Annotated in this window: 50 protein-coding genes, 1 tRNA gene and 1 pseudogene (1 of these 52 running past the window's edge); 24 read left to right on the top strand and 28 right to left on the bottom strand. The window is 49.6% G+C overall.

Annotated elements, in window-relative coordinates; all coding sequences use genetic code 11:
• Positions 1–853: the 5' portion of a UDP-N-acetylmuramate--L-alanine ligase gene (gene murC / locus AACT35_RS10315; protein WP_099239869.1), read on the bottom strand. Its footprint begins 614 nt before the window's first position; the window shows 853 of its 1,467 coding nt (coding positions 1–853); the start codon lies at positions 851–853; its stop codon lies off the left edge, out of view.
• Positions 854–1,154: 301 nt separating this feature from the next.
• Between murC and AACT35_RS10310 the strand changes: the two genes are divergently transcribed.
• A complete protein-coding gene (locus AACT35_RS10310; protein WP_012305745.1) occupies positions 1,155–2,171 on the top strand; it encodes a type I glyceraldehyde-3-phosphate dehydrogenase in 1,017 nt (338 codons plus the stop codon).
• Positions 2,172–2,303: 132 nt separating this feature from the next.
• Here the strand turns inward: AACT35_RS10310 and AACT35_RS10305 are convergent, their stop codons facing one another.
• Both AACT35_RS10305 and AACT35_RS10300 read right to left on the bottom strand, forming a co-directional pair.
• Positions 2,304–2,648: a hypothetical protein gene (locus AACT35_RS10305; protein ID WP_030006743.1), complete on the bottom strand. Its 345-nt coding sequence runs from the start codon at positions 2,646–2,648 to the stop codon at positions 2,304–2,306.
• A gap of 250 nt (positions 2,649–2,898) precedes the next feature.
• Positions 2,899–3,771: an S-methyl-5'-thioadenosine phosphorylase gene (locus AACT35_RS10300; protein ID WP_099239867.1), complete on the bottom strand. Its 873-nt coding sequence runs from the start codon at positions 3,769–3,771 to the stop codon at positions 2,899–2,901.
• 121 nt (positions 3,772–3,892) lie between these two features.
• Here AACT35_RS10300 and AACT35_RS10295 point away from each other — a divergent pair, with 121 nt between their 5' ends.
• Together AACT35_RS10295 and AACT35_RS10290 are read left to right on the top strand one after the other, a co-directional pair.
• Positions 3,893–4,420: a peroxiredoxin gene (locus AACT35_RS10295; RefSeq protein ID WP_315862016.1), complete on the top strand. Its 528-nt coding sequence runs from the start codon at positions 3,893–3,895 to the stop codon at positions 4,418–4,420.
• Positions 4,421–4,476: 56 nt separating this feature from the next.
• The gene (locus AACT35_RS10290; RefSeq protein WP_099239865.1) at positions 4,477–5,787 is read left to right on the top strand and encodes a dihydrolipoamide acetyltransferase family protein; all 1,311 of its coding nucleotides are present in this window, start codon (positions 4,477–4,479) and stop codon (positions 5,785–5,787) included.
• Between the two features lie 208 nt (positions 5,788–5,995).
• Here AACT35_RS10290 and psbV read toward each other — a convergent pair whose 3' ends face one another.
• Together psbV and AACT35_RS10280 are read right to left on the bottom strand one after the other, a co-directional pair.
• Positions 5,996–6,508, bottom strand: coding sequence for a photosystem II cytochrome c-550 (gene psbV / locus AACT35_RS10285; protein ID WP_012305751.1), 513 nt, complete (start codon positions 6,506–6,508; stop codon positions 5,996–5,998).
• Positions 6,509–6,755: 247 nt separating this feature from the next.
• Complete coding sequence (locus AACT35_RS10280) at positions 6,756–7,460, bottom strand: sirohydrochlorin chelatase (RefSeq protein WP_099239863.1); 705 nt, start codon at positions 7,458–7,460, stop codon at positions 6,756–6,758.
• A 134-nt stretch (positions 7,461–7,594) separates the two neighbouring features.
• On the opposite strand from AACT35_RS10280, the gene AACT35_RS10275 reads away from it, so the two are divergent.
• Complete coding sequence (locus tag AACT35_RS10275; RefSeq protein WP_012305753.1) at positions 7,595–8,176, top strand: zf-TFIIB domain-containing protein; 582 nt, start codon at positions 7,595–7,597, stop codon at positions 8,174–8,176.
• Positions 8,177–8,322: 146 nt separating this feature from the next.
• Positions 8,323–10,551: a glycoside hydrolase gene (locus AACT35_RS10270; protein ID WP_099239861.1), complete on the top strand. Its 2,229-nt coding sequence runs from the start codon at positions 8,323–8,325 to the stop codon at positions 10,549–10,551.
• Between the two features lie 21 nt (positions 10,552–10,572).
• On the opposite strand, the gene AACT35_RS10265 is transcribed toward AACT35_RS10270, so the two are convergent.
• A complete protein-coding gene (locus AACT35_RS10265) occupies positions 10,573–11,751 on the bottom strand; it encodes an aldo/keto reductase (protein ID WP_099239858.1) in 1,179 nt (392 codons plus the stop codon).
• 356 nt (positions 11,752–12,107) lie between these two features.
• Here AACT35_RS10265 and AACT35_RS10260 point away from each other — a divergent pair.
• Positions 12,108–12,596, top strand: a pseudogene (locus AACT35_RS10260) (glutathione peroxidase); the annotation flags it as partial.
• Between the two features lie 327 nt (positions 12,597–12,923).
• Here AACT35_RS10260 and AACT35_RS10255 read toward each other — a convergent pair.
• Entirely contained in the window at positions 12,924–13,724 is an 801-nt protein-coding gene (locus AACT35_RS10255) for a glutathione S-transferase (RefSeq protein WP_030006735.1), read from the bottom strand.
• A gap of 117 nt (positions 13,725–13,841) precedes the next feature.
• Between AACT35_RS10255 and AACT35_RS10250 the strand changes: the two genes are divergently transcribed.
• The gene (locus tag AACT35_RS10250) at positions 13,842–14,201 is read left to right on the top strand and encodes a single-stranded DNA-binding protein (protein ID WP_065712871.1); all 360 of its coding nucleotides are present in this window, start codon (positions 13,842–13,844) and stop codon (positions 14,199–14,201) included.
• 133 nt (positions 14,202–14,334) lie between these two features.
• Here the strand turns inward: AACT35_RS10250 and AACT35_RS10245 are convergent, their stop codons facing one another.
• From AACT35_RS10245 to AACT35_RS10235, 3 genes are all read right to left on the bottom strand, one after another.
• Complete coding sequence (locus tag AACT35_RS10245) at positions 14,335–16,089, bottom strand: ABC transporter ATP-binding protein (protein ID WP_099239854.1); 1,755 nt, start codon at positions 16,087–16,089, stop codon at positions 14,335–14,337.
• 65 nt (positions 16,090–16,154) lie between these two features.
• Positions 16,155–17,654 carry a UDP-N-acetylmuramoyl-L-alanyl-D-glutamate--2,6-diaminopimelate ligase gene (locus AACT35_RS10240; RefSeq protein ID WP_254048037.1) on the bottom strand — a complete coding sequence of 500 codons (1,500 nt, stop codon included), beginning with the start codon at positions 17,652–17,654 and terminating at the stop codon, positions 16,155–16,157.
• 104 nt (positions 17,655–17,758) lie between these two features.
• A complete protein-coding gene (locus tag AACT35_RS10235) occupies positions 17,759–18,310 on the bottom strand; it encodes an NUDIX hydrolase (protein ID WP_099239850.1) in 552 nt (183 codons plus the stop codon).
• A gap of 205 nt (positions 18,311–18,515) precedes the next feature.
• Here AACT35_RS10235 and der point away from each other — a divergent pair, with 205 nt between their 5' ends.
• Together der and AACT35_RS10225 are read left to right on the top strand one after the other, a co-directional pair.
• A complete protein-coding gene (gene der / locus AACT35_RS10230; RefSeq protein WP_012305762.1) occupies positions 18,516–19,877 on the top strand; it encodes a ribosome biogenesis GTPase Der in 1,362 nt (453 codons plus the stop codon).
• A gap of 47 nt (positions 19,878–19,924) precedes the next feature.
• A complete protein-coding gene (locus AACT35_RS10225) occupies positions 19,925–21,154 on the top strand; it encodes a saccharopine dehydrogenase family protein (protein WP_099239848.1) in 1,230 nt (409 codons plus the stop codon).
• A 113-nt stretch (positions 21,155–21,267) separates the two neighbouring features.
• On the opposite strand, the gene AACT35_RS10220 is transcribed toward AACT35_RS10225, so the two are convergent.
• The 4 genes from AACT35_RS10220 to AACT35_RS10205 form a co-directional block, all read right to left on the bottom strand.
• Positions 21,268–22,110, bottom strand: coding sequence for a formate/nitrite transporter family protein (locus AACT35_RS10220; RefSeq protein WP_012305764.1), 843 nt, complete (start codon positions 22,108–22,110; stop codon positions 21,268–21,270).
• Between the two features lie 616 nt (positions 22,111–22,726).
• The gene (gene trmH / locus AACT35_RS10215; protein WP_099239846.1) at positions 22,727–23,386 is read right to left on the bottom strand and encodes a tRNA (guanosine(18)-2'-O)-methyltransferase TrmH; all 660 of its coding nucleotides are present in this window, start codon (positions 23,384–23,386) and stop codon (positions 22,727–22,729) included.
• Between the two features lie 38 nt (positions 23,387–23,424).
• Positions 23,425–23,811, bottom strand: a complete 387-nt coding sequence (locus AACT35_RS10210) for a GFA family protein (RefSeq protein WP_065709872.1) — start codon at positions 23,809–23,811, stop codon at positions 23,425–23,427.
• Between the two features lie 10 nt (positions 23,812–23,821).
• Positions 23,822–24,265 (bottom strand): Rrf2 family transcriptional regulator, encoded by a 444-nt coding sequence (locus tag AACT35_RS10205; protein WP_012305767.1) that lies wholly within the window; start codon positions 24,263–24,265, stop codon positions 23,822–23,824.
• A gap of 216 nt (positions 24,266–24,481) precedes the next feature.
• Between AACT35_RS10205 and AACT35_RS10200 the strand changes: the two genes are divergently transcribed.
• Positions 24,482–24,868 (top strand): AbrB family transcriptional regulator, encoded by a 387-nt coding sequence (locus AACT35_RS10200; protein ID WP_012305768.1) that lies wholly within the window; start codon positions 24,482–24,484, stop codon positions 24,866–24,868.
• Between the two features lie 71 nt (positions 24,869–24,939).
• Here AACT35_RS10200 and AACT35_RS10195 read toward each other — a convergent pair whose 3' ends face one another.
• Genes AACT35_RS10195 through AACT35_RS10185 form a run of 3 tightly spaced genes read right to left on the bottom strand, consistent with a single transcriptional unit; the run spans position 24,940 to position 26,275 of the window.
• Positions 24,940–25,578 carry a bifunctional 4-hydroxy-2-oxoglutarate aldolase/2-dehydro-3-deoxy-phosphogluconate aldolase gene (locus tag AACT35_RS10195; RefSeq protein ID WP_099239844.1) on the bottom strand — a complete coding sequence of 213 codons (639 nt, stop codon included), beginning with the start codon at positions 25,576–25,578 and terminating at the stop codon, positions 24,940–24,942.
• On the bottom strand, positions 25,575–25,991 hold the full coding sequence (locus tag AACT35_RS10190) for a heavy metal-responsive transcriptional regulator (RefSeq protein WP_099239842.1): 417 nt from the start codon (positions 25,989–25,991) through the stop codon (positions 25,575–25,577). The genes AACT35_RS10195 and AACT35_RS10190 overlap by 4 nt, the downstream gene beginning before the upstream one ends.
• Positions 25,991–26,275, bottom strand: a complete 285-nt coding sequence (locus AACT35_RS10185; RefSeq protein ID WP_099239840.1) for a hypothetical protein — start codon at positions 26,273–26,275, stop codon at positions 25,991–25,993. The genes AACT35_RS10190 and AACT35_RS10185 overlap by 1 nt, the downstream gene beginning before the upstream one ends.
• Positions 26,276–26,453: 178 nt before the next feature.
• On the opposite strand from AACT35_RS10185, the gene AACT35_RS10180 reads away from it, so the two are divergent.
• On the top strand, positions 26,454–27,332 hold the full coding sequence (locus AACT35_RS10180; RefSeq protein WP_099239838.1) for a carbohydrate ABC transporter permease: 879 nt from the start codon (positions 26,454–26,456) through the stop codon (positions 27,330–27,332).
• A 25-nt stretch (positions 27,333–27,357) separates the two neighbouring features.
• Here AACT35_RS10180 and murJ read toward each other — a convergent pair whose 3' ends face one another.
• Positions 27,358–28,959, bottom strand: a complete 1,602-nt coding sequence (gene murJ / locus AACT35_RS10175; protein WP_099239836.1) for a murein biosynthesis integral membrane protein MurJ — start codon at positions 28,957–28,959, stop codon at positions 27,358–27,360.
• 221 nt (positions 28,960–29,180) lie between these two features.
• Here murJ and psbZ point away from each other — a divergent pair, with 221 nt between their 5' ends.
• The 4 genes from psbZ to AACT35_RS10155 all read left to right on the top strand — a co-directional run bounded on the left by psbZ (position 29,181) and on the right by AACT35_RS10155 (position 32,743).
• Positions 29,181–29,369: a photosystem II reaction center protein PsbZ gene (psbZ, locus tag AACT35_RS10170; protein ID WP_012305774.1), complete on the top strand. Its 189-nt coding sequence runs from the start codon at positions 29,181–29,183 to the stop codon at positions 29,367–29,369.
• A gap of 142 nt (positions 29,370–29,511) precedes the next feature.
• Positions 29,512–29,988: a 6,7-dimethyl-8-ribityllumazine synthase gene (ribH, locus tag AACT35_RS10165; RefSeq protein WP_012305775.1), complete on the top strand. Its 477-nt coding sequence runs from the start codon at positions 29,512–29,514 to the stop codon at positions 29,986–29,988.
• 99 nt (positions 29,989–30,087) lie between these two features.
• Positions 30,088–30,159 (top strand) — tRNA-Gly (locus AACT35_RS10160).
• 196 nt (positions 30,160–30,355) lie between these two features.
• Complete coding sequence (locus AACT35_RS10155; protein ID WP_254048036.1) at positions 30,356–32,743, top strand: transglycosylase domain-containing protein; 2,388 nt, start codon at positions 30,356–30,358, stop codon at positions 32,741–32,743.
• On the opposite strand, the gene rppA is transcribed toward AACT35_RS10155, so the two are convergent.
• From rppA to AACT35_RS10130, 5 genes are all read right to left on the bottom strand, one after another.
• Positions 32,740–33,423, bottom strand: coding sequence for a two-component system response regulator RppA (rppA, locus tag AACT35_RS10150; protein ID WP_030006723.1), 684 nt, complete (start codon positions 33,421–33,423; stop codon positions 32,740–32,742). The two genes, AACT35_RS10155 and rppA, sit on opposite strands and share 4 nt — an antisense overlap.
• Positions 33,424–33,628: 205 nt before the next feature.
• A complete protein-coding gene (locus AACT35_RS10145; RefSeq protein ID WP_012305778.1) occupies positions 33,629–34,042 on the bottom strand; it encodes a DUF4278 domain-containing protein in 414 nt (137 codons plus the stop codon).
• A gap of 205 nt (positions 34,043–34,247) precedes the next feature.
• A complete protein-coding gene (locus AACT35_RS10140) occupies positions 34,248–36,713 on the bottom strand; it encodes an ATP-dependent Clp protease ATP-binding subunit (RefSeq protein WP_062431746.1) in 2,466 nt (821 codons plus the stop codon).
• Between the two features lie 129 nt (positions 36,714–36,842).
• Positions 36,843–37,214, bottom strand: a complete 372-nt coding sequence (locus AACT35_RS10135; RefSeq protein WP_099239832.1) for a DUF565 domain-containing protein — start codon at positions 37,212–37,214, stop codon at positions 36,843–36,845.
• A gap of 26 nt (positions 37,215–37,240) precedes the next feature.
• On the bottom strand, positions 37,241–37,843 hold the full coding sequence (locus AACT35_RS10130; protein ID WP_012305781.1) for a DUF3611 family protein: 603 nt from the start codon (positions 37,841–37,843) through the stop codon (positions 37,241–37,243).
• Between the two features lie 278 nt (positions 37,844–38,121).
• Here AACT35_RS10130 and AACT35_RS10125 point away from each other — a divergent pair, with 278 nt between their 5' ends.
• The 4 genes from AACT35_RS10125 to groL all read left to right on the top strand — a co-directional run bounded on the left by AACT35_RS10125 (position 38,122) and on the right by groL (position 44,025).
• Positions 38,122–39,723: a YcjF family protein gene (locus AACT35_RS10125; protein ID WP_030006721.1), complete on the top strand. Its 1,602-nt coding sequence runs from the start codon at positions 38,122–38,124 to the stop codon at positions 39,721–39,723.
• Positions 39,724–39,745: 22 nt separating this feature from the next.
• Entirely contained in the window at positions 39,746–40,327 is a 582-nt protein-coding gene (locus AACT35_RS10120) for a hypothetical protein (RefSeq protein WP_099239830.1), read from the top strand.
• 51 nt (positions 40,328–40,378) lie between these two features.
• Positions 40,379–42,145: an Rqc2 family fibronectin-binding protein gene (locus AACT35_RS10115; protein ID WP_173867247.1), complete on the top strand. Its 1,767-nt coding sequence runs from the start codon at positions 40,379–40,381 to the stop codon at positions 42,143–42,145.
• A gap of 212 nt (positions 42,146–42,357) precedes the next feature.
• Complete coding sequence (gene groL, locus AACT35_RS10110) at positions 42,358–44,025, top strand: chaperonin GroEL (RefSeq protein WP_012305785.1); 1,668 nt, start codon at positions 42,358–42,360, stop codon at positions 44,023–44,025.
• 92 nt (positions 44,026–44,117) lie between these two features.
• Here the strand turns inward: groL and AACT35_RS10105 are convergent, their stop codons facing one another.
• The 5 genes from AACT35_RS10105 to AACT35_RS10085 form a co-directional block, all read right to left on the bottom strand.
• Complete coding sequence (locus AACT35_RS10105; protein WP_143596803.1) at positions 44,118–47,348, bottom strand: PAS domain-containing protein; 3,231 nt, start codon at positions 47,346–47,348, stop codon at positions 44,118–44,120.
• Positions 47,349–47,701: 353 nt separating this feature from the next.
• Positions 47,702–49,102 carry a glycosyltransferase family 4 protein gene (locus AACT35_RS10100; protein WP_099239826.1) on the bottom strand — a complete coding sequence of 467 codons (1,401 nt, stop codon included), beginning with the start codon at positions 49,100–49,102 and terminating at the stop codon, positions 47,702–47,704.
• A 234-nt stretch (positions 49,103–49,336) separates the two neighbouring features.
• Positions 49,337–50,596, bottom strand: coding sequence for a hypothetical protein (locus AACT35_RS10095; protein ID WP_099239824.1), 1,260 nt, complete (start codon positions 50,594–50,596; stop codon positions 49,337–49,339).
• A 134-nt stretch (positions 50,597–50,730) separates the two neighbouring features.
• Entirely contained in the window at positions 50,731–52,482 is a 1,752-nt protein-coding gene (locus tag AACT35_RS10090; protein ID WP_254048035.1) for a bifunctional metallophosphatase/5'-nucleotidase, read from the bottom strand.
• Between the two features lie 275 nt (positions 52,483–52,757).
• Positions 52,758–54,377, bottom strand: a complete 1,620-nt coding sequence (locus AACT35_RS10085; RefSeq protein ID WP_173867246.1) for a mechanosensitive ion channel — start codon at positions 54,375–54,377, stop codon at positions 52,758–52,760.
• A 191-nt stretch (positions 54,378–54,568) separates the two neighbouring features.
• Here AACT35_RS10085 and AACT35_RS10080 point away from each other — a divergent pair, with 191 nt between their 5' ends.
• From AACT35_RS10080 to AACT35_RS10060, 5 genes are all read left to right on the top strand, one after another.
• Complete coding sequence (locus tag AACT35_RS10080; RefSeq protein WP_012305790.1) at positions 54,569–55,012, top strand: SRPBCC family protein; 444 nt, start codon at positions 54,569–54,571, stop codon at positions 55,010–55,012.
• A gap of 52 nt (positions 55,013–55,064) precedes the next feature.
• Entirely contained in the window at positions 55,065–55,337 is a 273-nt protein-coding gene (locus AACT35_RS10075; protein ID WP_099239822.1) for a hypothetical protein, read from the top strand.
• A gap of 105 nt (positions 55,338–55,442) precedes the next feature.
• Entirely contained in the window at positions 55,443–56,111 is a 669-nt protein-coding gene (locus tag AACT35_RS10070) for an energy-coupling factor ABC transporter ATP-binding protein (RefSeq protein WP_012305792.1), read from the top strand.
• Between the two features lie 6 nt (positions 56,112–56,117).
• Entirely contained in the window at positions 56,118–56,546 is a 429-nt protein-coding gene (gene dut / locus AACT35_RS10065) for a dUTP diphosphatase (protein WP_030006710.1), read from the top strand.
• A 61-nt stretch (positions 56,547–56,607) separates the two neighbouring features.
• Positions 56,608–57,456 carry a hypothetical protein gene (locus tag AACT35_RS10060; protein ID WP_099239820.1) on the top strand — a complete coding sequence of 283 codons (849 nt, stop codon included), beginning with the start codon at positions 56,608–56,610 and terminating at the stop codon, positions 57,454–57,456.
• The last annotated feature ends 215 nt before the right edge of the window (positions 57,457–57,671 follow it).

The raw sequence follows: 57,671 nt of genomic DNA, 5'->3' as shown, positions 1-57,671 counted from the left end.
GGGCTAGATTAATTTCTCCGAGGCGATCGCCCCGTTCCCAAATGGTTGCCCGGGTCGAGGTGGCACCGTAGTGAATATCCGTCGCCCAATAATCAGCTTGTTCAAGATTCTGTAACCCATAGCCCACCTGATAGGGCACGGCCCCCGTGGCGATGGTGGGACAGTCCACGCAGGCAATCAGGCGATCGCACTGCTGGGCAAAGGTTTGAAAAATTTCTACCACCTGATCCAGCGATTGATAATGATCCGGGTGATCCAATTCAATATTTGTGACAACCCCTAACTGGGGACGGAGCTTTACCAAGGTGCCGTCCGATTCGTCGGCCTCAGCTACCAAATAATTACCTTGGCCGAGGCGAGCATTGCCATCCCAAGCATCCACTTCACCCCCGACAATGATAGTCGGGTCAACGCCGGCCACCAGAAAGATATAGCCAATTAAACTACTGGTCGTCGTTTTGCCGTGGGTTCCCCCTACTGCCACACTGTCATATTCGGCGACGAGGGCAGACAAAACATCAGACCGATGAAAAATGTGACAGCCTAGGGATTGGGCCGCTTGAAATTCTGGATTTTCTTGGCCAATAGCCGTTGAGCAAATGACCTGGGGTAAACCGTTGTGATGTTCAATGGCATCGGACTCCCCCCCAAAGGCCTGTAAATTTTCTTTGACTTGCTGACTGAAAATATGGGCACCCACTGCCGCCAAGCGTTCTGTAATGTGACTGGTGCGTTGGTCAGAGCCAGAGACGGGTAACTTTTTCTGGGCCAAGACATAGGCAAGGGCAGACATCCCAATCCCGCCAATGCCAATGAAATGGAATGGCTTTCCGTTTAGATCTACTGCTTTCAAAGATCCCTCCCCTCACACGTTCTATCGCTGGTATGGGTAACGATAGATAACAGAACACATTTAAGTATGCAATATTACCGGACATTTACAAGTAAATCATTCCGCAGAAACATCCCTAGGGGCGATCGCCTTTTGGGGTCTAGCCAATCGATCTAGAGGCGTAGCACCGAAGTCTTAATTCCCAAATCAATTCGGCAGTTTCCCGAAATTCGGGGATCGAATTGTGCAGTCTTTGATATGATTGGGGTCATCAAATGAAAACTTTTATTGCAATTTAATCTTTAATAGAGGGCAAGACGCGGTGATTAGAGTAGCGATTAATGGATTTGGACGTATTGGACGCAACTTCTTGAGATGTTGGGCTGGTCGCGAAAACAGCCAACTCCAAGTCGTTGGGATCAATGCGACCACCGATACCAAAAGTAATGCCCACATGCTTCGTTATGACACGATGCTGGGTAAATTTGATGGCGAAATCGATTATGACGCCAACTCTCTGACTGTCAACGGCAACGTAATCAAATGCTGTTCCGACAGAAACCCCCTCAACCTCCCTTGGAAAGAGTGGGGCGTCGATTTGGTGATCGAATCTACCGGTGTATTCAACACCGAAGAAGGATCTTCTAAGCACATTACAGCTGGTGCACAAAAAGTATTGATCACAGCCCCTGGTAAAGGCGGCCATATCGGCACCTATGTAGTTGGTGTAAACGCCGATCAGTATGGCCACGACAAACAAAATGTCATCAGTAATGCCAGCTGTACCACCAACTGCCTCGCCCCCATTGTTAAAGTACTCAATGATCGTTTTGGGATCGTCAAAGGGACGATGACCACCGTCCACAGTTACACTGGCGACCAACGTATTCTCGACAATAGCCACCGGGATCTCCGTCGGGCGCGGGCAGCCGCAGAAAATATTGTGCCGACTTCTACTGGCGCAGCTAAAGCCGTTGCCTTAGTTATTCCCGAAATGAAGGGTAAGCTCAACGGCATCGCCATGCGGGTACCGACTCCCAATGTCTCCGTAGTTGACCTGGTTGCCCAAGTAGCGAAGCCCACCATTGCTGAGGAAGTTAACCAAGTTTTGAAAGAAGCTTCTGAAACCTACATGAAAGGGATTTTGGCTTACACCGAAGAACCCCTCGTCTCCTGTGACTTCCGGGGAACTGATGTTTCTTCCACCATTGACGGTAGCCTCACCCTCGCCATGGATGGTGACTTGATTAAAGTTGTGGCTTGGTACGACAACGAGTGGGGTTATTCTCAACGGGTTGTTGACCTTGCAGAAATCGTTGCCCAAAATTGGCAAGGGTAATTTTCCAAAACGATATGCGCCATGTCTGATCTGACATTGATGTTGAACTGGGATTTGATATTTAGTCAGGTAGGGCAAGTTACAAGTCAATAGTAAAAAAAGGTGGTACGCAGCCACCTCTTTTTTTGCTAACTAAACTTCGAATAAGTTTTCAAATTCATGGCGTAGGGCCTGAAGATTGGCAATGCGGGCCACCACCAGATAGGGTTCTTGGGGAGTATCGGGTAATTCCTGTTCACAACGGCGTACCACCGCTTCTTGTTTGAGCCAAAAGTGAACCATGGTTTCGACGACCTCGTCCCAATTCCAATGGGGCTTTTTGGGAATGGTGTCTAGGGCCTGGATAAAGCTATCTAAAGTACAACGATGGGCAGCGAGATAGGCTTTGGGACGCTGGGGGTCTAGTTCGTATTGCTGTTGGTAGTTAAAAAAAGTAAGCAGGGGGGTCACCCCAAGCAGATCGAAAGCGTAAGTCATTTTTTTGCACACTCCAAACGCGTAACCAGGGGAAAAGTCAGTCCACAGCATCCTCAGGCTGGGACTGTCCCGTACATTAGAGGCGATCGCCACAGAACAGGAGAGTGGGAGGGAAAGCGCTCGTCCCTATGGTTGAGGTATAGGGACTGTTACTGATCTAGTTTAAGGAAAATCCCCCCTCAAAGGGTTATCTGCAAACTTTTTGCAATATTTAGCAGTTTCTAGAGGAGAGTGCTAATTTTGGACTGATTTACAAGTATTTGTTGAGCAATAAGGCAAGTTTCTCCTTGGTGCTAGCTGGGACTTGGTCGAGGGGAGTGAGAATCGCATATTTAAGGGCATCATGGGCAGCGGACTGGGGAGGATTTGCCGCTAGTTTTTCGACGACAGCCCGGATCACTTTTTGGGCATTGGTGGCATTTTTGTGGAGATTGCCAATGACCATTTCAACGGTGACACTGTCATGGTCGGGGTGCCAACAGTCGTAATCGGTCACGAGGGCGAGGGTTGCATAGGCGATTTCTGCTTCCCGGGCCAGTTTTGCTTCCTGAAGGTTGGTCATGCCAATGATGCTGGCGTCCCAACCGCGGTAAAGATTGGATTCGGCTTTGGTAGAAAAGGCCGGGCCTTCCATGCAAACATAGGTGCCGCCCTGATGGAGATCAACGCCTTCTAAGTTTAAGGATGCCACTGCATCACCGAGAATCTTCGCCAACTGAGGACAAATAGGATCACCAAAGGCAATGTGGGCGACGATCCCGTCTCCAAAAAAGGTGTCAGTGCGGTGACGGGTGCGGTCAATAAATTGATCGGGAATGACCATGTCCACGGGTTTGATATGACCCTGGAGAGAACCCACAGCCGAGGCAGAAATAATGTATGCAACGCCGAGGGATTTGAGGGCGTAGATATTCGCTTGAAATGGAAGCTCTGTGGGGAGGAGATGGTGATGGCGGCCATGGCGGGGGAGGAAGACAACAGGGGTGCCGTCGAGGGTGCCGCTGATGAGGCGATCGCTAGGGGCACCAAAGGGGGTTTCAACGGTAATTTCTTCGATGTCTTGGAGGGCGTCCATTTTGTAGAGACCGCTACCGCCGATGATGCCAATTTTAATGTCTGCCATGGTGACTCGCTGTTAGATTTGCCTTGATTTGCTACAACATTATCTTGTATCAAAACCAGCTTGAAATTCCATGTTGCAATTTTTTCGGACGATTCTCATTACTGTGGTGGCGATCGCCTTTATGTGGTTCCCCGGTGAGGCGGCGATCGCCCTGGGTGGCCCCCAACCCGAACTTAACCAGCTCGCCCCAGAATTCACGCTTTTGGGCAATGACGGCGAGGGGGAAATTCAAGAATTCTCCCTCCAAGACTACCGGGGCCAATGGGTCGTACTTTACTTCTATCCTCAGGATTTCACTCCTGGCTGTACCCTCGAAGCTCGCCGTTTCCAACAGGATCTCCCTAAATACCTAGAACGTAATGTGCAGGTGCTAGGGGTCAGTGTTGACGATGTCGATTCCCACGAAGCTTTTTGTGATGCCGAAGGCTTAAAGTTTCCCCTCCTGGCCGATAGTACCGGGGATGTGAGTAAACAGTACGGTTCCTACTTGACAGGCTATTCCCTGCGCCATACCTACCTCATTGATCCAGAAGGGATTTTGCGCAAAATTTATCTAGGAGTAAATCCCGCGATCCATAGCCAAGAAGTCCTCACAGACCTTGATTCCTTGATGGCAAATTCCTCAGCCCAGCTTCCCCCAATGGGTTAAAATCGACAACGATTGTAAAGTTTGTCCACACCGTTGTTTTAAAAGAAGATTCCTCCATGATTCACGATATTTTCATGCCCGCCCTCAGTTCTACGATGACCGAAGGTAAAATCGTCTCTTGGACTAAGTCCCCGGGAGATAAAGTCGCTAAAGGTGAAACCGTTGTCGTGGTGGAATCTGACAAAGCCGATATGGACGTTGAGTCTTTTAATGAAGGGTTTCTCGCAGCGATTATCGTTGATGCGGGGGAAGAAGCACCAGTGGGTTCGGCGATCGCCCTTATTGCTGAAACCGAAGCAGAAATTCCAGAAGCCAAACAAAAAGCCGCGACTCTGAAAGGGGGGAGTAGTGCTCCTGCCGCTAATCCTGCGCCTGCACCCGCCCCTGCTGCACCTAGTCCAGAACCGGCTCCCGTTGTGGCAGCCCCTGCGCCTACACCTGCAACCCCGACCCCCGCACCAGTGGTCAACGATGGCAGAATTATTGCTTCTCCGAGGGCGAAAAAACTCGCCAAAGAATTTGGCGTTGATCTTAAAACAGTGCCTGGTTCTGGCCCCCACGGTCGAATTGTCGCCGAAGATGTCGAAAAAGCCGCTGGTAAAGCACCTACTATTGCCCCTGCTGCCGTATCAACTCCAGCGCCGACAACCAGTAAGCCTGCCGCCCCAGCGCCAGCTCCCGTCGCTGTCACTCCTGGTGAAGTTGTCCCGCTGAATACGTTGCAACAGGCGGTTGTGCGAAATATGAATGCCAGCCTGAATGTACCCACCTTCCATGTGTCCTATGACATCACGACCGATGCCCTAGATGCCCTCTACAAGCAAATTAAGAGTAAGGGCGTCACCATGACAGGTCTATTGGCGAAGGCCGTGGCTGTGACCCTCCAGAAACATCCAGTGGTTAATGCCAGCTTTGGGGATAATGCGATCCAATACAGCAGTGGTATTAATGTGGCGGTGGCTGTTGCGATGCCCGATGGCGGCCTGATTACCCCTGTGCTGCAAAATGCCGATCAAATGGATATCTACTCCCTTTCCCGCAAGTGGAAAGATTTGGTAGACCGGGCGCGCCTCAAGCAACTGCAGCCCGATGAGTACAGCACTGGCACCTTTACCCTCTCTAACCTAGGGATGTTTGGGGTCAGCAGTTTTGATGCGATTTTGCCCCCTGGTCAAGGTTCTATTTTGGCGATTGGGGGTGCTCAAGCTAAAGTCGTTGCGACGCCCGACGGTTTATTTGGTGTGAAAAAACAAATGACCGTCAATATCACTTGCGACCACCGCATTATTTATGGTGCTGATGCGGCGGCATTCCTTAAGGATCTAGCTGACTTGATTGAAAATAACACGCACAGTCTGACCCTTTAGGTTCATCTCGTTGCTCCTTGGGATTTTCCTCAAATACGCAATAAAACATGATCTATGGCTCCCCGGTCTGGGGAGTTTTTTATTGCAAAAGTCAATGAACACTTTTAGAGACAATAAAAAAGACAACCTCATTATGGTTGTCTTCGGTACTTCATTTTGCGAATTTTAGATAAAAAAGACGATTTAAATAAAGTCGATCAATCGTGTTTTAGTTAACGGTTTTACCACCACCCCAAGCAACACCACGCACCTGGGCTTGAACGAGGACATAACCGGAAACATTTTGCAAATCCTCTTCGTTGAGGTTACGCATGCTACTCCAGATGTCGGCACGGACGGTATTGGGGTGTAACTGAGATAGGTCTAATTCACCATCGTAGGAGGTGGGATTTTTGAGATAGTCCACCATGGCCAGGATATTATCGCGGCGGGGTTCTGCCCCTTCTAGATCGACTAGAGAAAGGGTTACGTTGGGGTTGCTCTTGGTCCGGCCGCTGTTGTGGCAGGTGGAACAGGTGTTGATAAAGATCCGCTCTCCTTTGGCAACCTGCTGGTCACTGAGGACGACCGTTTCGGTTTCATTGAGGTTGACGGTGCGGTCTACTTCCCGGAGGGCGGTGGCATTGGCAGCGCCGACATTGAGTTGCCAAAATAGTAAAACGAATGCGCTAATCCCGAAAATAAATTTTTTGAGTGGGTCGATCCCCAGAATTTTATTCATGTTTTTCCTCAATACAGCAATAACGTAAATAAATCTATCTCCACCTATTTAACTGTGAAGGCAGACCTACAGGCAAGAATTTATCAAGGCTGTAAGTAAATGTGCTTATCTTTGTTTATTTAAATTTGCGTTGCCAACGGCACCAGTCAGCCAGGGCAACTAACCATACATATCATGCCATTGGCGTGAATTTTTCTTATAAATCCGTAAAGAACAGCAATATTTCACCCTGCATTTCACTATTTGCCTAGGGGTTACCCCGGAGAATGTTGGCGATCGCCACTGCACATTGGGGATCAGTGCCAAAGGGTTGACCAAGCTGAATTGTCATGGTGGGGTTGGCCTGGGCGAAGGTTTTCATCTGGGCGGCGATCGCCTTTGGGATTTTGCCGGAAAAAAGAAAATAGGGAACCAAGTGAATCGTTGTTGCGGTCGTCTCTTGGAGCTGTGCAAGTCTTTGGTCTAAAGAGGGTTCTGTGGCCCAGTAGGCGGTGCTAGCGTTGAGGGCCTGGGCGAGCTTTTCGATTTCGGGATTCGCGCCGGTGCGACGGCTACCATGGGCGATCAAAATACGTTGGGCCGTAGAATTTTCGGCAAACTGTCGCTCTAGGAACGGGGCAAGGCGGGCATCTTTACCGAGGTAATCGAGTTGTTGAAACTTTACTTGGGGAAATTGGGACTGCAGTTGGGCGATCGCCTCTGGGAGATCTTCCCGGACATGGACACCGGGCAAGAGAAATAGAGGCAGAATTTGCACTTCAGCGGGTTCTGGGGCGTGATCCCGGAGGAACTGGGCGATCGCCGCCGTTAGAGACACCTCGCTACATTCTAAATAGGCCCCAAGCACCGGATGATCCACCTGGGCTTTCACCTGGGCGATCAGGGTTTGAAATTCCCGTCGATAACTGTCACTAAAACTGCCATGGACGACCACCACCGATAACCGCTGCATGAATTTTTTGTCCCGTCTATTGTTTCTGTTTGGTGATTATAGAAAAGTTAGCGCCAAATTTCTGGGTCGTAGTTGTGGCGGGATTGGCTTCGGCGTAGGATAAAACGAGGAAAAACTGTGGGAGTCATTAAACTGTGCAATGTCCTAAATGTCGCGATGTTGAGCTTGGGGATCAGCTTCTATCTGGGGAGCTGACCAGTTGTCATTGTGAAAAATGTGAAGGAGATTGGCTCCCTGGCGATCGCTACCAAACCTGGCAAAATAGCCAACGAAAACCACAGCGCCTCAATACCCAACTGTCCCTTCCAGAAACCGTGATCCCCGGTGAAACAGACAATAAAGCGGCCCTCTGTCCCGAATGCCGCCGCTATTTATCGCGGGTAAAAATCCCCGTCGATCAACCTTTTTACTTAGAGCGTTGCCCCGAATGTAATGGCTTCTGGTGCGATCGCCAAGAATGGGAAATTTTAGAAAAACTCCAACTCCACACTAGCCTCGAATATATTTTTACCGCCGAATGGCAACACAAAGTCCGGGAACAACAGCACAACATCAGCGAACGACAGGCCTTGATCCAGAAACTTGGGCCGACCCTCGCCACCGATGTTTTCGACCTGGGCGAAAAACTAGCGGCCCACAACAATGGCGATTTTGCCGTGGCTTACCTGGCCCGTCAAGTTACCGAAAATCAGACTAATCAAAGTCAATCACGCTAATTGCTAAATGTCACAGCCCCATCGCATCCTTGCAATTCGTTAAGGCTGCCCGGAAGAACGGAAAGGCGATCGCTATGATTTAAAGAGAAAGCCAAGCTTACCCAAGGCTTTTGGAGACTCCACAGCGGCAAAATATTTCCATTTATATGTCTTATCCCCTCTACATCGCGTTTATTTGGCATCAGCATCAACCCCTCTACAAAGCACCGGACGGTCAATATCATCTCCCCTGGGTGCGGCTCCACGGCACTAAAGATTACCTAGATTTGATTTTGCTGCTCGAAAAATATCCGCGCCTCCACCAAACTGTGAATTTGGTACCTTCCTTGATGATGCAGTTGGAAGATTATGCCGAAGGCAAGGCCCTTGACCCCTATCTAAAGCTGGCCCTCACCCCCGTCACAGACCTCAACAGTGACCAAAAATGGTACATCTTGGAGCATTTCTTTGATGGCAACCACCGCACCTTAGTCGATCCCCATCCCCGCTACCGGGAGCTGTACACCGAGCGCCAGGACAACGGCAAAGCCTGGTGCCTAGAAAATTGGGACGAACAAAAATTTAGTGATCTCTTGGCTTGGCATAATTTAGCCTGGATTGATCCCCTCTTCTGGGATGACCCGGAGATCGCTGCCTGGCTCGAAAAAGATCGCGGCTTTACTTTAGGCGATCGCCAACGCATTTATTCCAAACAACGGGAAATTATTAAGCGGATTATCCCCAAACACAAACAAATGCAGGACAACGGGCAACTGGAGGTGACCACCACCCCCTACACCCACCCGATTTTGCCCCTGCTCGCAGATACTAATTCTGGCCGCGTCGCCGTCCCCAAGATGGAACTGCCCCAGGAGCGCTTCCAGTGGTCAGAAGATATTCCCCGCCACCTCAACCGCGCCAAGGAAATGTACCGGGAACGTTTTGGCCGAGAAGTACGGGGTCTGTGGCCATCGGAGCAATCTGTCAGCCCGGAAGTGCTTAACCCCATCGCCGCCGCTGGCTTTAAGTGGATCTGTTCCGACGAAGCGGTGTTGGGTTGGAGCCTGAAACATTTCTTCCATCGGGACGAAGTGGGCAATGTCTACGAACCGGAAAAAATGTATCGCCCCTATCGCCTCGAAACAGACCATGGAGATCTCGCCATTGTCTTCCGGGATCACCGTCTGTCGGATCTGGTGGGCTTTACCTACAGTGGTATGGACTCAGAACAGGCCGCCTGCGATCTGGTCGGTCACCTAGAGGCGATCGCCCGGAGCTTGCGACACCACCAAAAAGAAGGCCAAACTGCCCTCCAAGAACCACACCTTGTAACCATCGCCCTCGACGGTGAAAACTGCTGGGAATTCTACGAAAAAGACGGCATCCCTTTCCTGACGTCCCTCTACGAAAAACTGAGCGCCAATCGCCAACTCGAACTCGTCACGGTCTCCGAATTTATCGAGCAATTTCCCCCCACCGAAACCATTCCTAGCCACAAACTCCATAGTGGTTCCTGGGTTGATGGGAGCTTTACCACCTGGATTGGAGACCCTGCTAAAAATCGCGCCTGGGATATGCTCACCAAAGCCCGCCACCTGCTGGCCACCCACCCCGAAGCGACAGAAATTACCAACCCCGAAGCCTGGGAATCCCTCTATGCTGCCGAAGGCTCAGACTGGTTTTGGTGGTTTGGGGAAGGTCACTCCTCTAACCAAGACGCCATGTTTGACCAACTCTTTCGGGAACACGTCGCTGGGATCTACAAAGCCCTAAACGAACCGATTCCGCCGGAAGTGCTCCAACCCATTGAAGACCACACCCGCCACCGGGAGCACCTCCCCGAAAGCTTTATTCACCCGATCATTGATGGTATCGGCGACGAACAGGATTGGGATAAAGCTGGTTGCATCGAAATTGGCGGTGCCCGGGGTACCATGCACCAAAGCAGCGCCCTGCAACGACTCTTTTACGGTTGGGATCATCTTAATTTTTATTTGCGCTTTGACCTCAAGCGAGGCATCAAATGGGGCGAAGAACTTCCGGCAGAACTCCATCTCCTCTGGTTCTATCCAGGGGTAAACTGCGCCATTAGCCCAGCTCCCATCGCCAGTATGCCCGACCAGGCTCCCCTAAATTATCTCTTCCGGCACCACATCGGCATTAATCTCTTAACCCAATCTATCTGGTTTGAAGAAGCCAGTGACTATGGCCAGTGGCGGCCCCGGGGTGCCCATGCCAAAATGGCTTACCGAGAATGTTTAGAATTGTCTGTGCCGTGGGATGTACTGCAGATTAAACCGGACTATACGCTCAATTTAGTAGCAATTTTGGCCGATGATGGTGAGTACCATAGTTTTGTGCCGGAAAATCGCTTTGTTACCCTCCAAGTGCCTTAAGCCATTTTCTCAGGATAAAACTTAGCTCGCCGATAACCGTTGCACCGCTGCCCCTCCTAGTAAATCATGGGCTTCCTGGAGGTACTGGAGAATGTGTTTGCGGTGGGGACTGAGGCGTAATACGTTGCGTAGATCTACCTCCGTTAAGCGGTCGGCTTTTTGGCCAGGGAACCAGTGGCCGCCGTTGCCCATCAGGTTGTAGCGGGCTTTGCCGTATTCAATCATGTCGTAGGCGATCGCCAAATTTCTGAGCCAAAGAATGACGGGGATATTAATCTGGTGCGGGGTTTGGTCGTAGGTCGGCAGGCCCACTTGCCAGGTCTTGGCCCAATCTTCCCCTAGGGAGGCGATCGCCTGATTTTCCAGTCGCGCGAGAATATCTGGCAAAATTTCATCGGCCCGCCCCAGCAGAGGGAGGGTTTCTAGGTGCTGATCAAAATCTGACGGACGCGCCGCCCCCACACTCAAAGTATGGATCTGGGGATGGGACAAACAAAATAAATCGTTAAACACCATTGGATGCAACGGCTTGCAGAGATCGACTAATTTTTGGGGCGGATTATAAAGATGTCCCCCCTTGTCCGACGGGCTAATGATAAATACCCCCATATCCTGCTGTGTTGCTGCTTCGATGGCCCGCCAATTGTCCTGATTAATCCAATACCAGTGTAGATTCACATAATCCATCGCCCCCGTTTCGATGGTTTTCACAATCAGATCCGTCGAACCATGGGTCGAAAAACCGATGTGACGAATCCGTCCCGCCCGCTGCAATTCCTGGGCGACTTCTAGACAACCCCGTTCAAAGGTGAACTTAAATATTTCCTCGTTATTAATGCCGTGGATACCAAATAAATCCACATAATCCAGTTGCAAATAATTGAGGGATTTTTCAATTTCGCGCCGAAATGCCTGGGGATCAGCCTTTGGGGAAACCTTTGTTTGGATAATGAGATCTTCTCGTTTAAATTGCGATAAGACCCACCCAAGTTGCATTTCTGACGTGCCGTACCCCCGTGCCGTTTCGATGTGGTTAATGCCCAGATCAAGCGATCGCCGAATCGTTGCCGCTAGATTTTTTTGGCTATCAGCAGGAATTTTCGCGGGGTCTTGATCCTGCCACTTGAACTGATAGCGCATCCCGCCACAGGAAAAAACAGGCATTTGCAGTTCGGTGCGACCAAAGCGACGATATTGCATAGATCTCAAGCGTATTTCTTAACTTCTATTGGGAGGTATTCAAAAAAAACATTATAACGAAGAAAAATCTCGCCCTTAAGCAGCAAAGGCTTTTCTGCCTCTGGCAAAACAAAACGCGCCTATTTAAACTCAACTGATCAAAGCAACAAACCATCGGTTCTTAAGACATCGCCCCCAGTCTTGTTGGTCTTTGTTATACTATTGCTGCTGTTTAAGCATTATGGGGGGAGTAACGGCAAAAATTACGCAGAGGTCTTATCTCTAATCTCTAAGACTCATTTACACTCTGCTGAAATAATGAATATAATGCTTGCGAAATCGTTTTAAATAGCTTCTACAAATATTTTTTCGAGTTTATGACGACACAAACGCCTACTTCTATTTATGATTTTTCAGTAAAAACAATTGATGGTACGCTAGTCAAACTAGAGGTCTATCAAGGTAAGGTTTTGTTGATAGTCAACACAGCCAGCCAGTGTGGATTCACGCCCCAATATAAAGGGTTACAAGCTCTATATGAACAGTATGCAGAAAAAGATTTTATGGTGCTAGGTTTTCCCTGCAATCAATTTGGGCAACAGGAACCTGGTAATTCCGAGGAAATACAATCCTTTTGTGAGACCGGCTTTGGCGTTTCTTTTCCGCTCTTTCAAAAAATTGATGTGAATGGCAGCAACGCCCATCCTTTGTATCAGTATTTAACCCAAGAAGCACCAGGGATTTTGGGCACAAAAAATGTTAAGTGGAACTTCACCAAATTTCTCGTGGATCGCAAGGGTAAGGTGGTAAAGCGCTATCCGCCGACCGTAACTCCAAAGGCGATCACCCAAGATATCCTGAAAGTCTTTAAGACTCAGCCTGACTATCAACTCTATGAGTATGAATGTGAGTATGAAAAAGCCTACGATGCTGCAAAAGAATATTTAAGAAAAAATCCAGAAGATTACCAAGCTAGAGAAGCAATGGTAAAAGCAGGACGAGAATATTACGCTCGTTCAAGAGAAGGAAGACAGCCTACTATTTATGATGAACAGGCAATCAACAATGATTTGATAGCAATTATCGGCAAGTAATACAAAAGCTAAAAGTTAAGATAACTCCACTCAGTAAATAAAAAATCCCCCAACTTTAATCACGACGTGGGGGATATTTATTAGCCCAATGGCGAAAGTTTAATCGATTTCAATGGTTGTGGGCGCACCATCTTCAGTCTTTGTTTCACGATTGCCCCCTGTTTCTTGGCGGAACTCGCGATAAAGGCGATCGCGCCACTCAAAAAACGGCGCATATTCCGCATTATCCCCCAAGCCCGGAATACCCTTACCTTTGAGGTAGTCAGGGATATCAAAATAGTTCCCCTCAGGAAATTTGAGCAAAATACTCAGGGCGGCCACGGAAAAATCCGCCAAAGTTGGTTGGTCGCCGATTAAATAGGGTTGTTGCTGGACAAGCAAGGTTAACGCTTCGAGATCCTGCCTCAGACCCCGCTGGGCTTCTTTAACTGCATCACCACCAAGGCCAACACCCGCCCCAAAGAAATCTAAAACATCCCCCGGCACAGCCCCCAGAAGATTTTTAAAGAGATCAGGCACCTGCTTCGGCACAATGGAGGTGCGGAAGTTAGGGTTTTGGTTGAGGGCACCAATGAAGGCTTTTCGACCTTTCAAGCCAATGGACTCATCGGCCCATTCTTCCATGATCAAACATTGGGCCCGTTGCACTGGAGCGGTAGGAATAATCGGTTTTTCGGGATATTTGCGGTCAAGGTAAAAAGCAATTTCTGTGGAGTCACTGATTACCGTATCGCCATCTTTGAGGACAGGCACTTGACGCTGACCCGACATTTTATACACGTCCAGTTGACCGATACCGGGGGTCACTTCGATTTTTTTGTACTCTAAACCCTTGTAATCGAGGATTAAGCGGACTTTTTCCGAAAACTGGGATAGTTCAAATTGGTATAACGCCAACATAGGGGTTCGCCTTGATGATTGAGTAGGTAAATCACTCACACCTTACAAAACTTCACAACAAATTGCCATGGGAACTTGTGGCACAATAAAGCAGAACAGTTGTATGGAAAGTCAACGATGACCATTAACCTCGTAAATCTTGTGGGCCGGGCCGGTGGGGATCCGGAAGTGCGCTATTTCGAGTCGGGTAGTGTGCTGTGTAATTTGACTTTAGCGGTAAATCGTCCCACCAGCCGGACGGATCAGCCGGATTGGTTTAACTTAGAGATTTGGGGAAAAACAGCAGAGGTAGCCGCTAATTATGTAAAAAAAGGCAGTCTGCTCGGTATCCAAGGCACTTTAAAGATTGAGACTTTCACGAATCGCAATGGCCACGAATCGTCTAAGCCAGTAATTCGGGTTAATCGTCTAGATTTGCTGGGTTCTAAGCGGGATGTGGATCCCAATGCGGTAGATAGTTATAACAACTACGGGTAAACACCCTCCGCCTGCGGCACTTTCCTTGAGGGACGCCCCTCTAACTCTCCTTAAGGGAGGCACCCCTCTAACTCCCCTCAAGGGGAGAATTAAACCCTCCGCCAGCGGTACCTCCCTCCAGGGAGGATATTTTTTAGAGGCCTTGGGGGATCGCGGCGATGAGTTGTTTGGTGTAGTCCTGTTGGGGATTGCGGTAAATTTGGTCAGCCGTACCCACTTCCTCGATTTTGCCTTTGTTCATCACAATAATGCGATCGCCCATAAATTTCACAACGCTGAGATCGTGGGAAATAAAAATATAGGTCAGTTGAAATTCCGCTTGTAGTTCCTTAAGCAGATTTAACACTTGGGCCTGAACAGACACATCCAGGGCCGATACGGATTCATCGCAGATAATAAATTGGGGTTCAATGGCTAAGGCCCGTGCAATACAGACCCGTTGCCGTTGGCCACCTGATAGTTCGTGGGGATAGCGGTTCACCCAATCGGGATTGAGGCCCACCCGCTCTAACAGATATTGCACTCGCTCAAGGCGTTTTTTCTTGTCCCGCTTGATATTGTGAATGATTAACGGTTCGGCGATCGCCCGGCCAATGGTCATGCGGGGATTGAGGGAATTGTAAGGATTTTGGAAGACAATTTGCATCTCCCGGCGCAGTTGTCGGAGGCGTTTACTCCGGGCTGGGAGTTGGGCAATATTTTCGCCCCGAAACCAAATGTCGCCACTGAGGGGTTGAATCAGTCGCAAAATGGCCCGGGCCAGGGTGGATTTGCCGCACCCGGATTCGCCTACTAGACCGAGGGTTTCCCCCGGATAGAGATCAAAGGAAACATTATTAACGGCCATGAAATACCGTTGTCCCGTCAAAAGAAAATTGCGACTGGGATAACCCACCTGGAGCTTTTGCACAGATAGGAGCGGTTTTTGTTTAATCAGGTCTTCAAGACGTTTTTTATCGGCCTCTAGGGAGACTTCTGCCAGTAAATTCAAATCCGGCTGTCGCTCTTGGATCACGACGGTTTGGGTGTCGGGATCGGTTTCAACACTCATGTAATCAGCAACGGTCGGCAGCAGGACTAATTTTTGATCAAGGCGGGGCCGACAGGCCAGTAATCCTTTGGTATAGGGATGTTGAGGCGCTTTAAAAATCCGTTCGATGGGGCCTTGCTCAACAATTTTCCCCCGGTACATCACCGCCACTTCGTCAACAAGTTCCGCAATTACCCCCAAATCGTGGGTAATGAAAATTAGAGACATTTGCCGGGCCTGACAGAGATCCCGCAACAGTTGCAAAATCGTCGCTTGCACAGTCACATCGAGGGCGGTGGTGGGTTCGTCCGCAATTAGTAGCGTCGGATTAGAGGCGATCGCCATGGCAATCATCACCCGTTGCAGTTGGCCCCCGGACAGTTCGTGGGGATAGCGTTTCATCACCTCGGCGGGCAGTTGCACTTCCTGGAGTCGGGCGATCGCCTGTTGGCGGGCCTGGGCTGGGGTGACATTTTGGTGCAATAAAATTGCTTCGGTAAGCTGAAACTCCACGTTATAAACGGGATTAAGGGAACTCATCGGTTCCTGGAAAATCATCGCAATCTCACCGCCGCGATAGGTACGCCGCTCCCATTCCGGCAAACTTTGGAGATCAAGGGGTTCTGTGTCTGGGGTCGCCTTAAAGAAAATTTCGCCCCCGGTGACGCGGCCTGGTTTTTGGATCAGCCCCATCAGCGCAAGGGATGTGACCGATTTGCCGGAGCCGGATTCCCCCACGATGCCGAGGGTCTGGCCCCGTTTAAGCTGAAAGCTAATTTGATCAACCGCGAGATTGGTTTGATTTTCGCTGGTGAAGGCCACCTGCAGTTGACGGACATCGAGAACCAGATCACTCATGGGGGCAGTTTTTTTACTAGACTCAGGCAGAGAAATTTATAGAAAAATTTATGTTGATTGTAGCGTTAGGGGGTTTTTGGGTGGCGATCGCCGAGGGCTTTGCGGGCTTCCTCTCGGTCATCGAAGTGAATTTTTTCGGTGCCCAAAATTTGATAGTCTTCATGGCCTTTCCCAGCGATGAGAACCCCGTCCCCCGGTTGGGCCTCTAAAATTGCCCGTTGAATTGCCGTGGCCCGGTCTGCTTCCACGAGAAACTGGATATTTTCGGGAATCCCTTCCACCACATCGGCCAAAATTTGCTTGGGGTCTTCCGTGCGCGGATTATCTGAGGTGACCACGGCCCAATCGGATTGTGTTGCAGCGATTTTTCCCATCAAAGATCTTTTGGTGCGATCGCGATCGCCACCGCAACCAAACACACAGATCATTTTTTTCGCGATAAAAGGCCGGGAGGCTTTCAGGAGATTTTCTAAACTGTCGGGGGTGTGGGCATAGTCAACGATGACGCTAATGTCTTGATCCTCAGCCACAATCACCCGTTCCATGCGCCCCGGCACCCCTTGGAATTGCGGCAGACAGGTAATCATCTGGTTTAAATCCAAACCCAAGGCCAGACCTGCACCGATGGCGGCCATCACATTTTCGAGATTAAACTGACCGACTAGGGGTGACGTGAATTCTACCGTGCCCATGGGCGTTTTTAGGCGGCCCTCAACCCCCGTTGCGGTGTAGATCAGGCGATCCATGTAAAGATCCGCTGCGGCATCTTGGAGGCTATAACCCCAGGCTTTTTCACCGAGTTTGTGGGCGAGGCGATCGCCATAGGGATTATCCAAATTCACCACTGCCCTGCCGTGGCAATATTCCTCGTTAAAAAGCAGGGCTTTCGCCTGGAAATAGTCCTCCATCGTCGGATGGTAATCCAGGTGATCCTGGGTGAGATTGGTGAAAACGGCCACATCAAATTGACAACCCTTAACGCGATTTTGGTGCAGCGCATGGGAACTCACTTCCATCACCGCGTGGGTATTGCCCGCTTCGAGGGCTGCCGCAAAGTTTTTCTGGAGATCGATGGCGAAGGGAGTCGTGTGGGTGGCAATTTTTTCGTAGCCGGGCCAGCGGGTGTAGAGGGTACCGATGAGGGCCGTGGGCTGTTGGGCGGCTTGGAGGAAATATTCAATTAAGTGGCTGGTGGTGGTTTTGCCGTTCGTCCCCGTCACCCCAACCAGTTTTAAACTTGCAGTGGGTTTTTCGTAGAAAAGGTTGGCAATTTCAGCACAGGCGATCACAGGGTCAGCAACGGGAATGACGCATTCGCCCTTGGTCGCGGGAAATTTTTCGAGGGCCTCTGGACTGACCACAGCGGCGATCGCCCCGGCTTCGATAGCCCCTTGCCAAAATTCGCCTCCATCGACGCGGGTACCGGGCAAACCAATGAACAGATCCCCAGGCATCACGGCTTGGGAGTTGCTCGCCAATCCTTTGACGACCTGCTGGAGCATCGGGTGATCCGGCAGGGATTCAATGGCCGATACCTGTTTTAAAAGTGCGCCTAGCTGCATCATTTGCCTCCAAATCCTGGGATTTTCCCGATTTTAGTCTGTGCTCAGGGAAATTTTGTCATCTCAGTAGCAGTTTAGCTCAATTTTTCGTTGGACTAACGCGGTATTTAGTGGGTCAAGAAAGGTTTAGCGAGATAGTAACTGGCAATGGTTTTGGCATCGAGGCGATCGCCATTATGGATTTTCGCTTCCAACTCCTCTGGACTCAACAAAAGCACCTCAATATCCTCGTCGACGTCCTGGGCTGGAGGAGTGGCTAATTTTTCTAAATCCGTCGCCAAAAAAGCATAGATCCACTCGTCAGAATAGCCTGGGCAAAGGGGGAATTTCCCCAGCGATCGCCAATTTTTTGCGGCGTAACCCGCTTCTTCTGGTAGTTCCCGTTGCACCGTGCTGAGGGGGTCTTCCTCGGTTTCAATCGTTCCCGCCGGAAATTCGATAATCCGCCCTTGGAGCGCAAAGCGATATTGCCGTACCACCACCAACTGACCCTCATTGGTCACAGGCACCACCAACGCGCCCCCCGGATGACGGATCGCCCCATAATCACCAACGGCCCCATTGGGTAACCGCAGACGATTCACTTCGTAGGCAAATTTCGAGCCACTGTACATCAAGAGAGGTTTAATCACCTCAGGCAGTTCATTGTGGGAAACCATGGGAAAAATTACAGGATAAAGAATAGGAAAAGAGGAGCCGGAATCGGGGCGATCGCCTTAAAAATTGGTATGATTAAATATTCTGAGTTTTGATGTTGGCGTTTATATCATAATTTTTTGAAGCAAAACAGACCGCTTGTACTAAAGCTTAGCGAGTCCCCCCGTCATTATCCAGTCTTTTTCCCCTGATTCAAGCAGAGTCCCTATGAAACTCCCCATTATTGCCGTGATCGGTCGTCCCAACGTGGGCAAATCTACCCTCGTCAACCGCATTGCTGGCGATCAACAGGCGATCGTCCATGACCAGCCCGGCATTACCCGCGATCGCACCTATCGGCCTGGTTTTTGGCAAGACCGCAATTTTCAGATTGTCGATACGGGCGGGATTGTTTTCGATGACCACGAAGAATTTTTACCTTTAATCCGCGAACAAGCGGCGATTGCCCTTGCCGAAGCAGCCGTGGCCCTTTTTGTGGTGGATGGCCAAGCCGGATTAAATGCCGCCGACCAAGAAATTGCCGACTGGTTGCGCCAACAAAATGTCCCTGTTGTCCTGGCCGTGAACAAATGCGAATCCCTCGAACAGGGCTATACCCAAGCAGCTGAATTTTGGGAGCTGGGCATGGAAGAACCTTTCCCCATCTCGGCGATCCATGGCAGTGGCACCGGCGATCTTTTAGACAAAGTGATCGAATACCTCCCCACGATCACCGATGTCGAAGAAGATACCACCATTAACGTCGCGATCATTGGCCGCCCCAACGTCGGTAAATCGAGTCTGCTCAATGCCCTCACCGGAGAACAACGGGCGATCGTCAGTCCGATTTCTGGGACGACTCGCGATGCCATTGACACAATCATCGAACGCAACGGCCAACAATATCGTCTCATTGATACCGCTGGCATCCGCCGGAAAAAAAACGTGGATTATGGGGCCGAATTTTTTAGCATTAACCGTGCCTTTAAAGCGATTCGTCGGGCGGATGTAGTACTTTTTGTGATTGATGTTTTAGATGGGGTGACCGAACAGGATCTCAAACTAGCGGGTCGGATCATTGACGAAGGCCGGGCGGTGATCATCGTTGCCAACAAGTGGGATGCTGTCGAGAAGGATACCTACACAATCAACCAATACCGCAAAGAGTTGCAAGCGCGTCTATTTTTCATGGAATGGGCCGAAATGCTCTTCATTAGCGCCCAGACTGGTCAGCGGGTGAATAAAATCCTGGATTTAGTTGATCAAGCCGCCGAATCTCACCGTCGCCGCGTTTCTACCGCCGTGATTAATGAGGTGATCCAAGAAGCGGTTTCCTGGCATTCTCCCCCCACCAGTCGCCAAGGAAAACAGGGCCGGATTTACTATGGCACCCAGGTGCGCAGTCAGCCGCCGACAATTTCTCTGTTTGTTAATGACCCCAAACGGTTTAACGATAGCTACCGCCGCTATATCGAGAAGCAATTTCGTCAGGATCTCGGTTTTGCGGGCACGCCGATCCGTTTGGTTTGGCGCGGTAAACGGGTGCGGGATGCAGAACGGGGCACCCCCAACCGAGCTACAAAGGTTTAGCGCAGACGATACACTGAAGGGCATCTTTGTCTGGGACACTAGGCTCTATGTCTTCTGAAAAAATGTCGTCATCGTCACCCCCCTATGATCTGATCGTGGTAGGGGCCACTGGTTTTGTGGGCCAAATTATTTGCCGCTATCTTTGTGACCATGCCGAACGTGAATCGTTTACTTGGGCGATCGCCGGCCGTTCAGCCGAAAAATTAGACCAACTCAAAGCATCCCTGGGTGTCCCAGGGGAGACCTTAGCAACCTTTGTTGTTGATGTGTTTGATCAAGGGGCAGTGACGGCCCTCTGCGAGCAAACGAAGGTGATCCTCACAACGGTCGGCCCCTACAGTCTTTATGGAGAAACGCTGGTGCAGGCCTGTGCCACAACGGGAACCGATTATTGCGATCTGACCGGGGAAGTCCAGTGGGTCAAAAAGATGGTGACTAAATATGAGGCGATCGCCCAACAATCGGGAGCGCGGATCGTTCATTGTTGCGGCTTTGATTCGGTGCCGTCTGACCTTGGGGTGTATTTTTTGCAACAGCGGGCTTTAGAACAATTCGGAGAACCCTGTCGCCAAATTAAGATGCGCGTTAAGGCGGCCCAGGGAGGCATTTCTGGGGGGACGGCGGCCAGTGGCGTAAATCTGATCAAAGAGGCGATCGCCGACCCAGAGATCAAAGCGCTGTTGGCTAATCCCTATGCCCTCTGCCCCAAAGCCCCCAATCCCCAGCACCCAGCTCCCCTAATCCCGGTACAAATCGACCACACTTTCGGCGAATGGGTGACGCCCTTTATTATGGCAGCGGTGAATACCCCCATCGTGCTACGCTCCAATGCCCTACAAAATTGGGCCTATGGAGAGCAGTTCCAGTACGACGAAGGGCTGCTTACGGGGATCAGTGTTGGGGGTTGGTTGAAAGCCCAGGGTCTAAGCCTATTACTTAAAATCCTGGGAGGAACTGCGGCGATCGCCCCTAGCATCGTCGAAAAAATTGTCCCGGCCCCCGGCGAAGGGCCTTCCCCTAGCCAACAGGAAGCCGGTTTTTATGATCTGCGCTTTTGGGGCATTACTACTTCGGGTGAAGTTCTTATGGCAAAAGTCACTGGCGATCGCGATCCGGGCTATGGTTCCACCGCAAAAATTATCGCCCAAGCGGGACTCTGTTTAGCCAAAGATCATCTATCCCGATCCGGTGGCTTCTGGACGCCAGCCACAGCCATGGGTGAACATCTTATCGAACGTCTCACTACCCACAGCGGTTTAACCTTCAGCCTCCTTTGAGTTGATCTTGTGGCCCTCACGATTCAAAACATAGAAAAGGAGCGACCTGAGTCACTCCCTTTTAGTTTCATAATTACTTTTATTTTGGCAATCGGTGGATTAAGCTCGATTTCCTAGCGCAGCACAGGGTTTTTCATGGATTCTTCCATCGCCATTTGAGGAAGTCCTTGGGATTTCGTGTAGTGGGTCGAGTACAGCAGCGCACCGATGAAGATACCACCACCAATAATGTTACCAATCGTCACAGGCAGGAAATCCCAGAAGACCATATCCATACCAGAGATCGGCGCACCGAGAACCATACCAGTCAAGATAAAGAACATATTGACCACGATGTGCTCCAGGCCGAGGGTGACGAACGCGAAGATCGGGAACCAGCAGCCCATAAATTTACCTGGGACGGACTTACTCACCATGCCCATCATCACAGCCAAACAAACTAGGAAGTTACAGAAAATACCACGGACAATGAAGAGGAAGAAGCCATTGGTGCCCATTTCTTTCACTGCCACGGTCTTGGAGAGGGCGATTTCGATGATTTTTTCACCCACGGGGCTGGGGTCAGCCGTCCCACCATTGGTAAGGGAGAACCCCATCAGCAAGGCCACAAACAAACAACCTAAAAAATTACCCAGATAAACCCAAAGCCAATTATTAATAACTCTGCCAAACCTCACTCGTCTCGCCAACATTGCCGATGTCATCAGCGCAAAGTTGCCAGTGACCAGTTCCATCCCAAAGAGCACGATGGAGGCAAATCCCCAAGGGAAGAGAAGTGCTCCGAGGAATGGCAGACCACTTTGTACAGCGACGGTAACAGCGAGGGTGGTGGCAACGCCAAGGGCCAGACCAGAGTAGAAGCCACGGATGAGCAGATCTTTGACGGAAAGACGTGCTTTTGTTTCGCCTGCTTTGATACTGGCATCTACTAGTTCTTTGGGGATTACGTAATCCATTATTTTCTCCTAATTTAAAACCGATGGGGAAACAAAAGGGTCATTGGTTTTTCTAAAGTCAATGCGCTTTGAGATTAACTTTTAAACCACAGATAAATTGTTCATGAAGAACTTAATTTTACTTTTTTGGAATTTAATTCCAAAAGTTTAGATCTGAATTTTTGTTCTGCTGTGATATTCAGCCAAGAAAGTTTCTTGATCTAAGTCAAAACCAAGCACCACAATATTTTTGAGGAATTCTCCCGAAGAAAAATACTTTTAAATAAAACCAGTCTCCAGCCACAATTGAAGCTTTATTTTCTGACCAACTGCAAAAAATATAGAGGATTCAAATTGTTTAGAAGAAAGTAATCTTTAGTTGGTTTTGCTAAGAAAATAATAATCCTTAGCAAAGTAGAGAATGAGCTACAAAAAATCTTTTTAAAAGAGATTTTGCACGTTCAATAGGTCATAAGTTAAACAAGGAAACCCTGAAAATGTGTAACCAAAGCTACGATTTTTGAGGGCACTTGAGTTCTATGCATGAATTGAATTACGTTTTTACATGAAAAGCACCCAGGCAAGAATGATCGCGGCCATGGGTGTGTTGCAATGGGGTTGTTAGGGCTGACTCGGGTCAGGTTGGAATGATTTGACCTTCTGAATCTAGCGGGGGATAGGGTAATTGGCGATCGCAGTAATGGGCGACAAGTTCAGGGTAGCCCCACTCAAAGACCTTCTGACGGTAGAACTCTGGATCTAGGCGTGGTTGGTCATAAAATCCAGCCTGGAGGCGTTGGCGTTGTGCCTCAAAGAGAATCACCGCTGCGGCCACGGAAACATTGAGGGACTGCACCATCCCTAACATCGGAATGATAATGTGACCATCTACAAGCTCTGCGGCTGTGTCGCTGACCCCCCACCGTTCGGCCCCCATCAAAATTGCTGTGGGCTGCGTGTAGTCAATGGTGCGATAATCAACGGCGCGATCGCTTAAATGGGCCGCATAGATCTTAAAGTTTTGCTGGTGGAGCTGATCGATGGCTACGGTAACGTCAGGGTGACGATTTAAATCAACCCATTTCTCACTGCCTTGGGCCACCTGGGAGTAAGTATCGAGGACATCACCATCTGCGACCTGATTCATTGCATGGACAGCCATCACTCCCACCGCATCACAGGTGCGAATAATCGCGGAAATATTGTGGGGTTTGTGGACATCCTCCATGAGGACAGTGAGGTCAGGTTGACGACGATCTAAGGTTTGGCAAATGCGTTGATATCTTCTCGACAGCACAATCTTATTTTTTTAGCTAACAGCACAGGATCCAGATTTTAGGTGATTTGGGAGAGATTGTCTTCCCAATTTTCCCCATCAAAAAATATAATCTCAAAGACATCTAATAGATTTTCATCTAAACAGCGCAGATTCACATCGATACTATCGGGATGGGAACGGGGTAGATAAAAAGAATGGACGCCACAACGCCGACAAAAAAGGTGGGTTGCTTGGTGGGTATTAAACTGGTAGGCCGTTAGCAGATCTTGTCCTTGGAGTAAATGGAAATCTGCCTGGGGGACAATGATATGGAGAAATCCTTTTTTGCGACAAATAGAACAGTTACAGTCAAGGGCTTGAAAGTTTCTCAAGGCGACTTGGAAGCGAACACCACCACAATGACAGCCACCACCATAACGTTTCGGTGTAGAAAAATTAGACATTGTAAAAACTTCAAATAACAAAACTTGTGGCTTCTCCCTGGGCTGCTTTCCAACTGCGGGCGTCGTAATACAAATCAGCAAGGGTAATGTTATAAAGGGCTTCTTGGAGTTTTTGGTGGAGCCGCTGCCAGAGACTAAAGGTAACCCAATCTTCGGCTTGGTCGGGGTGGGGTTCATGGTGGGGGAGCGGTTCAATGGTTTCACCGATGGCCTGGAGAATTTGACCTAGGGAAATATCTTCGGGTTTCGATAGTAATTGATATCCCCCTTGGGCACCACGGACTGAACGAAGAATTCCGGCTCGACGCATCTCAATCAACAGCTTCTCAAGGTATGGGGCAGGGAGGTTTTGGCGTTTGGCGATCGCCTTTACGGAGGTGGGGCCATAACCGGGTTGCAAACTAATATCGAGTAAAGCTTTAACGCTGTAATGACCTCTAGTGGTTAGCTTCATGGCTACCTTTTTTGAAAAAATTTTGGCATGTTAGGAAAGAATGCGATTATTTTTGCCAAAAAAAATCGTCTTAACCTCTATTTTAAGAGAGAATAATGTAAGATAAACGTGAGAAACAGCTAATTTAAAAGTTTAAGGTGCGCAGCGAAGTAAAAAAAGAATTCGCAGGCTTCATCCCATAACTCTCATTTATCGTCATTCATTCGTAATAAGTAAATGGCTACAAAGAAAAAGATTGAAACATTGACCGGTGATGCACTGCTCGCAAAAGTTAAGGAGCTTGAAAACCACAGTAAAGAAGAAAAAGCAAGAGCTTGCGGCTATTACACGATCACCAAGAATGGGGTTGAACGTGTCAATATGATGAAGTTCTATAACGCTCTCATCGAAGCAGAAGGGGTGCAGTTAGATAGCAATACAAATGCCCAAGGTCGGGGTGGTCGTGCTGCCACCTATCGTATTAGTGTACAGTCCAATGGGAATCTTTTGATTGGGTCTGCCTACACCAAAAAAATGGGACTCCAGCCCGGTGATGAATTTGAAATTTCTTTAGGTCGCAAGCATATTCACCTCAAACAACTGGGTGCCGATGGTGATGATTAAATTTTCCTAGGAATTAATCTGCACAAATCGAGATAGCGATCGCCATGGTGGGGGTCGTTTTTTTGTGGAAATTACCATTGACTGGGGTGATGTTGTTGGAGTCGCTGGCTAAGTTCCGGCCATTCTTGTTTTGCGAGCATCGCGGGGGGAAAGAGATCGCTCGAAAGGCCAACGGCGATCGCCCCGGCTTGGATTAAGTCTGGGCCATTGGTGAGCCTAACGCCCCCAGTGGGAATGAGAGGAATGTGGGGTAAAGGGGCTTGGAGACAACGGATAAAACTAGCGCCACCAACGGCTTTAATGGGAAATACCTTGACGCCGTCACTACCCCAATGCCAGGCCTGGTAGATTTCGCTTGGGGTTAAGGCGCCTAGCACCATGGGAATATCCTGGTGATGGGCAATCTGGATTAACTCCCGGTCACTGTGGGGGCTGAAAGCGAAGGTAGCGCCGCAGGCGATCGCCTCTTTTAAATCTGTGGGCGTGAGGATCGTGCCCGTGCCGATGATTGCCTGGGGAAATTTTTCCCGCAGGGTCGCAATGATGTGGCCAGCTTGATCACTATTCCAGGTGATTTCAATGAGCTTTAATCCCCCGTTAATCGCGGTTTCAGCCATTTTTATCCCCAGTTGCCAGTCCGTGGCCCGAATAACGGCGATCGCCCGGTGTTCTCGGAGTTGTGCAAACCAGCGTTGTTGGAGGGGGGTCATTGCAAATTTGGACAAATGGTCGATGGGGGCTGGGGCTGATCGGAAAAATCTTGCCAACCAGACAGAATACCCTGTAATTCCCCCTTTAGGATCGTCAGGGCGGCCATTTGCTGATTAATTTCTTGGAGTTGCGCTTCTAATAACTCCCTAATTACCCCACAGGGCAAGGTTCCTTGGTCGCGTACTGTCAGGATCTTGCCAATGTCTTCGAGGCTTAAACCGAGGGATTGGGCCCGTTTAATAAATGCCAACCGAGCAAAGACCGCCGCTGAAAAGAGTCGATAACCCTTTGGCGATCGCTCCATCACTGTGGTCAACAACCCCAAATCCGCATAGTAGCGAATCGTTTTTACCGGTAAACCACTCTGTTGGGCCACTGTCCCAATTTTAAGACCATAATCTGCCGTTACCATTAGCGTTGTTTTTCGTTCATCAACTGGGGCAGCGGCACATTTACTTCCGTGGGGGGTAAATAACGACGTGGTAAAACCCGATTGAGATCCCGTTGATCGCGGCGGATACGAGACCAGCGAATGGCGATCGCCCCTAATACAAATCCCAAACCAATGGTAAATAAACCCCAATGCTCATCGACACCCCCAATTACCACCTCAATTAAACCCATCACAATCAAGAAGCTAGACACTGGCTCCTTGCGATATAAACGCTTAACAGTTCGTCGATTGAAACGGGCCATAGAATTTTCCAGGGAAATTTTCCACAGGGGCTGAAAAATAATGAATAATGATCACCTTTAGCTTAACAAATTGGCGCTTCTCCTTGGTTCAGGAGCGGCCCCCAAATCACCGTCTATGTCGGGCAACCTTAGATTTTTGCCTTAAGATACATTTTGACTCTGCGCCCCGGTATTCCCCATGAAACTTTCAACCAAGTTCCTGACGCCATATCTTTTTCTGTTGCCAGCCCTTGCCATTTTGGGCCTAGCAGTGGCTCTCCCAGCCCTCCAAGCGTTTTACCTTAGTTTCACCGAGTACCAATACGACCTGACCCAAACGCCCCGTTGGATCGGCTTTAAAAATTTTGCCCTGCTGCTTCAGGACGATCTATTTTGGAAAACCTTAGGTAATACGGTGCTGTATCTAATTGGGGTCGTGCCGATCTTGGTAAGTTTTTCCTTAGCCTTGGCCATTTTGGTGAACCAAAGTCTCCGGGGGATTACTTGGTTTCGGGCGGCTTTTTATACCCCAGTGATCGTTTCTCTGGTGGTGGCGGGAATTGCCTGGCGCGCCCTGTATGCCTCCAACGGTTTTTTTAATCAACTTCTGAAACAAATCGGTTTAGGGGACGGAATTCCTTGGCTCACGGATCCGAAACTCGCCCTCTGGAGTGTGATGTTGGTGACCATTTGGAAAGGACTGGGCTATTACATGGTGATCTATCTGGCAGGATTGCAGGCGATTTCTCCGGAACTGTATGAAGCAGCTTCCCTAGACGGTTCGGACGGTTGGCGCAAACATTTAGACATTACGGTGCCCTTGATGCGTCCTTACATTTTGCTGGTGTCGGTGATTTCAGCAATTTCGGCGACAAAAGTCTTTGAAGAAATCTATGTGATGACCCAGGGAGGCCCCTTGAACGCTTCAAAAACGGTGGTCTATTACCTCTATGAGCAGGCGTTTCAAAATTTAGAGATTAGCTATGCTTGCACCATTGGCCTAGTCTTGTTTTTGGTGATTTTTGTGTTGTCGATTTTCAACCTTTATCTGTCTCGCCAAACAAACCAGGGGTTTTAAACCAAATTTCCTCAAACTTTCACTCCTAACCCCGCTTGAGCTTACCTTTGATGCGCTGCCAAAAAATTTCTAGTTCTGGTAGTTTCAACAAACTCGCGAGGCCAAAGAAAATGGCTAAGGAAAAGGCGATCGCCACAAATAATTCCAAGCCCTGCACATAGAGGTTTTGGCCGAAACTCAAGGATTCTACTCCCAGAGAAATTCCCCAGCTTACAAATCCAGCGGCGATCGCTGCCCCCGTTAAGCCCAGCAAATTCAAGCCCCATTCTCCCAAGGGCAATCCACCCAGGCGGCGATTTAAGATCCCAAGCATCATGACGATAGAAAAGACATTGACCCCAATCGTGGCAAAGACCAAACCCGGTGTCTGGAATTGGTTTACCAAAATAAAATCTAAAAACGCGTTCAAAAAGATATTAAAAACACTAATCCGCGACGGCGTGACCCCATCCCCCAAGCCATAGAAAACCCGCACCAACACATCCCGTCCCAGGTAGAAAAACATCCCCACTCCATAGGCCATCAGGACCGGGGCAACAATGGCCGTCGCTTCCGCCGCAAAAGCATTGTATTCGTAGATAATCCGGATAATCGTCCGCGCCTGGGAGACAAAAATTGCACTCAGGGGCAACATCGAAAGGGCCGTGAGCAACAAACCCTGACGAATGCGAATCTTTAAATCATCCCAATTTTCTGGGGCCGCCAACCGCGAAAACACAGGCAACAACGGTACCAAAATCATGTTGGAAATAATCCCTAGGGGCGTGAGGACGATGAAATTGGCATAGCGCATCGCCGCCGCCGCACTCTCAATGTAGGAGGCAAAATACATATCCGTATAAACATTGATATGCAGCATTCCCGAAGACAAGGTGGCGGGCAACATCACCCGCATCACATCTTTTACCCCTGGAATATTGAGATCTAACCGGGGCCGCAGGGTACCTAAGCCCGATTTCCACTGAGCAAACACCTGGGCGAGCCACTGCCAAACCGCACCAACGAGGGTCGTTCCAGCCAGGACAATACAGCCCAACTGCATATATTCGGGGGCGCTGGCCTGTTCCCCCAAAATCCAGATCAAGCTGCCGACCCCAATCACCACACTGAGGCTCGAAAACAACGGGCTAATCCCCGGTAGCCAATATTGATCCGAGGCATTTAACACCCCAAAGCCGATACCAATTAGACCCGCAAAGACCGCCAACGGAGCCATGATCTGCAACTGCAAAATCGCCAACTCCCGCACCGTTCCTTCTAAACCTGGGGCTACCAAGTCAATGAAAAATCCCGCAAAGACCACCAGCAAAACGGTGATCAACAGGAGTCCCCCCGTCACCAGGGTAGAAACCGTTTCTACGAGGGGCGCAGCATCTTTTTGATCTCGCTTGGCCAAGATACTCACGAGGGCACTGTGGAACGGCCCATTGATTCCCCCCAAGAGAATGAGCAAAAAGCCCGGAATGATGTAGGCATAGGCATAGGCATCGACCACTGGCCCCACCCCAAACGCCCGGGCGATCGCCTGCTCTCGCACTAGACCGAATACCTTACTAATCAGGGTGGCGATCGCCACAACCCCCGCAATACCAGCTAGCGAACGAGACTTTCGAGGAGAATCAGTCACAATCTTTTAGGAATTTAAAAAACACAATAAAAAGCGAAAAGCTTTCCCATTCTCACCGAGAATGCCTTCTTTGAGAATCACTTGCGGCCCCATCTACCAGAGAAGGTCAATTTTCTGGTAGCTTACTATAAACAATGAAAACTTTAGGATTTTCAAAACCCTATTTGGCATCCTAAGCCCATAAACCCCATTTGCTTGCTGTCTTGGGAGAATTTTAAAAAATGACTATTTTATTCCAACTTGCCCTTGCTGCCCTCGTGGCCCTTTCGTTCCTGATGGTAATTGGTGTCCCCGTTGCCTATGCTTCCCCCACCAACTGGGAACAGTCCAAATCCTTGATTTTTGTCGGTTCCATTGCTTGGACTGTTCTGGTCATTGCCGTCGGTGTCCTGAATTTTTTCGTGATCTAACCACGCATATTCCTATGTTTGGCGATCAGAACGGCCCTGATCTCCCCCAAGGTGCAATCTTCTGCGTTGGCAACCTCAACGTGATTGCACCTTAATTTTTTTATTAATTTCCCCCTTTACACCTTTTCTCTACCAATCCATTATGGCTACCTTTGAAGGAACCTATAACGACAACACCCAAGCGCTCAAATTGGCGATCGTCATCGGTCGTTTCAATGACCTGGTAACAAGCAAGCTCCTCGCAGGCTGCCAAGACTGTCTTCGTCGCCATGGAGTCAATACCGATCCAGAAGGAGCACAAATCGATTACATTTGGGTGCCCGGCTGTTTTGAAATTTCCCTAGTCGCCAAAAAACTAGCCGATTCTGGTAAATACGATGCCATCATTTGTCTTGGGGCGGTGATTCGGGGCGATACTCCCCATTTTGATTACGTTGCGGCTGAAGTTTCCAAGGGAGTTGCGGCGGCGGCATTCCAAACGGGCGTACCGGTTATTTTTGGCGTCCTGACCACAGATACCATGCAGCAGGCCCTCGAACGGGCCGGGATTAAGAATAATCTCGGTTGGGGCTACGCTCTCAGTGCTTTAGAAATGGCGAGTCTGATGGGAAAAATTTAAGCGTTGGGGCGATCGCCAACGGGATCTCAAAAAAAATCAACGAGACCCTTGACATCTTCGTTTTTTCTTGGCATAGTTGTATACGTGCTCAGCACGCAAGCGGGTATAGCTCAGCGGTAGAGCGTCACCTTGCCAAGGTGAATGTCGCGCGTTCGAATCGCGTTACCCGCTTAACTAAAAAACTAATCAAACAATAAAATAACCTCATCATTGGCCTGGTACAATCGTTGCGATTTGCTATAGACTGTCTGGAATATTCGAGCACATTTGTTAAACTGGCTCCGAATCAAAGATTGCGATGAGCCATATCGCTTAATTCGAGCCATGCTTAGAGGATTTCGGCGTGTTTAATTTTGTCAGAAAGTCAGTGTCTCAACCCCTAGAAGACAACACCAATCAATTGCAGAGTGGGTCACAACCTGGGGCTAGCTCTGACCATGACTTACAAGGTGCTGAAAGGGTAGCCATGGACGGGGGAGAATTACCACAAACCATTACAGATAACGGCGCATCACCCCAAAAGCCACAGCGAAAATCAAAAAGACGACGTTGGCGGCTTTGGCTATTGGCGGGACTTGTGCTTGGGGTTGGCAGTGGCAGTTTTCTTATCTACCGGGGCTGGCAGGAACTAGAGGCACTGGTACCGGAAAATGTCGATGAAATCTTAATTTATACACGTCCGGGTACCCTCACCATTCAAGCAGCCGATGGCAGTGTCATTGAAGAGGTAGGGCCTGTTTCCCATGATCGGGTCAAAATCTGGGCCGTACCAACGACTTTAACCGAGGCGTTTATTGCCAGTGAAGACCGACGCTTCTATGAGCATTTTGGGGTGGATTTACAGGGGGTCGCACGGGCCGCCTACATGAACTTTCGGGCAGGCAGAGTTGTAGAAGGGGGCAGTAGCATTACGCAGCAGGTGGCGCGTATTGTCTTTTTGAACCAGGAAATGACCCTAGCGCGTAAGGTCAAGGAAATGCGCTTGGCAACAAAATTAGAAGAACAGTTCTCCAAGGAGCAGATCCTAGAAAGTTATCTAAATTTAGTTTATCTAGGCTCCGGGGCCTATGGTGTCTCGGATGCGGCTTGGGTTTATTTTGGTAAAAATTTAGAAGAATTGACCCTAGGGGAAACGGCGATGATTGCGGGTTTAGCGCCAGCCCCCAGTTTATATTCACCGTTTGTTAATCTCCAGGCGGCGACGGTACGGCGGGATCAGGTGCTAGAGCGGATGTGGGAAGAGGGTTATATTTCCCAGGCCGAGTATGAAACGGCGATCGCCACCCCCATTGAAACGAATCGGCAAACGCCCCAACGTTTACTGCGCAAATACCCCTATTTTGCTGATTATGTGAAGGCAGAACTGAAACGGTACCTTTCCCCAGAGCAGTTGGAAACGGGCAGTTTTGTCATTGAAACGACCTTAAATCCTCAATGGCAGGAGTGGTCAGAGGCGGTTGTGGCGGAAGGAATTACGAACTACGGACGTTATCAACGCTTTGAACAGGCGGCGATGGTGAGCATCGATCCCCGCAGTGGCCAGATTAAAACGATGGTTGGGGGTTTAGATTTTGAAAATAATCAATATAACCGCGTCACCCAAGCCCAACGGCAACCTGGTTCAACCTTCAAAATGTTTGTCTATGCAGCGGCGATCGCCTCTGGGATGTCTCCCAATGCAACCTATGTTGACCAAGAATTTGCCATTGATGGCTACCGTCCGAAAAACTATTCCGGTACCGTCAGCAATCAAGCCGTTTCCCTCACAGAAGCCCTGACAAAATCGATCAACACCATCGCCTTGAGTGTGATGCTTGATGTGGGTTGGGACCCGATCATTAATCTCGCCCACCGCATGGGCGTTGAATCGGAGATGAAGCCCACCTATTCCCTAGCTCTGGGGGCCTGGGAAGTAAATTTACTAGAGCTAACCGCCGCCTATGGCACCCTCGCAAATGGTGGCGCTTATCAGCCTGTGTATGGCATTAGTCGAATTCTTGATCGCAATGGCAAGGTCGTTTACCAAGCGAACCGCAAACCGATCCAAGCTATCGATTCTGATAGTGCCGCCATCATGACCTATATGCTGCGCAATGTCGTGAGTAGCGGTACCGGCAGCCAAGCGAATATTGGTCGTCCAGTGGCCGGGAAAACAGGCACCTCTGATCAGGCGCGAGACCTGTGGTTTATTGGTTACATCCCCCAAATGGTAACAGGGGTTTGGCTCGGCAATGACGATAATAAACCCACCTGGGGAGCCAGTAGTACAGCGGCGCGCCTTTGGGGTGATGCAATGCGTCAAATTGCAGCGGCCATGACGGTGGAAGATTTTCCCAAATTACCAAATTTGAATAATCGCGTCGGTTCTATTGCCGCAGAACCAATCCAAGGGGGCGCGAAAAAAACGAAGGTCGTTGCCACAGATACAGAAGAAAAAACCAGCACCACAAATTCAGAAGCACAAGAGACCACGGAAACATCCTCTGATGAGCGCCCAACCCCAGAGGCAGCGGCGACAACATCGACGAACAATGATAATAAAGCTGTGGTCGACAATGAAATTAAGCCCCCAGCACCGGCCTTTGACTTCACTGATCCGGCGGATACTGTGCCTCCCCTTGCCCCCTTACCGAGGAATAATCGACCTGCATCCACCGCAACGCCACCGAGTCCGCCTGCGGCCCCAAGACCAGCTCCTACGAATGTTGATGTGCCGGCTCCCCCTGTCATTCAAAAGAAGGAAACAGCTCCCTAGGTATTCTGCTCGCCAAAGTAATATCCTTTGCCGTAAATGGTGTGGATTAGAGGGCGATCGCCTTTTGCTTCTACCTTACGTCGTAGCAAGCGTACCAGAGCCGCCAGCACATTACTGCTGGGAGATTCATCGCCATCTTGCCAGAGGTGTTGATAAATTTGCTCGTGGGTCAGGAGTTGAGCTGGGTGCTCCATAAAATAGCTCAGGAGTTGCAACTCCCGATCCGAGAGGCGGATGGCCCGGCCAGCACGGTAGGCCATTTGGTTGGCGATATCTAATTCGAGATCGGCAATCTTTAAACGATTAGGTGGCTCTCCCCCCGGCGATCGCCTTAATAAAGCCCGCACCCGGGCCAGCAGTTCCCGCAACTCAAAGGGCTTGACTAAATAATCATCGGCACCAGCATCCAGACCAGAAACCCGGTCGTCCACCGTATCCTTGGCCGTTAAAAATAAAATAGGCGTTGTGCGGCCTAGCGATCGCACCCGTTGGCAGATTTCAACCCCCGAATATTGCGGCAACATCCAATCCAAAATCAGTAGATCATACTCTTGATCACAGGCCAGTTCTAACCCCTGCTGGCCAGTTTCTGCCAATGCTACGGTATGCCCTTCCCGTTGGAGCACTTGGCTCAGGGCGCCCCGTAATTCCCGTTCATCGTCTACCAACAAAATGCGCATGGTTACTTCCAAAACACCTTGATTCCCATTATTCCCGAAGAAGGAAACCTGACCCAAGGCGATCGCCGACCATTTTCCCAATAAAAAAGGAAGCAGCTTCCATCTACTTCCAACGAATATTCATTATTCTTACTGTTACGACTACTGGGGAGATTTACCTTGTTCTATCACCAGAGTCAGAAAGAGTTTAAATCAAAATCACACCTTACACCGAGGATAAAGCGTTAGATTCCTGTTGCAGCAGGGTAATCAGTTGTTCGTCCCCCTGGGCTTGGGCCGTGCGGATCCGCCGTTCTAAGCTGCGACGCATATTTTCTAGGTGCACACGCCGGGCGTCTTGACCCATTAATTTAGAGAGCTGTGGGACTCGTACCGGACAAGCTGCAGCGGCCGCTTCCTGTTGCTGTTGGGCCGTCGCTTTAACCACAGGTTGCTGAATCGCGTAGGTGCCACCCCGATAGTGGAGGAGTACTGACTCAACATCCGGACGATCAACTGTTTGCGTTACACAGTGTCGCCGCACCGTTTGTCCACGATAACGACCCAAGATATCCCCTTCTGTCACTTCTAAGGTTGCGGGAAGAGAATCATAGGAAACACCACGATATGTCAATTTCATAGAGATTTCCTCACTGTGCCTCAAAACTTTTTTCTGTAACTATTGTTACATTAATTCCTAAATTTTCTCGAAAAAATCAGAAAAACTTAAGGATTCTACTTAGATTGCGTATAACCAAACCACAAAAAAGGAGCCCGAAAGCTCCTCTTGGCATCTTAGGTTTAATTAACGTTAGGGTTATCGACAGGCTATAGATTGGTCACAGTTAACCAGGTTGCTTGGCTAGTTCCAAAGGTTTTGCCGCTTTACTGACGGCCACTTTACCTTCTTCATTGATGTCGACGATCGCCGTATCACCAGAACCAACGCGGCCAGAAAGAATTTCCTCAGCGAGGACATCCTCTAACAGGCGCATAATCGCGCGACGTAATGGACGGGCACCATAGGATGGGTTGTAGCCTTCTTCCACGAGTCGCTCCTTAAACTTGTCGGTAACTTGCAACTCAATTTCCTGCTCAGTCAGGCGCTTGAAGACGTCCTTAAGGAGGATTTCGGAGATTTCTTTAACCTCTTCTTTGTTGAGTTGGCGGAAGACAATAATCTCATCGAGACGGTTGAGGAACTCTGGACGGAAGTATTGCTTGAGTTCTTCGTTGACCAGGGAACGGATCCGGTTGTACTGGGATTCTGCCGCATCTTCGCCAAATTCGAAGCCGAGGCCACCGCCACCTTTTTCAATGACCTTAGAGCCAATGTTGGAGGTCAGGATAATCAAGGTGTTTTTGAAGTCCACGGTGCGCCCCTTCGCGTCGGTCAAACGTCCATCTTCAAGGATTTGCAGCAGCATGTTGAAGATGTCGGGGTGGGCTTTCTCGATTTCGTCAAAGAGAATGACTGTGTAAGGGCGACGACGGACGGCTTCGGTTAACTGACCCCCTTCGTTGTAGCCGACGTAGCCGGGAGGGGAACCAATTAATTTAGAAACGGTGTGCCGCTCCATGAACTCGGACATGTCGAGGCGAATCATCGCATCTTCAGAACCGAAGAAGTAGGCAGCTAAAGCCTTGGTTAATTCGGTTTTACCAACCCCAGTGGGGCCAGAGAAGACGAAGCTGGCAATGGGGCGGTTGGGGTTTTTCAAGCCAACACGGGCCCGGCGAATGGCGCGGGATACAGCTTTCACGGCATCCTCTTGACCAATGAGCCGCTGGTGCAGGGTATCCTCCATGTTGAGCAGTTTGGTGGATTCGCTCTCGGTGAGTTTGTTGAGAGGAACGCCTGTCCAAGAGGCGACGATGTGGGCGATTTCTTCAGCATCAACCACGGCATCGATGTCGCTATTTTTCTCTTTTTGGCTGGCGGCGATCGCCCGAATTTCGGTTTTGATTTCCATTTCGCGATCGCGCAGTTCACCCGCTTTATCAAAGTCTTGGGAGCGCACCGCTTCATCCTTTTGCTTCAGGACATCGCGCAATTCTTTATCGAGTTCCTTGGCTTCGGGGGGCAGTTGGGAATTGATCAACCGAACACGGGAACCCGCTTCATCGATCAAGTCAATGGCTTTGTCGGGCAGGAAGCGATCGCTTATATAACGGTCGGCTAATTTTGCCGCTGCATCAAGGGCTTCATCTAAAATTTTAAGCTTGTGGTGCTGTTCATAGCGTTCCCGCAGACCAAAGAGAATCTCAATGGTTTCTTCGACGGAAGGTTCACCGACCATTACGGGCTGGAAACGCCGCTCAAGGGCCGCATCCCGCTCAATGTGTTTACGATATTCATCAAGGGTGGTGGCACCGATACATTGCAGTTCACCACGGGCGAGGGCAGGCTTGAGGATATTGGCGGCATCAATCGCCCCTTCCGCAGCACCCGCACCGATTAGGGTATGAACTTCGTCAATCACCAGGATCACATTCCCGGCTTGGCGAATTTCGTCCATGATTTTTTTGAGGCGTTCTTCAAATTCACCCCGGTATTTCGTGCCCGCAACCAGCAAACCAATGTCGAGGGTGACAACGCGCTTTTCTTCGAGGATGTCAGGCACATCCCCATTGGAAATTCTTTGGGCAAGACCTTCGGCGATCGCCGTTTTCCCGACCCCTGGTTCGCCAATCAGTACCGGATTATTTTTCGTGCGGCGACCAAGGATTTGAATTACCCGTTCAATTTCATTTTGACGACCAACGACGGGATCAAGCTTACTGTCTTTGGCCAGTTGGGTCAGATTCGAGCCAAACTCATCTAGGGTCGGTGTCTTATTACTCCGGGAAGAACCGCCACCCGCTGCGACTTCTGCGGTCTCACCGAGCATCCGGATTACCTGGGTACGTACCTTGGAGAGGTCAACCCCTAAATTTTCGAGGACTCTGGCAGCAACTCCTTCCCCTTCACGGATTAAGCCTAGTAACAAATGCTCCGTACCAATATAGTTGTGACCCAATTGGCGAGCTTCTTCGAGGGAGAGTTCTAAGACCCGTTTTGCCCTGGGCGTGAACGGAATTTCAACGGCCACAAAGCCAGAACCCCGCCCGATAATTTTCTCTACCTCAATGCGGGCATCCTTGAGATTAACCCCCATAGACCGGAGTACCTTAGCGGCAACGCCAGTCCCCTCACCAATGAGACCGAGGAGGATTTGCTCCGTACCAACGAAGTTGTGACCAAGGCGACGCGCTTCCTCTTGGGCGAGCATAATCACCTTAATAGCTTTTTCTGTGAAGCGTTCAAACATGACCTGTTTTTTACCTGCTGCTAGTCCCTATGTAGAGTTGATTCTAGCACAGGGGAAATTTTTGGTTGATGCCTAGAACAATTGATTCTGATACGGTTTCTCCCCCTTGGCAAGCTCTGGTAACATTCGCTACGAACCGACGTTAACGGCGGAAACAGTGAGGCCATACAGGAGCCCAATTTTGAAGACATGCATCAGTTGAAATAAGAGTCGGCTCTGGGGCGCAGTGGGGTTTGTGGCCGCTTTTTGGGCAATGGTTTGGCGATCGCCTTGCCTGTAGTAGAGAAAGTTGATCACTTCAGCCAAAAAAATGATCCCAATGGCAACTATCGGATCCCAAGCCATGGCTTGGCCGACAGCCGGCGGAAAAACCGTCGCAACAAAGTTTCCAAAAAGGAGAAAAATGGCGAGCAAGGCCATCTTGCGCCATGGATTTTGAAAAAAACTGGTAAATTGCCCAAGGGTTTCCCCCAGGAGGAGATTGAGTCGGGTGCGTTGCATAGGTCACGTCGGGAGCGGTGAGGACATTATTTATTCAATCGATCGAGGAGCCAGAGGGCAATGACAATCCCGGTGAAATGGGAGGCGATCGTGTGGGTATTCGCCAGGATGATAAATAGATCTTTCGGTTGAATGAGCTGGGATGTATTGGAAAAAACGGCCCCCTGGGGAATGGTCAAGGATTTCCCTAGGACGAGCCCCACAAAGGCTTCGGCACCAATGATCGCAAACATCATACCCAGGAGGTTAGCCAAGAGACCAAATTTAATGGTTTGAATGGTGTAGGATTTCTTGGGCCGGAGGGAGCTATCACCCGCGAGCATCAGTCGGGCAATGGTTTTGTAGCGGAAGAAGAAAAAGATACTCACGATGAGGGCAATGAGACCGCCGGCAGCACAGAATAGCCCAAAGCTGCTTCCCTGGCTAAAGCGAATATCTTGGTTGGCGTTGGTGGCATCACTGCCGACTAGGCTCGCACTGGCAAAGAGGAGAATTAGCGCTGCGACAACACCGAGGATAATCTGTACCCAGAAGCCAATATTACCGGCGAGTTTGAGGGTGGCCGAGGCTCTGAGGATGGCGGCGGGGATCGATGCGCCCGCTAAAGCACCGTAGGAATCACGTTTCATAGGAGTTTGTGGTGATGGGGTTATGTCTGCAGGGTCAGAATTTGCTTTTGCTCCATTCTCTTATATCAACTGTTGGGTTGCCAAAAGGGAAAAGGCGATCGCCCCTAACTCTAACCAACACTCCCTTGTCTAGCATTTGATGCCTATCACCAAGATCAATGGTGACCAAACAGCCGGAAACAAACAATGGGAGTCAAGTGAACTAAGGGTTACAGCATCCTCAGCGAAGGGGGACAAGCTATGATGGTCATCAGGTTTTTCAGAGAGTTTGCGCGTTAATGCACCCGATTCGCCTCACCTTATTTTTCATTGGCCTGAGTATTATTCTGGGGCTGATGTTGTGGTTGGTGAATTCCCTCTATCGTCTCTATCTCCAGGTGTCCTTTACGGCGCCATTTCTGGCAAATCTGCTGATTTTGGTGCTTATTGCTTTAATTGGCTTAATTCTCTGGACGTTTTGGCGCTATTTCAACCTCTTTGGTCGCAAACGAAAACCGCGATCGCCCCGAAAAGTTGTCAATTATCAGCCCCAACTGCCCACGGAAAAAACAGAGGTGGCGGCGGCAAATCTACGCACCATTCAACAGCAAGTCAACCAAATCCAAGATAAAGTTGCCCAGAAAGTCCTCCTGAACCGTTCCCAAGAAATTCAGGCGAATTTTGAGCGACAAGAGCTCCAGGTGGCTGTTTTTGGTACGGGATCGGCGGGCAAAACATCTTTGGTGAATGCGCTAATTGGGCAAATGGTGGGTAACGTCGAAGCGACCATGGGCACTACCCAGACGGGCCAGACCTATCGCCTAAAATTAAAAGGGGTGAATCGGCAAATTTTAATCACGGATACGCCGGGGATTTTAGAAGCGGGGGAAGCGGGTATTCAACGCGATCGCCTGGCGCGGGAGTTGGCAACCAATGCGGATCTGCTGATTTTCGTGGTGGATAACGATCTGCGGCAATCGGAATATGATCCCCTCTGTGAGCTGGCTGAAATTGGCAAGCGATCGCTGTTGGTGTTTAACAAAATCGATGTTTACGCAGATGCTGATCAACAATTGATTGGCGATCGCCTCAAGGAAAAAGTACAACACCTGATCACTCCCCAGGACGTGGTTTTAGTCTGTGCCAATCCCCAACCCGTAGAACTAGAGGATGGCGAAATTTTTACCCCAGAGCCGGACGTGATGCCCTTAGTGAAACGTTTAGCGGTGGTGCTGCGGGCCGAAGGGGATGATTTGTTAGCAGATAATCTCCTCCTACAATCCCAACGCCTGGGGGAAGAAGCCCGCAAAATCATTGAACACCAACGGAAAAAACAGGCCGAACAGGTGATTGAACGCTACCAGTGGATTGGCGCTGGAGTAATTGCTGTGACGCCCTTACCTGTGGTGGATATGTTGGCAACGGCAGCGGTGAATGCCCAGATGGTGATGGAAATTGGTCGGGTGTATGGCTGCGAAATCGATGGCGATCGCGGTAAAGAATTAGCTGTTTCTCTCGGCAAAACCCTGGTCAGTTTAGGGGTCGTTAAAGGGGCGGTGGAAATCCTTGCGAAGATTCTCCAAACAAACATTGCTACATACCTCGTGGGCAAAGCAATCCAGGGGGTGACAGCTGCCTACCTCACGCGCATCGCGGGCAAAAGTTTCATTGAATATTTTCGCCATGACCAGGATTGGGGCGATGGCGGGATCACGGAAGTGGTACAGGAGCAATTTAAGCTCAGTAAAAAAGATGAGTTTGTCAAAGATTTTGTCGGCGATGCAATTCTAAAAGTTGTCAATCCCTTTAAGGAAGTGTGGCAAATTGAACTGGAAGAAGATCCAGAGTTAGCGGAGTTGGAATGGACAGCACCCCAACGGCGACGGCGGGATGAATGGTAGATTTTGCACGGAAGCTTGAGGCATGGTTATGGCACCACAGCGACAGATTAACTGGCAGAAATTAGCGGAAATTTACGAACTCAAGGAATTTTTTGCGGCGGACTTTGCTGGTTTCCAAGCCGAAATTGAACAGCAATTGCAAGATCTGGATCGCTTCCCGACGGAAACCCTGGAGAAATTGGCAAAACTGCGCGCCCTAGAAGTGACCAACGGCATTACCCAATGGGCCTATCGGTGCGGCGCGGCCCAAGCGCTCCCCATCGAGCAGACCCGGCAATGTATGAACATGGTGATGGGCTTTATGAAAAATGTGGAATTGTCGTTTCCCAGCATCGGCACCGTTGAATTTAGCGATTGGGAAACCGACTATGTGCGGCGGGTGCGGGGACTCTACATTGATGCGTTTAAAAATAATGTGCCTGGGGCAGAGTCGCAGTTCCATGCCATTTCTACGGCGCAGTTTATCGCCTGTGGTCATCACCGTTTAAATGAGGCGATCGCCCTCGTAGAAGCAGACTATGGGGAACTGTTTTCGGCCTATTTCATCGAACGAATGAAAAAATATATCGGCGCTTATCTGGATAGTTTTAGCGAAAGCCCCTAAGATCCAAGACTGCGCATCCGTGGCATCGGCATTGGGGAGAATCGAGCAGCAATGAAAATTCAGGCAGTAGACTACACAACCTTGGTGGCCCTGGTCACGGAATTACAGCGGGACTGGGTGCCAGCGCGCCTCGAACAGGTTTATCAATACGACAAACAAACCCTCTGTTTAGCCCTGCGCACCCTCGAAAAACGGGAATGGCTCTGGTTATCTTGGCACCCCCAGGCCGCCAGAATGCATTTAGGCGATCGCCCCCCCAGGGATCCCGATACCTTTACCTTTAGCGACCAACTGCGCCACCTTATCAAAGGTTCGGCCTTGCTGGGAATTGAATTGATCCAACCCTGGGAACGGGTTGTGGATTTTCAGTTTGGCCGCCGCCCTGGAGAAGCCCCCCAATGGCATTTGTACGTCGAAATTATGGGGAAACATAGCAACGTGATCCTCGCCAATGCCGATCAGCAAATTGTCACTACGACCCAACAAATTAGTGGCGATCGCTCCACCGTCCGCCCCGTCCAAACCGGCCAACCCTACGAATTTCCACCGGCCCTGACGAAAACAGCGCCCAGCCCTACAGAATCCTTTGAACGCTGGCAAGAAAGAATCGCCCTATTACCCAAATCCCTGAAAAAACAAATCCTCGAAAATTACCGGGGCGTGAGTCCTATTCTTCTAGAAGGGATGATTGGCGCGGCCCAGTTAACCCCTGAACAAACGACGGACAGCCTCACCGCTAACGATTGGGAAAGTCTTTTTCAGCAATGGCAACGGTGGCTTGCTTGCCTAGAACAGCGACAGTTTTGCCTGACGCTCCAGGACAACCAATATCAAATGGTAACCTGGCAGCCGGATGAATCTTGTTTGCCCCTACAGCCAACTCTCAATCACTATTATCAAAGCCGCCTTAATCAACAACAATTCCAACAACTGCACCATCAACTCAACCAGAAAGTTAGTCTCCTGTTGGCAAAATTGCAGCAAAAGGCCCAACTTTTCCGAACGCGCCTCACAGAATCCACCGAAGCGGATCAATACCGTCAATACGGCGATTTACTCATGGCCTATTTGCATGAGTGGCAACCGGGTTTAACCGAAATTGCCCTAACGGATTTTGCCTCAGGCGATCGCCTTAAAATTCCCCTCCAACCGGATAAAAATGCTGTCCAAAATGCCCAGGCTTTTTATAAACAACACCAAAAACTAAAGCGGGCAAATCACATTGTGCAACCACTTTTAAAGGAAGTAGAAACAGAAATTCATTACCTCGAACACATTGAAGCCAGTTTGGGACAAATTGCGAGTTACGAAAATGCCACTGACTTAGAAGCTTTACAGGAAATTCAGGCAGAATTGATCCACGGGAGTTACCTCAAAACTAACCGAGAACCCACTGCTAAACAAGCGGTTTCTAAACCCCACATTTACAGCACCCCAGGAGGATCAGAACTCTGGATCGGGCGCAATAACCAACAAAATGATCATCTAACGTTTCGGGTGGCTAATGATTATGATCTTTGGTTCCATAGCCAAGAAATCCCCGGTAGCCATGTTTTACTACGACTAGAACCCGGTGCAGTTCCCGATGAGGCGGAATTGCAGTGGGCGGCGGATTTTGCGGCCTATTACAGTCGCGCCAGCCAAAGCGATCAGGTGCCCATTGTTTATACAAAACCCAAGCACGTTTATAAACCCAAGGGGGCCAAACCAGGAATGTGCATCTATAAACAGGAAACGATTCTCTGGGGTCAACCCCAACGGGCAAAACAGGCGATCGCCAAATTAACCCAATCCACAGATCAGTCCGAGAAAAAGTAGGGGGTAGGGTTTCGGTTCATTGGGGGGAAAGGTATGAGATCCCTCACTTGATTTTTTAAAGAAAATATGTAGCCACAAAAGACAAATTGCTTGAAAAGCCTTTTTTAAAAGCTTTTGGCCTGTTTGCATCGCCGAAACCAGAAAACATTAGCAGTCGCTCCCTAGGAGTGCTAAATTTGCTAGTGACGTAAAACTATATAACGCAAACTCCTATGGCTAAGATTGTCTCTTTCAAGGATGACTCTAGACGCTCCCTCGAAGCAGGGATTAATGCCCTTGCCGATGCGGTAAAAATCACCCTCGGCCCCAAGGGTCGGAATGTACTCCTCGAAAAGCAGTATGGTGCGCCCCAAATTGTCAACGATGGGATCACCGTTGCGAAGGATATTGAACTCAGTGATCCGCTCCAAAATACGGGGGCGCGGTTAATCCGGGAAGTGGCAGCGAAAACCAATGACAGTGCTGGGGATGGCACGACCACTGCCACCGTTATGGCCCAAGCGTTGATCCGCGAAGGTTTGAAAAATGTGACGGCTGGGGCAAATCCTGTGGCCCTGCGCCGGGGTATCGATGCGGCAGTGAAGTTCCTCGTGAAGGAAGTTGCCGCGATCGCCAAGCCCGTTGAAGGAGAGGCGATCGCCCAGGTTGCCGCTGTGTCTGCTGGCAATGACGAAGAAGTAGGCCGGATGATCTCCGAAGCCATGGCCAAAGTCACCAAAGATGGCGTGATCACCGTTGAAGAGTCCAAGTCCCTCGCCACCGAACTGGATGTGGTTGAAGGAATGCAACTGGATCGCGGTTACATCTCCCCCTATTTCGTCACCGATCAGGAACGGCAAATCGTTGAATTTGAAAATCCCTACATCCTGATCACCGACAAGAAAATTTCGGCGATCGCCGACCTCGTGCCCGCCCTCGAACAGGTAGCCCGTTCCGGTCGTCCTTTGTTGATTGTTGCCGAAGACATTGAAGGGGAAGCCCTGGCGACCCTCGTTGTGAACAAAGCCCGTGGTGTCCTCAATGCCGCTGCAATCAAGGCTCCCAGCTTTGGCGATCGCCGTAAGCAAATGCTCCAGGACATCGCTGTCCTCACCGGCGGTCGGGTCATTTCCGAAGAAGTGGGCCTCAGCCTCGAAGCCATTGACCTTGATATGCTCGGTAACGCCGAAAAGATCACCATCAGCAAGGAAGAAACCACCATCGTTTCCGGTGGCGGCAGCAAAGCTGACATTGACGCCCGCGTTAGCCAAATCCGTAAGCAACTGGCTGAAACCGACTCCGAATATGACATGGAGAAACTCCAAGAGCGAATCGCCAAGCTTGCTGGTGGTGTCGCTGTGATCAAAGTTGGTGCAGCCACCGAAACTGAACTCAAAGACCGCAAACTCCGCATCGAAGATGCCCTCAATGCCACCAAAGCCGCTGTCGATGAAGGCATTGTTCCTGGTGGTGGCACGACCCTAATTCACCTCGCTGAAAAGGTCGCTGAAGTAAAGGCAAGCCTCAGTAGCGACGAAGAGAAACTCGGTGTCGATATCGTTTCCCGCGCCCTAGAAGCGCCCCTCCGCCAATTGGCTGATAACGCAGGTGCCGAAGGTTCTGTGGTTGTGGAACGGGTTCGTACCAGTGACTTCAACGTTGGCTACAACGCGGCCACTGGCGAATATGTCGATATGATTGCCGCTGGCATCATTGACCCGGCGAAGGTTGTCCGTTCTGTTCTGCAAAATGCAGCCTCCATCGCTGGAATGGTGATCACAACCGAAGCCCTCGTCGTTGAGAAGCCCGAACCCGAAGCACCCGCCCCTGACATGGGTGGTGGTATGCCCGGTATGGGTGGCATGGGCGGCATGGGAATGCCTGGCATGGGAATGATGTAATTTTTCCTGAACCCTTTTAAAGATTCATTATCTGCATTGGGCACCCTCCGGGGTGCTTTTTTTGTTTTCTGGGCAAAAAATCTTCGGTCAAGTTAGCCCGTCGGAGACTGTTCCTGTAACCAGTGATTGAGGGTTTCCCGGAGGGTTTGGGGATTGAGGGGTTTACTGAGGTAGTCGTTCATGCCTGCTGCTAAATACTGCTCTTGGTTGGCTTCTCCTAGGGTGGTGGTGAGTGCAATGATCGGTATCTGCCGGTGGCGATCGCCGCCACCACCCCGGCGAATATGTTGGCTCGTTTGAAAGCCATTCATCTTGGGCATGAGGCAATCCATCAAAATTAAACGATAGGGTTGATTTTCAGGGGTTGCTTGGAGCAGCCGTAGGGCTTCTGTGCCCCCTGGGGCGACATCGACGGAAAAACCAAACTGTTGGCAGAGGCTCCGAATAATAATTTGATTGACGGGGTTATCTTCCACGAGGAGGAGGCGGGCCGAGATTTTTTGGCCCTGTTTGCTTGCGCTAGGTTGGGAACCAGAATCTGAGGTTCTAGCGTTTGGCTGGGCGAAATTTTCACAGAAACGCCGACAGGCCTGCCACAGAGGACGGGATAAAATCGGCTTGACGAGGTGGTGGGTTGCCGTGAGTTGGGGGAAGCTTTGGGGATCGGTGGGGCTGTAGGGAAACGTGGTGAGCAGCAGTAACTGGCAGGTTTTTTGGAGGTAAAGCTGTTGGAGATTTTGGGCGAGGGTCAGGGCATCGATCTCCCTCAGGGAATGATCCAAGATCAGGAGGGGCGTTGCGGTGGTGGGGGGCTGGGTTTGCCAAAGGGCGATCGCCTCTTGGCCATTGGCTGCGGCTCGGACAGCGGCGCCCCAGGCTTGGAGCTCATCGCGCAAAATTTCCCGTTGGGTTTGTTGCTCTTCGACGATGAGGATCTCTAGCCCCTGCAAGCTATCGGCGGTCATCCGCGACAGTTGAGAACGCCCCGCCCCATACCCTAGGGTAAAGGTAAAACAGCTCCCTTCCCCTGGGGTACTAATCACTTCAATGGTGCCCCCCATCACTTGACAAAGACGCTGGGTAATCGCCAAACCGAGACCCGTGCCACCATAACGCCGGGTGGTTCCCGCTTCTAACTGGGTAAAAGGCTCGAAAAGATCGTTCAATTTCTCAGCGGCGATGCCAATGCCAGTATCCGTCACTGAGCAGGTAAAATCGAGGCGATCGCCAACCCGCTCCGTTTGACAGCGAATCATCACCTCCCCTTGGTTGGTAAATTTAATGGCATTGCTTACCAAATTCGTCAGGATTTGTCGTAAACGCCCAGGATCCCCTTGGATAGAACCGTGCCGCAAACCCCGTAAATCAAAAATGAGATTAAGACCTTTCTCTTGGGCCGCAAACGCCATCAACTTGGCAAAATTTTCAAAAAATTGATGGAGATCAAAATCCACCGTTTCTAGTTGCAGCTTACCGGCTTCCATCTTCGAGAAGTCCAAAATATCGTTCAGCAAGATCAGTAAAGATTCGGCGCTAGAAAGGGCGATGCGAGCGTGTTCTTGCTGTTCTGTGGTGAGCTCTTCGCTGTAGAGCAGTAAATTGAGCATCCCGATAATGCCATTCATGGGCGTCCGAATTTCGTGGCTCATGGTGGCTAAAAACATACTTTTGGCATGGGCGGCCGCTTCTGCTGCTTCTTTGGCATCAATCAACGCCTGCTCCGCCTGTTTGCGATCGCCAATGTCACTATGGGTACCAATAATCCGCAGGGGTTCCCCTGACGGCGTCCATTCGATCACCTTGCCCCGGTCTAAAATCCACTTGTAGGAACCATCTTTGCACCGCACCCGATGTTCACTGCGATAGGTTTCTGTCTGGCCATCAAGGTGAGCCTGGATGGCTTGATAAGTCATTGCCAAATCGTCTGGGTGGACACGACTTTCCCATTCCATCAGGGTGTCACCAATTTCCGCCTCGCCGTAGCCCAACATCGCTTTCCACTGCCGCGAGAAAAAGACATGATTTGTTTGGGCATTCCAATCCCAGACCCCATCCCCAGAACCCTCTAGGGCAAATTGCCAACGGAGTTCACTTTCCCGGAGAGCCTGTTCTGCCAAGACCCGCTCTGTGATATCGAGGGCAGTCCCAAAAAAACGGATGGTTTTGCCAGAGGCATCTTTTTGACTACTCCCCCTCGCCTCATGGTAGAAAATTTGGCCATTGGTCAGTTGGGCACGGTATTGCACCACATAGCTTTCGCCCGTGCGCATCGCTGTTTCAACGCAGCTTTTGAGGCGTTCCTGGTCATCGGGGTGAATTAAAGCCCAATGTTCATCGTAGGTGGGCGGCCCCTGGGCCATATTTAAGCCAAACATTCGCAACAGTTCCGGCGACCAGGAGAGATGACCAGTGGCTAGATCGACTTCCCAGCTACCGATATGGGCGAGGCGTTGGGCTTCCTGGAGGGAGGCTTCACTGCGTTTGAGGCGTTCTTCAAAGCGTTTGTAGGGGGTCAAATCAATGTGGGAGCCAATGATACACAGCGGCTGACCTTGTGCATCCCATTCGATGACCTTACCAGAACAAAGCACCCAGACAGTGGAGCCATCTTGGTGACGATAACGGACTTCGTTGCAGAAGGGAATTTCGCCGTGGCTAGCAATGTGCTGTTGTAGGTTGTGGTTAACTTTCTGGAGATCTTCGGGAAAAATCAGTTTTTGCCAGGATTCTGGGCGGTTAGGCAGTTCGTGATCTGCATAGCCAAACATCCGCTTAAAACTGGGGCTGAGATACTCGATATTGTTGATACAATCCCAGTCCCAATAGCCAGCAAAGGCATTTTCAAGAATTTCTTCAAAAAATTTCAGTTCATGGTGACTGTATTCCGGTGCTGTAGCTGGTTCTGGGTCGAGGTGTTGGCGTAATTCGGTGAGGCGATCGCCAGGCAAGATTCCCACTGGTTTCCCTTGCTCATCAACAAGGGTCAGCCAAGCAAGCTGCTGCTCGGCGAAGTATTGACATAATGATTCAATTTGGTCGAGGGCAGCCACGGGATAGGTCGGGGCGGGCCGTTGCATAATCTCTGCGGCGGTGGCCGTTTGGGGATTTTCCCCCTGGGCGATCGCCCGTAAAATGTCCCCAGGAGAAACGGTGCCAAGGAGCTGTTCGTCGGCCATAACCAGCACACCAACAAGCTGAGGATCGGCACAAAGGCGATCGCTCAATGTAATGAGAGATAGATCAGGCGAAACAATAACCGGTTGATGCAGCAAACTGGCGATAATTTCAGGTGTTGAAAACCGAAGCGGACGTGCTGCTGACATGGCACACAGGCGAAACAATAGCGGCGATGGTGAGCCACAAAAACAAACTTTTGTATGTTAATTCTTTGGGGGCTACCTTTTATAATATCAAGCGATGTTTCTTATGGCTTCGTTTATGAAGGGAAAAGAAACAAATATTTTTTGATTTGAAATTCAAAAAAAAACAACTTCACAATGTAAAAAAGACGCCTCCAGTTTCTGTGGCAATTGATAGTAACTCTCAACTCAGTTACAGTCTAAAAATGTCAACAAGCAGATCCAGCTGATATTAAATTGCTATGAAATTTTTCCATCTTGAAATGCATTAATTATTTTTTGAATTTCAGTTAGATTATCAGTGCTGAGATTGCGGACTATTGAACAATCAGATAACCATCACGATACCAAGTTTCAAGCTGTGCGGGGGGAATGCCGCTGGCGATCGCCTCTTTTTGGGTAAACCCTTCAGGATATTCACTGAGCAAAGTTTGCAGTGCAGGAATGGTTTGGTGTTTGGCGAGAAAATCGTGGTAAATGCCCCCTTTCCAGAGGTAACACCACGATGGCAAACGGTAATTGGTTTCCTCCGTGATGGGCGTATAACGATAGGTGAGGGGTTCACGACATTGCGCGTTTAAAATCGCTTGGGCATAGCCTTCGAGTTGGCTTTGCACACCGTAATTTGCATGGAGATAGGCGAGGGTTTCGGGGGAAGTTTTGCGTTTTTTTGTAATAATTTGCGCGGCGATCGCCGCCGCTGTTTTCGCGTCCCCAAAATGAACTTTGTCAATTAAATAATCAGGCAACAATTCCCGATGGGTCGAGACACGGGACACAATCGCTGGGGTGCCACAACCCAAGGATTCATAGGGGGAATTCCCAAAGGATTCAACAAAATTACCCAAGCCCAAGGTGACAGCACCCAAACTGTAATATTGGGGCATTAACGACTGGGGAATCCATTCATGAAAAATGAAATTTTGCGTTAAATTGCGGGTTTTAATTTCCGTTTCCATCTCCCGATAAAAGGCTGCCACCTCCGGCGAAATGCCCACCTCTAACCAGCGGGGAACCAACACTTTTAAATTTTTAATGCCGTATTTGTGGACGAGTAAATCAGCGACGGCGATCGTTTGAGGTAAACCCTTGCTGGGTTCAGGGCGGTGGGGATGAATCACAATCGCATCTTTTTCCGGGTCAACAGGCACAATCGCCAAAATTTCTTGCGGTGGAGTCGGTTTAAAAATATCCCAATCAATGCCCGTTGAAACGACTAATAGCCGCTCATTTAATTCCGGCAAAAATCGTCCCATCGTCTCCGCATAAAAACGCCGCGAATATTCCGACACCGCAATCAGGCGATCGCCCTGAAACAAAAATCCCCCAAGGATCGTTTCCGGATAGACGTTATCCCGCAGTGCCACCACCGTCGGAATGTGCTGGTAAGCATAGGGAAAGAGAAATTCCCCGTCGTGCATATAAAAGCGATCTGCGCCGTCGAGGTGGGCTGCCACATCCTGCATCATGTTCGCAATGTCGTAGGCGGGGATGGCGTAGGGCTGCGGAAACGGTTGATGGAACCGCAAAATCGGTTTAACCAGCACATTGTCATGCCAGCGAAATTCAACGCAACTATCGGTGCAACGGGTCGAAAGAATCACCACCTCATGCCCCATTTCCCCCAGATACACCGAAATATTTTTAATCTGTTTCGGTGCGCCCCCGGTCACATGGTCATGGAACAGGGGATTAATCGAGAACATGACAATTTTCATCGGCGGCAAGGGGCAATAAACAGCAAAAAAACATCACCTATTTAACGGGAACCAGGTGAAGTTTAGTTTAAGGTTTCACTAGGAAATAGCTTCACTGCATTGCTGAGCTCTGTATCTTGATCCTCACGTGACCTAAAAGATACAAGCCCATACTAAGTAAATCCGTTTGGTGCCGATTTAGCAGCGTTAAAATTATCTAGGGTATGCTCGTTCTCCGATTGGGAGATCATCGCTTCATGGAACCTTATGTACGGAAAACTCGAACCAGTCGCGGCTGCCAAGTACCACAGATATATTTCGTGCTGCTGCTATGTAGTAAAGATCTCCATCAATGACTTGTAGGCTACAGCCGAATCGACAACTTGGTCGCATTAAAAAAGATTCAAATTGGGTTCGTCCTAGATTTATGCCTGCTCTCGCATCCCTCGGAAAAACATCTGAAGCTCTAAAATCAAAGATGTCCACTTCCACAATTTCAGGGCGTTGATAAGTGCTTCTACTAATTACGCCTGGTCGGCCTCGCGGATCCCTATTTCTGTTTCTCGGATCGCTTATAGTTACAGTGTCAGTGACCAGGCGGACGGTTGGGACACTTCTAACGTCATTATCTAAAAGAATTTCATGCAGAACAATATGATCGATTTCTCCTTGGTTAAACATACTCGCTAAAACCAATCGATCAGTTTGCTGGATCAGACTCATACCAGACGACGATGACCAAACATTATCAAAAGTCTTAATTAGTCGCCATTTACAACCTGACTGATCTAAATCATCGCACTTCACCGATTTGAAAGACCGTGGCACCCAAGGATCAAGATTCTCTTGACCAGGAGATGAATATATTTCACGTTCAGCGCGGTAAATTTCCAATTGTGAAGGTGCATATTCAGCGACATCTGACCGAACGAGAAAAATACCATGATCACCAAACTCCGTAATCCCTACCGAATTAGTTTTCTTTTCGATGCGGAGATCTGGTAATTCTTGTAATTGATTATTGGCTAAATTGTATATGCGAATATTGCCTATCCCTCTTTTATCGTCGTTATCTGTAGCAACGATATAATTCTCATGGGCTTGCAAAATACTGGGGTGGTAATAATCAAAAATACATTCGGTCTTCCAGGTAAGATTTTTGGCATCCATGCCTTCCGACCAGGGCGTCGAATAGGAGATTGTGCCGCAGGTTTGACTATTTTCACCTCTATTCTCTAGTGAATGGCTGATCACAATCCGGCGATCGCCGGTCATCGTGATGCCTTGAACATGATCACTCCATCCTCGCTGATCGTTAAACCGGTCGTAAAAGCCCTGAATTTCCGTAGTATAAGTTGTAGAACGATCTGACCACCTCCTATTAGGGCCTGAATTCGACAAGAGGTCGAGCACACTTCTGTTAAGGGTTGAGTCCTCAGCATGTGCTACACTCTGCAGAAATGTTCCGAAAACAATGATTTGACAAGCAAACAATAGCAACTTCAGGGTGCGCATTTTCTCGACCTAACTATGTTCTTTTATCATGTTATCTGTGATTTTAGAGCGGGTTATAAGGGTTTATAAAAAGAGACAAGGAAAAGGAAAGTATTGCCTGTTATTGAGTAGATCTTGATGTATGCCAAGAATTATTAAATATCATCAATCCGTAAGCGTCCATCCCGAACAACCCCGCCCGCTTTCGTCACGCCGCCATAGGTTTTAATGTGGGTGATCAAAGCTTCCCGCAGCAGCAATTCCGTATCTTTGCTGGGCAAGACATCAAGATTAAACAGGGCAATATCCAGATGCTTTTGGCTAAATTTAGCTTCCCAGTGGCAGGCAGGTTGCCGGATAAAACTATGGGTCACAAAGGTAAAAGTTTGCGCCAGTTGCTCTTTTAACGGGATACCCCGCACCACAATATCCGTTGCCTGGGCCACGACGCGATTTTCACCAAGCTGAATTTTGTAGCGAATTTGCCCGCTAAATTGCACAAAACCCCGTTTTAGGTGGGGTTCCCCTAACCGATTTGCCCGCCGTGCATTGTCCTGCAACAGATCCCAAAGTTGTGCCCCTGTGATTTGAAACAAACGCAACGTATCAGCGTGGGGCATCACCGCAAACCAATCGCCATAGACCAACGTTGCTGGGGGTAAACCTGCGCATAACACCGCCGCATCGGTCAGGGCAAAATCTACTTCATAACCGTTTTTCTGTGCCTGTGCCACCATGCCCGCTGTGATGAAATTGGCAAAGGCGGATTCATGGCTGGCAAAATCATTTAAAACGACATCGGTTTCTAAATCGGGATGATCAGCGACCATGCCCAAGGGGTGATTCAGTTTTTGGTGTAGGGAGGTAATGATCGGGGCAATCTGGGTTTGCTCAAAGGTTCGCTCGACGGGCAGATCGGCAGTCACAGACAGTTTGGCATTGGTCACGGTGGCGGGCTGCTGCTCATCTCTCAGGGTAATGGTCACTTCCCCTAAAAACCGCCCTAAAGTTCCCGCCTGCACAATAGGAATACCGTTGACGATGTTTTCTTGATTGAGGCAGGTTTCATTCAAAATATGGTGGGTGTGTCCGCCGATAATCAAATCCACTGCGCCAGAGGGTAAATGTTCCGCCAGTTGGCGATCGCCGTAACCCTCTACCGTGGCACTGGTCGAATGGAGGTCATAGCCCAAATGACTGAGGATAATCAGCACGTGGCAATAGGGACGCAACACAGGTAAAAGATTTTTGACAACTTGCACCGGATCGACAAAGGTTAAATGGCGCGCATCGGAACCCTTCATTTGCGCCGAGGTGGTTAAGCCGATAATGCCGACCCGTACCCCCTTCACATCCAGTAATGCCGCCGGATAAACGACCTTTTTTAGCTGGGCTGGCGGTAACAGATTCGCCGACAACACCGGAAAATCCCCCGACCGTTGAATCATTTTGGCGAGGGCATGGGTGCCTAAATCGAGATCGTGATTCCCCAAAGCGGCGGCATCGACCCCCAAGGTTTGATATAGATCGTAGGCATGGTTGCATTCAGAAACCAGCGCATCAAAGTGGGTTCCCACCATGTCATCCCCCGCCGAAAGGAGTAACACCCCAGCTTGGGGATTGTTGGCATACTTGCGTTGTTGCTGGTGGTAACGGGAGACAAGCCGCGAAAAAACAGGGATATTTCCCTCTGGGGCAAGGTGGGCGATTCGTCCATGTAGATCATTAAAATGCAAAATTTTTAACCGAAAGGGGGTCACAATCGGCAGGTCAGCGGCGCGGGGGATTTGGTAGCGACTGGAAATATTCGGGTCAACGTCAATCGCGGTAATGGGCTGGGTGGCATCGCCAATAAACAAAAACCGCGATCGCCCCTGATTTTTCGCCAGATAGGGAGCGGCGACCAAACGTAGCGGATTGGGGACAAATGCAGATTCTGATCGGGCAGAAGGCTTTGGGACTGGAAGATTTGGCTGGCTGTTCACAGGACTTCCCAAAAGGATGACGGCACAGGGAGAGGCGATCGCCACAATGACGAAACGTAGTTTCTATGGGAAGCGTGGCACAGTTGTTTAATCGGCGCGTTAAGGTTCCGTTAGTGGGCTGTAAAGTTCTGCCAAAGTGACCGAAAAAAAAGACATGGCCGCAACCATGTCCAGATTAATTACGTTTTTAAGGGCATTTAGTCGTTTTTCATCGAATCAAGCCAATTTCTCACCTGTTCTGCGGCGATATCTTTACCACCCAGACCAAAAGCAATGGCGATCGCCACAGCAATCCCACCGACCAGCAGTCCAAAGGCCAAATTCACGATATTTGTCGCAATGCCCATTTGTTCCAGCGCCATCGCGCCCACGAGGACGAGAATGATAATCCGCGCCGCTTGACCGAGGATCTTCGACTGCCTAGAGCCAGAGGCAGCCAGGGCTTTGTAGGAAATGTTGGAGAAATACAAACCCAACGCAAAGATCAAAAGGGCGACTAACACCTGTCCGGCGATCGCCAAAATGACCCCCACAACGCTGGTGAGAGCTTCAATTTGCAGCACATCAACGGCAGTCAGCGCCGCCACCAACATAATGACCACCAGGGAAATCGTCCCCATCACCTGGGAAGGGGTTTTACCCGGTTTCGCGGTTTCGCCCTCGCCTTCCCTCGGAGCAGCACTAACCATCCCGTCTAGGCCGAGCCAAGTTAAGACATTATCAAAGCCAAAACCCGTCAGCACATTGCTCACAAACTCAGACACATATTCACCCACCACATAGGCAAAGGTGAGAATGATCGCAGCGGCGAGAATCTTGGGCAAGAGCATCAACACTTGATCCAACATGGCGATCGCCGGGAGCGAAATCGCCTCAATCTGGGCCACCTCTAGGGCAGAAATCGCCACAGGGATCAAGATCAAAATATAGGCAATGGTACCGAGCACCCAAGACAGAGACTGTCGCCCAGCACTACTAGACAGACCAAATTTTTCACCAATTTGATCTACGCCCGTTGCCTTCAGGAGGTTGGTCACCAAACGGCGCACCACCTGGGCAATGAACCAACCCACAACCCCAATCAGGGCCGCCGCAAAGAGATCCGGCAGGATTAGCAATACTTCATCCACGACATCCCGTAGGGGCGCGAGGGTGTTTTCTAGGCCCAGGGTTTCGAGGATCGGCGTAAGGAAAAAGAAGAAAATAAACCAATACAGCGCATTGCCGATGGTTTCACTAATATTCGTGGTCTGGGATTGCGGTGCCGTTTCTGCTTCTGTCGCCTCGGTCTCAGCGTCGGTGTCCGCCGGATTAAGGCGCTCATCTAGGCGAAAGGTATTTAGGCCTTTGACCACAATTAATTTGGCAATGCTAGCCACCAACCAAGCAACCCCTAACCACAAACCCGCTGCAAACAGTTGGGGCAAGAAGTTTGTGACTTGACTAAGCAGTTCATTTAGTGGTGTGTAAACCCCGTCAAGCTGGAGGGTTTCTAAAACAGCCACCACCGTAAAGAGAATGACGAACCAGTAGACGATATTCGCCGCCCAAATTTCAATGGGCAGATCACTTTTGCCGTCGTGACCGGTGATCCAAGCGGCAATTTTATTATCGACATCGGTTTTATTCAGCAACCCTTTGACGATGGCTTTCACCACCAGGGCAACGATCCAACCGATGATTAAGATGGCGATCGCCTTAATGATATTGGCGACATCTTCCCCGACGAGGGTTTGTAGAGACTCCGGTAATTGGAGTGCTAAAACAGCATAGGGGTCACCCACAGGAGGCCCCAAGGTATTGATTAAAGGTGACATTGTTTCAGAATTAAAATCAAATAACTACATCGCTAATCACGGCCATAATGGGCGTTTTTGCGCTAATTTACGGCAAGACGTTGCCTCTTCCACCCTACAAAGATCCTCCGGATTTTTCACCCGCAAAAAGGATAAATTCGCTATATTTCTTTTCATAACTTTGGGAAAATCCACCTTTAGATAGAATTTTGATGGAAATTTTTGAGCAATCAATTCAAGTGCGGGCCAGTGCCACCTGTGTTGAGCAGTGTTTTACGGATCTAGAAACCATGCACCGCTGGTTAAATCCCCTGCTGCGGTGTGAACCCCTCGGCGATCGCTGGAGCACAGCCCTCGAAAGTCAAAGTCGCTTTTGGTTAAAAATTCCCTTGGTTAACCTGGTATTGAATAATCGCGTCGTAGAACGGGAGCCGGGTTTAATTGTTTGGCAATTCACGGGCTTTTTCCGGGGGCGAGACCGTTGGGAATGCATCCCCAATGCCACAGGAACCCAGTTGGTAAACCGCTTTCAGTTTGAAATTCCCAATCCTTTGGTGCGTTGGGGCTTTAAAACCTTTGCCGCTCGCTGGACAAAGAAAGATATGCAGGCCCAACTGCGACGGATCAAGGCGATCGCCGAAGCATCCCAACCGTGACCCCCCAAACCGTTTAAGATAAATAACTAGGAAAAATAACCCGTAAACCTGCATGTATAGTTTGGATTTGACCCTCAAATATAGCCCGATCCCCGTTTCTGTCCAACGCAAAGAAGCTGATGCTGCCCAAGCACTCTATCAATCTGTCCTTGAGGCGATGAAAGGCGACCACGCCACCCTCCTCGAACTCACCTGCGAAAAGGATGAGGATAAAAAAATCGCCCTCCTCAGTGATCAAATTAGTGCCGTTGTCCTCAACAAGAAAAGTGGTGCAGCTGCTGGCGGACGGGTACCAGGCTTTTTTGCGACCCAAGCGGCAGAATAACAAAGGTCTCTGGCCCTCAACCCACGGGGGGCGATCGCTGCCCTCTTTTTTGTTACGTTTACTGTGTCGTTGTGATTATGGCCCCCAGTGACCACTCCCAAAGCCATGTCTAGTTCTGCCATTGCCGTCGAAAACCTAAATTTCAGTTGGCAACCGGACAAAAAAATCCTCAGTCACTGCAATTTAGCCGTCCCCCAGGGAGAATTTTGGATGCTCTTGGGCACCAATGGCAGTGGCAAATCGACTCTGTTACGGATTCTGGCGGGACTCCTAACGGCCGATTCGGGTACCGTTGAATTGATCCAACCCGTTGGCTTTGTCTTTCAAAACCCAGATCATCAGTTGGTCATGCCTACCGTGGGCGCAGATGTCGCCTTTGGCCTGGTTTCTGAACGCTTACCAACCCCCACCATCCAACAGCGGGTGGCCGAAGCCTTGGGAGCAGTGGGTTTAGGTAATTTGGCTCGTCGGCCGATCTATGCCCTCAGTGGTGGCCAAAAACAACGGGTCGCCATTGCCGGGGCGATCGCCAGACATTGTGAAGTGCTGCTCCTCGATGAACCCACGGCCCTCTTGGATGGTGATACCCAACTCGATCTCGTCAAACAAGTGCAACATCTGGTTAAAAGTCGGGGGATGACGGCCCTCTGGGTGACCCATCGCCTCGATGAATTAGACTTTTGTGATGGGGCCTTCCTCTTGGAAAATGGCCGAGTCGTTGACCAAGGCGATCCCCAAACCCTCAAACATCGTTTACAAACCACCACTGTCTAGCTTTCTATGCACCTCCGCCTCCTCAAGCTCCACCCCAACGCGATTATTCCTAAATATCAACATGATGGGGATTCTGGCGTTGATCTCCATGCCATTGAACCCGTGGCGATCGCCCCCCACAAAACAGCCTTAATCAAAACAGGTCTCGCGGCGGAGATTCCCATTGGCACCGAACTTCAAATTCGTCCCCGCAGTGGTTTAGCCCTCAAACAAAGCGTCACCGTTCTCAACAGTCCTGGCACCATCGACGCCAATTATCGCGGTGAAATCGGCGTGATCTTAATCAACCATAGCGATACAGTCTTTGAAGTCAAAGCCGGGATGCGCATTGCCCAAATGGTGATGGTTCCTGTGATGCATTTAGATATTACGGTGGTTGACAAAGTCAGCGACACAAGCCGAGGTACGGGCGGGTTCGGCTCTACGGGCACTTAAATCCAAAGTGCCTTACGCTAAATTGGAAGAAAGGTAACTACGGTAGGCAACATTTGCGGCTATGGACTTTTCTTTTTTTTGGGGCTTAGGGTTAGGGGGAATTGGCCTGTTTTTTACGATGCGCACCGTCCAAAAGCAGGAAATTTTAAAGCTCAAAAAAAACTTTGCCACCCAACAGGAAGCCTACGAATCCCAGCTCCAGCTCCAGGCGGAAAACTACAGTTTAGAAATGGCGAATCAGGCCCAGGATTTTCAACAGGCGATCGCCGATCTTGAACAACGCATTGCCAACCAAACCCAAATTAAAGAACGCCTTGAACAAAAACTCCAGCGGGAAAAAGAATTAAGCCTTGCCAGTCAAAAAAAACTCCGCGAAAACAACCGCGACATTGACGAAATTCTCGAATCTTTAGAACAATCCCAACAGGATGTCCTGCACCACAAAGAAGCAGAAATCAGCCAACTAAAAGCCCAATTACAAGAATATGCAGTTAACTTAGAACAGCAAAGAGTTGATTTATTTAATCTCCAACAGCAGTCAGCTTCCCAGCAAAAGACCCAAGGCGATCGCCTCAATGCAGAACAAATACAAACCCTTGTGGGTACTCTACTACCAGAAATCACCCTTCTGCGGGACTCCCTGAATGTATTAGTAGACCAGCCCGACAACCTCGCCGCCCTCATCAAAGCCCTGAAAGACATTCTCGAAGGCCAAGCCTACGCCGCCAAAAAAGTCCGCGCCACCGATAACAAATGGACAGAATGCCGAGTACCCCATATCAACTTGATGCGCCTTTATTATCAAAAATGTAAAAAAACATCAGGCTATCAAGTATTAATTTCACCCAAGAAAAATCAAAAAAGCCAAGATCAAGATTACGAATGGCTAAAAAATCAAAGTAGTTGTTAATGATTGACCAAGAATATATTTTTTCAACTGCGATTGCGATACCAACAATCCGAAATTTTCCCAAAAAAATCAAGCAAGCAAAAACCCCCACCATCTCTGGTAGGGGCCTTCGCCAATCATTACTTATTCAGTTTTACTGTCAAAGCAATCATTTTTTTTTCAACTAAGCCCGAAGACTCAAACAGTTATTAACCGTTGATTGCAGGTGCTTGCAG

The organism is Synechococcus sp. BDU 130192, from assembly GCF_963876085.1.
Taxonomy (GTDB): domain Bacteria; phylum Cyanobacteriota; class Cyanobacteriia; order Cyanobacteriales; family MRBY01; genus MRBY01.
The sequence above is the reverse complement of the archived record's forward strand: the minus strand, read 5'-3'. Positions and strand labels throughout refer to the sequence as shown.

Excerpts from the sequence above, each read along its gene's own strand:
- AACT35_RS10305 (WP_030006743.1), bottom strand. The coding sequence starts at position 2,648 with ATGACTTACGCTTTCGATCTGCTTGGGGTGACCCCCCTGCTTACTTTT.
- AACT35_RS10300 (WP_099239867.1), bottom strand. The coding sequence starts at position 3,771 with ATGGCAGACATTAAAATTGGCATCATCGGCGGTAGCGGTCTCTACAAA.
- AACT35_RS10295 (WP_315862016.1), top strand. The coding sequence starts at position 3,893 with ATGTGGTTCCCCGGTGAGGCGGCGATCGCCCTGGGTGGCCCCCAACCC.
- AACT35_RS10290 (WP_099239865.1), top strand. The coding sequence starts at position 4,477 with ATGATTCACGATATTTTCATGCCCGCCCTCAGTTCTACGATGACCGAA.
- psbV (WP_012305751.1), bottom strand. The coding sequence starts at position 6,508 with ATGAATAAAATTCTGGGGATCGACCCACTCAAAAAATTTATTTTCGGG.
- AACT35_RS10280 (WP_099239863.1), bottom strand. The coding sequence starts at position 7,460 with ATGCAGCGGTTATCGGTGGTGGTCGTCCATGGCAGTTTTAGTGACAGT.
- AACT35_RS10270 (WP_099239861.1), top strand. The coding sequence starts at position 8,323 with ATGTCTTATCCCCTCTACATCGCGTTTATTTGGCATCAGCATCAACCC.
- AACT35_RS10265 (WP_099239858.1), bottom strand. The coding sequence starts at position 11,751 with ATGCAATATCGTCGCTTTGGTCGCACCGAACTGCAAATGCCTGTTTTT.
- AACT35_RS10255 (WP_030006735.1), bottom strand. The coding sequence starts at position 13,724 with ATGTTGGCGTTATACCAATTTGAACTATCCCAGTTTTCGGAAAAAGTC.
- AACT35_RS10250 (WP_065712871.1), top strand. The coding sequence starts at position 13,842 with ATGACCATTAACCTCGTAAATCTTGTGGGCCGGGCCGGTGGGGATCCG.
- AACT35_RS10245 (WP_099239854.1), bottom strand. The coding sequence starts at position 16,089 with ATGAGTGATCTGGTTCTCGATGTCCGTCAACTGCAGGTGGCCTTCACC.
- AACT35_RS10240 (WP_254048037.1), bottom strand. The coding sequence starts at position 17,654 with ATGATGCAGCTAGGCGCACTTTTAAAACAGGTATCGGCCATTGAATCC.
- AACT35_RS10235 (WP_099239850.1), bottom strand. The coding sequence starts at position 18,310 with ATGGTTTCCCACAATGAACTGCCTGAGGTGATTAAACCTCTCTTGATG.
- der (WP_012305762.1), top strand. The coding sequence starts at position 18,516 with ATGAAACTCCCCATTATTGCCGTGATCGGTCGTCCCAACGTGGGCAAA.
- AACT35_RS10225 (WP_099239848.1), top strand. The coding sequence starts at position 19,925 with ATGTCTTCTGAAAAAATGTCGTCATCGTCACCCCCCTATGATCTGATC.
- AACT35_RS10220 (WP_012305764.1), bottom strand. The coding sequence starts at position 22,110 with ATGGATTACGTAATCCCCAAAGAACTAGTAGATGCCAGTATCAAAGCA.
- AACT35_RS10210 (WP_065709872.1), bottom strand. The coding sequence starts at position 23,811 with ATGTCTAATTTTTCTACACCGAAACGTTATGGTGGTGGCTGTCATTGT.
- AACT35_RS10205 (WP_012305767.1), bottom strand. The coding sequence starts at position 24,265 with ATGAAGCTAACCACTAGAGGTCATTACAGCGTTAAAGCTTTACTCGAT.
- AACT35_RS10200 (WP_012305768.1), top strand. The coding sequence starts at position 24,482 with ATGGCTACAAAGAAAAAGATTGAAACATTGACCGGTGATGCACTGCTC.
- AACT35_RS10195 (WP_099239844.1), bottom strand. The coding sequence starts at position 25,578 with ATGACCCCCCTCCAACAACGCTGGTTTGCACAACTCCGAGAACACCGG.
- AACT35_RS10190 (WP_099239842.1), bottom strand. The coding sequence starts at position 25,991 with ATGGTAACGGCAGATTATGGTCTTAAAATTGGGACAGTGGCCCAACAG.
- AACT35_RS10185 (WP_099239840.1), bottom strand. The coding sequence starts at position 26,275 with ATGGCCCGTTTCAATCGACGAACTGTTAAGCGTTTATATCGCAAGGAG.
- AACT35_RS10180 (WP_099239838.1), top strand. The coding sequence starts at position 26,454 with ATGAAACTTTCAACCAAGTTCCTGACGCCATATCTTTTTCTGTTGCCA.
- psbZ (WP_012305774.1), top strand. The coding sequence starts at position 29,181 with ATGACTATTTTATTCCAACTTGCCCTTGCTGCCCTCGTGGCCCTTTCG.
- ribH (WP_012305775.1), top strand. The coding sequence starts at position 29,512 with ATGGCTACCTTTGAAGGAACCTATAACGACAACACCCAAGCGCTCAAA.
- rppA (WP_030006723.1), bottom strand. The coding sequence starts at position 33,423 with ATGCGCATTTTGTTGGTAGACGATGAACGGGAATTACGGGGCGCCCTG.
- AACT35_RS10145 (WP_012305778.1), bottom strand. The coding sequence starts at position 34,042 with ATGAAATTGACATATCGTGGTGTTTCCTATGATTCTCTTCCCGCAACC.
- AACT35_RS10140 (WP_062431746.1), bottom strand. The coding sequence starts at position 36,713 with ATGTTTGAACGCTTCACAGAAAAAGCTATTAAGGTGATTATGCTCGCC.
- AACT35_RS10135 (WP_099239832.1), bottom strand. The coding sequence starts at position 37,214 with ATGCAACGCACCCGACTCAATCTCCTCCTGGGGGAAACCCTTGGGCAA.
- AACT35_RS10130 (WP_012305781.1), bottom strand. The coding sequence starts at position 37,843 with ATGAAACGTGATTCCTACGGTGCTTTAGCGGGCGCATCGATCCCCGCC.
- AACT35_RS10125 (WP_030006721.1), top strand. The coding sequence starts at position 38,122 with ATGCACCCGATTCGCCTCACCTTATTTTTCATTGGCCTGAGTATTATT.
- AACT35_RS10120 (WP_099239830.1), top strand. The coding sequence starts at position 39,746 with ATGGTTATGGCACCACAGCGACAGATTAACTGGCAGAAATTAGCGGAA.
- AACT35_RS10115 (WP_173867247.1), top strand. The coding sequence starts at position 40,379 with ATGAAAATTCAGGCAGTAGACTACACAACCTTGGTGGCCCTGGTCACG.
- groL (WP_012305785.1), top strand. The coding sequence starts at position 42,358 with ATGGCTAAGATTGTCTCTTTCAAGGATGACTCTAGACGCTCCCTCGAA.
- AACT35_RS10105 (WP_143596803.1), bottom strand. The coding sequence starts at position 47,348 with ATGTCAGCAGCACGTCCGCTTCGGTTTTCAACACCTGAAATTATCGCC.
- AACT35_RS10100 (WP_099239826.1), bottom strand. The coding sequence starts at position 49,102 with ATGAAAATTGTCATGTTCTCGATTAATCCCCTGTTCCATGACCATGTG.
- AACT35_RS10095 (WP_099239824.1), bottom strand. The coding sequence starts at position 50,596 with ATGCGCACCCTGAAGTTGCTATTGTTTGCTTGTCAAATCATTGTTTTC.
- AACT35_RS10085 (WP_173867246.1), bottom strand. The coding sequence starts at position 54,377 with ATGTCACCTTTAATCAATACCTTGGGGCCTCCTGTGGGTGACCCCTAT.
- AACT35_RS10080 (WP_012305790.1), top strand. The coding sequence starts at position 54,569 with ATGGAAATTTTTGAGCAATCAATTCAAGTGCGGGCCAGTGCCACCTGT.
- AACT35_RS10075 (WP_099239822.1), top strand. The coding sequence starts at position 55,065 with ATGTATAGTTTGGATTTGACCCTCAAATATAGCCCGATCCCCGTTTCT.
- AACT35_RS10070 (WP_012305792.1), top strand. The coding sequence starts at position 55,443 with ATGTCTAGTTCTGCCATTGCCGTCGAAAACCTAAATTTCAGTTGGCAA.
- dut (WP_030006710.1), top strand. The coding sequence starts at position 56,118 with ATGCACCTCCGCCTCCTCAAGCTCCACCCCAACGCGATTATTCCTAAA.
- AACT35_RS10060 (WP_099239820.1), top strand. The coding sequence starts at position 56,608 with ATGGACTTTTCTTTTTTTTGGGGCTTAGGGTTAGGGGGAATTGGCCTG.